Source organism: Novosphingobium cyanobacteriorum, assembly GCF_029436685.1.
In the GTDB taxonomy this organism is placed as follows: Bacteria; Pseudomonadota; Alphaproteobacteria; order Sphingomonadales; family Sphingomonadaceae; genus Novosphingobium; species Novosphingobium cyanobacteriorum.
The window spans coordinates 1-45,604 of sequence record NZ_JAROCY010000026.1 but is presented as its reverse complement, the minus strand read 5'-3'; the positions used below and the strand labels follow the sequence as shown (position 1 = coordinate 45,604).

The 45,604-nt window shown below is 62.5% G+C and carries 42 protein-coding genes; 23 read left to right on the top strand and 19 right to left on the bottom strand.

The genetic code is table 11. The features are described from left to right. Positions 1-141: 141 nt before the first annotated feature. Positions 142-1,008, top strand: coding sequence for a cytochrome P450 (locus POM99_RS19545; RefSeq protein WP_277280369.1), 867 nt, complete (start codon positions 142-144; stop codon positions 1,006-1,008). A 107-nt stretch (positions 1,009-1,115) separates the two neighbouring features. On the opposite strand, the gene POM99_RS19540 is transcribed toward POM99_RS19545, so the two are convergent. Both POM99_RS19540 and POM99_RS19535 read right to left on the bottom strand, forming a co-directional pair. Further along, on the bottom strand, positions 1,116-2,273 hold the full coding sequence (locus POM99_RS19540) for a Gfo/Idh/MocA family protein (RefSeq protein WP_277280368.1): 1,158 nt from the start codon (positions 2,271-2,273) through the stop codon (positions 1,116-1,118). Between the two features lie 29 nt (positions 2,274-2,302). Beyond that, a complete protein-coding gene (locus tag POM99_RS19535; RefSeq protein WP_277280367.1) occupies positions 2,303-3,280 on the bottom strand; it encodes an SDR family NAD(P)-dependent oxidoreductase in 978 nt (325 codons plus the stop codon). Positions 3,281-3,661: 381 nt separating this feature from the next. Between POM99_RS19535 and POM99_RS19530 the strand changes: the two genes are divergently transcribed. Beyond that, positions 3,662-4,714 carry an acyl-CoA dehydrogenase family protein gene (locus tag POM99_RS19530; protein WP_277280366.1) on the top strand — a complete coding sequence of 351 codons (1,053 nt, stop codon included), beginning with the start codon at positions 3,662-3,664 and terminating at the stop codon, positions 4,712-4,714. Then, on the top strand, positions 4,711-5,895 hold the full coding sequence (locus tag POM99_RS19525; RefSeq protein WP_277280365.1) for an acyl-CoA dehydrogenase family protein: 1,185 nt from the start codon (positions 4,711-4,713) through the stop codon (positions 5,893-5,895). The genes POM99_RS19530 and POM99_RS19525 overlap by 4 nt, the downstream gene beginning before the upstream one ends. Before the next feature lie 21 nt (positions 5,896-5,916). Here the strand turns inward: POM99_RS19525 and POM99_RS19520 are convergent, their stop codons facing one another. After that, positions 5,917-6,456 carry a nuclear transport factor 2 family protein gene (locus POM99_RS19520; protein WP_277280364.1) on the bottom strand — a complete coding sequence of 180 codons (540 nt, stop codon included), beginning with the start codon at positions 6,454-6,456 and terminating at the stop codon, positions 5,917-5,919. 240 nt (positions 6,457-6,696) lie between these two features. On the opposite strand from POM99_RS19520, the gene POM99_RS19515 reads away from it, so the two are divergent. The 4 genes from POM99_RS19515 (at position 6,697) to POM99_RS19500 (ending at position 11,137) form a co-directional block, all read left to right on the top strand. Continuing rightward, entirely contained in the window at positions 6,697-7,854 is a 1,158-nt protein-coding gene (locus tag POM99_RS19515) for a serine hydrolase domain-containing protein (RefSeq protein WP_277280363.1), read from the top strand. Between the two features lie 10 nt (positions 7,855-7,864). Beyond that, positions 7,865-8,182, top strand: a complete 318-nt coding sequence (locus POM99_RS19510) for a 2Fe-2S iron-sulfur cluster-binding protein (protein ID WP_277280362.1) — start codon at positions 7,865-7,867, stop codon at positions 8,180-8,182. A gap of 114 nt (positions 8,183-8,296) precedes the next feature. Continuing rightward, positions 8,297-9,640, top strand: a complete 1,344-nt coding sequence (locus POM99_RS19505) for an aromatic ring-hydroxylating oxygenase subunit alpha (protein WP_277280361.1) — start codon at positions 8,297-8,299, stop codon at positions 9,638-9,640. 228 nt (positions 9,641-9,868) lie between these two features. After that, positions 9,869-11,137 carry an amidohydrolase family protein gene (locus tag POM99_RS19500; RefSeq protein WP_277280360.1) on the top strand — a complete coding sequence of 423 codons (1,269 nt, stop codon included), beginning with the start codon at positions 9,869-9,871 and terminating at the stop codon, positions 11,135-11,137. Positions 11,138-11,239: 102 nt separating this feature from the next. Here POM99_RS19500 and POM99_RS19495 read toward each other — a convergent pair whose 3' ends face one another. After that, a complete protein-coding gene (locus POM99_RS19495; protein ID WP_277280359.1) occupies positions 11,240-12,067 on the bottom strand; it encodes an SDR family NAD(P)-dependent oxidoreductase in 828 nt (275 codons plus the stop codon). Between the two features lie 215 nt (positions 12,068-12,282). On the opposite strand from POM99_RS19495, the gene POM99_RS19490 reads away from it, so the two are divergent. After that, positions 12,283-13,125, top strand: a complete 843-nt coding sequence (locus tag POM99_RS19490) for an SDR family NAD(P)-dependent oxidoreductase (RefSeq protein WP_277280358.1) — start codon at positions 12,283-12,285, stop codon at positions 13,123-13,125. Positions 13,126-13,183: 58 nt separating this feature from the next. On the opposite strand, the gene POM99_RS19485 is transcribed toward POM99_RS19490, so the two are convergent. The 5 genes from POM99_RS19485 to POM99_RS19465 form a co-directional block, all read right to left on the bottom strand. After that, positions 13,184-14,914: an FAD-dependent oxidoreductase gene (locus POM99_RS19485; protein WP_277280357.1), complete on the bottom strand. Its 1,731-nt coding sequence runs from the start codon at positions 14,912-14,914 to the stop codon at positions 13,184-13,186. Positions 14,915-15,043: 129 nt separating this feature from the next. Continuing rightward, a complete protein-coding gene (locus tag POM99_RS19480; protein WP_277280356.1) occupies positions 15,044-16,558 on the bottom strand; it encodes a class I adenylate-forming enzyme family protein in 1,515 nt (504 codons plus the stop codon). Positions 16,559-16,660: 102 nt separating this feature from the next. Then, the gene (locus POM99_RS19475) at positions 16,661-17,878 is read right to left on the bottom strand and encodes an acyl-CoA dehydrogenase family protein (protein WP_277280355.1); all 1,218 of its coding nucleotides are present in this window, start codon (positions 17,876-17,878) and stop codon (positions 16,661-16,663) included. Between the two features lie 88 nt (positions 17,879-17,966). Next, positions 17,967-18,767, bottom strand: a complete 801-nt coding sequence (locus tag POM99_RS19470) for an SDR family NAD(P)-dependent oxidoreductase (protein WP_277280354.1) — start codon at positions 18,765-18,767, stop codon at positions 17,967-17,969. 257 nt (positions 18,768-19,024) lie between these two features. Continuing rightward, positions 19,025-19,783 carry an NAD(P)H-dependent oxidoreductase gene (locus tag POM99_RS19465; RefSeq protein ID WP_277280353.1) on the bottom strand — a complete coding sequence of 253 codons (759 nt, stop codon included), beginning with the start codon at positions 19,781-19,783 and terminating at the stop codon, positions 19,025-19,027. Between the two features lie 266 nt (positions 19,784-20,049). Between POM99_RS19465 and POM99_RS19460 the strand changes: the two genes are divergently transcribed. Beyond that, positions 20,050-21,579, top strand: coding sequence for an AMP-binding protein (locus POM99_RS19460; RefSeq protein WP_277280352.1), 1,530 nt, complete (start codon positions 20,050-20,052; stop codon positions 21,577-21,579). A gap of 113 nt (positions 21,580-21,692) precedes the next feature. Beyond that, the gene (locus POM99_RS19455) at positions 21,693-22,601 is read left to right on the top strand and encodes a crotonase/enoyl-CoA hydratase family protein (protein ID WP_277280351.1); all 909 of its coding nucleotides are present in this window, start codon (positions 21,693-21,695) and stop codon (positions 22,599-22,601) included. 49 nt (positions 22,602-22,650) lie between these two features. Here POM99_RS19455 and POM99_RS19450 read toward each other — a convergent pair whose 3' ends face one another. Genes POM99_RS19450 through POM99_RS19435 form a run of 4 tightly spaced genes read right to left on the bottom strand, consistent with a single transcriptional unit; the run spans position 22,651 to position 26,376 of the window. Continuing rightward, positions 22,651-23,514 (bottom strand): SDR family oxidoreductase, encoded by an 864-nt coding sequence (locus POM99_RS19450; RefSeq protein WP_277280350.1) that lies wholly within the window; start codon positions 23,512-23,514, stop codon positions 22,651-22,653. 5 nt (positions 23,515-23,519) lie between these two features. Next, complete coding sequence (locus POM99_RS19445) at positions 23,520-23,828, bottom strand: hypothetical protein (protein WP_277280349.1); 309 nt, start codon at positions 23,826-23,828, stop codon at positions 23,520-23,522. Positions 23,829-23,863: 35 nt separating this feature from the next. Then, positions 23,864-25,108, bottom strand: coding sequence for a hypothetical protein (locus tag POM99_RS19440; RefSeq protein WP_277280348.1), 1,245 nt, complete (start codon positions 25,106-25,108; stop codon positions 23,864-23,866). A gap of 2 nt (positions 25,109-25,110) precedes the next feature. Then, complete coding sequence (locus tag POM99_RS19435) at positions 25,111-26,376, bottom strand: sulfotransferase family protein (protein ID WP_277280347.1); 1,266 nt, start codon at positions 26,374-26,376, stop codon at positions 25,111-25,113. A 159-nt stretch (positions 26,377-26,535) separates the two neighbouring features. Between POM99_RS19435 and POM99_RS19430 the strand changes: the two genes are divergently transcribed. After that, positions 26,536-27,477: a LysR family transcriptional regulator gene (locus POM99_RS19430; RefSeq protein ID WP_277280346.1), complete on the top strand. Its 942-nt coding sequence runs from the start codon at positions 26,536-26,538 to the stop codon at positions 27,475-27,477. 47 nt (positions 27,478-27,524) lie between these two features. Here POM99_RS19430 and POM99_RS19425 read toward each other — a convergent pair whose 3' ends face one another. Then, positions 27,525-28,160: a TetR/AcrR family transcriptional regulator gene (locus tag POM99_RS19425; protein ID WP_277280345.1), complete on the bottom strand. Its 636-nt coding sequence runs from the start codon at positions 28,158-28,160 to the stop codon at positions 27,525-27,527. Between the two features lie 323 nt (positions 28,161-28,483). On the opposite strand from POM99_RS19425, the gene POM99_RS19420 reads away from it, so the two are divergent. Next, entirely contained in the window at positions 28,484-29,293 is an 810-nt protein-coding gene (locus POM99_RS19420; RefSeq protein ID WP_277280344.1) for a sugar phosphate isomerase/epimerase family protein, read from the top strand. A 78-nt stretch (positions 29,294-29,371) separates the two neighbouring features. Here the strand turns inward: POM99_RS19420 and POM99_RS19415 are convergent, their stop codons facing one another. Next, the gene (locus tag POM99_RS19415) at positions 29,372-30,259 is read right to left on the bottom strand and encodes an SDR family NAD(P)-dependent oxidoreductase (RefSeq protein ID WP_277280343.1); all 888 of its coding nucleotides are present in this window, start codon (positions 30,257-30,259) and stop codon (positions 29,372-29,374) included. Between the two features lie 355 nt (positions 30,260-30,614). On the opposite strand from POM99_RS19415, the gene POM99_RS19410 reads away from it, so the two are divergent. The 3 genes from POM99_RS19410 (at position 30,615) to POM99_RS19400 (ending at position 33,409) form a co-directional block, all read left to right on the top strand. Continuing rightward, positions 30,615-31,736 (top strand): epoxide hydrolase family protein, encoded by a 1,122-nt coding sequence (locus POM99_RS19410; protein WP_277280342.1) that lies wholly within the window; start codon positions 30,615-30,617, stop codon positions 31,734-31,736. A 142-nt stretch (positions 31,737-31,878) separates the two neighbouring features. Further along, positions 31,879-32,172 carry a DUF1330 domain-containing protein gene (locus POM99_RS19405; RefSeq protein ID WP_277280370.1) on the top strand — a complete coding sequence of 98 codons (294 nt, stop codon included), beginning with the start codon at positions 31,879-31,881 and terminating at the stop codon, positions 32,170-32,172. Next, a complete protein-coding gene (locus tag POM99_RS19400; protein ID WP_277280341.1) occupies positions 32,162-33,409 on the top strand; it encodes a cytochrome P450 in 1,248 nt (415 codons plus the stop codon). The genes POM99_RS19405 and POM99_RS19400 overlap by 11 nt, the downstream gene beginning before the upstream one ends. 61 nt (positions 33,410-33,470) lie before the next feature. On the opposite strand, the gene POM99_RS19395 is transcribed toward POM99_RS19400, so the two are convergent. Next, entirely contained in the window at positions 33,471-33,917 is a 447-nt protein-coding gene (locus POM99_RS19395) for a DUF6841 family protein (protein ID WP_277280340.1), read from the bottom strand. A gap of 158 nt (positions 33,918-34,075) precedes the next feature. On the opposite strand from POM99_RS19395, the gene POM99_RS19390 reads away from it, so the two are divergent. The 3 genes from POM99_RS19390 to POM99_RS19380 all read left to right on the top strand — a co-directional run bounded on the left by POM99_RS19390 (position 34,076) and on the right by POM99_RS19380 (position 37,470). Then, positions 34,076-35,644, top strand: coding sequence for an AMP-binding protein (locus POM99_RS19390; RefSeq protein ID WP_277280339.1), 1,569 nt, complete (start codon positions 34,076-34,078; stop codon positions 35,642-35,644). A gap of 13 nt (positions 35,645-35,657) precedes the next feature. Continuing rightward, on the top strand, positions 35,658-36,551 hold the full coding sequence (locus POM99_RS19385; protein ID WP_277280338.1) for an acyl-CoA thioesterase: 894 nt from the start codon (positions 35,658-35,660) through the stop codon (positions 36,549-36,551). A gap of 118 nt (positions 36,552-36,669) precedes the next feature. Beyond that, positions 36,670-37,470: an enoyl-CoA hydratase/isomerase family protein gene (locus POM99_RS19380; protein WP_277280337.1), complete on the top strand. Its 801-nt coding sequence runs from the start codon at positions 36,670-36,672 to the stop codon at positions 37,468-37,470. Positions 37,471-37,520: 50 nt separating this feature from the next. Here the strand turns inward: POM99_RS19380 and POM99_RS19375 are convergent, their stop codons facing one another. The 3 genes from POM99_RS19375 to POM99_RS19365 form a co-directional block, all read right to left on the bottom strand. Next, positions 37,521-38,693 (bottom strand): oxidoreductase, encoded by a 1,173-nt coding sequence (locus POM99_RS19375; RefSeq protein ID WP_277280336.1) that lies wholly within the window; start codon positions 38,691-38,693, stop codon positions 37,521-37,523. A gap of 24 nt (positions 38,694-38,717) precedes the next feature. Next, positions 38,718-39,041, bottom strand: coding sequence for a 2Fe-2S iron-sulfur cluster-binding protein (locus POM99_RS19370; RefSeq protein ID WP_277280335.1), 324 nt, complete (start codon positions 39,039-39,041; stop codon positions 38,718-38,720). 68 nt (positions 39,042-39,109) lie between these two features. Further along, on the bottom strand, positions 39,110-40,375 hold the full coding sequence (locus POM99_RS19365) for a cytochrome P450 (RefSeq protein ID WP_277280334.1): 1,266 nt from the start codon (positions 40,373-40,375) through the stop codon (positions 39,110-39,112). Between the two features lie 458 nt (positions 40,376-40,833). Between POM99_RS19365 and POM99_RS19360 the strand changes: the two genes are divergently transcribed. The 5 genes from POM99_RS19360 to POM99_RS19340 all read left to right on the top strand — a co-directional run bounded on the left by POM99_RS19360 (position 40,834) and on the right by POM99_RS19340 (position 45,384). Beyond that, a complete protein-coding gene (locus tag POM99_RS19360; RefSeq protein ID WP_277280333.1) occupies positions 40,834-42,084 on the top strand; it encodes a thiolase family protein in 1,251 nt (416 codons plus the stop codon). Between the two features lie 40 nt (positions 42,085-42,124). After that, on the top strand, positions 42,125-43,000 hold the full coding sequence (locus POM99_RS19355) for a fumarylacetoacetate hydrolase family protein (protein WP_277280332.1): 876 nt from the start codon (positions 42,125-42,127) through the stop codon (positions 42,998-43,000). Positions 43,001-43,033: 33 nt separating this feature from the next. Beyond that, entirely contained in the window at positions 43,034-43,804 is a 771-nt protein-coding gene (locus POM99_RS19350; RefSeq protein ID WP_277280331.1) for an SDR family NAD(P)-dependent oxidoreductase, read from the top strand. Between the two features lie 70 nt (positions 43,805-43,874). Beyond that, positions 43,875-44,453 (top strand): VOC family protein, encoded by a 579-nt coding sequence (locus POM99_RS19345; protein ID WP_277280330.1) that lies wholly within the window; start codon positions 43,875-43,877, stop codon positions 44,451-44,453. Position 44,454: 1 nt separating this feature from the next. Continuing rightward, positions 44,455-45,384: an alpha/beta hydrolase gene (locus POM99_RS19340; protein ID WP_277280329.1), complete on the top strand. Its 930-nt coding sequence runs from the start codon at positions 44,455-44,457 to the stop codon at positions 45,382-45,384. Positions 45,385-45,604: the final 220 nt, after the last annotated feature.

Here is a 45,604-nt window from a genome sequence, read left to right as displayed (position 1 = left end):
CAAGGCGCGTGGCTACGCGAGCTTCTCCACCATCCGCACCATGGTGTTCCTGCTCGCTGGCAAGCTGGACTTCGGAAAACTCAATCAGCATGCAACCTGACCCACTCGTTTTTCAAAAGAGCCATATTTCTGCCGCAATATGTGAAGACCTGGGGCGAGACCATCGTCGATCCCGTGGTCAACAGCCTGATGGGGAGCTTCCTTGAGCGGGGGGAAGCGGACCTGGTGCAGGAGTTCACGCACAGCTATCCCTTCGAGGTCATCTACGAGCAGCTCAACCTGCCGCGTTCGGACGTGAACACGTTCCAGCGCCTCGCCATCGGGCAGACCGATTTCGACCATATGGCGCAGGCGCGCGAGGCCGGGGTCAAGCTGGGCCACTACTTCAAGAGCCTGATCGACGCACGCCGGGCCGAGCCGGGTGACGACCTCGTCAGCCTGCTCGCCAATACCGAGGTGGATGGCGACCATCTGCCCGAACTGGTGCTGATCTCGTTCCTGCGCCAGCTGATGAACGCAGCGGGCGACACGACCTATCGCGGGACCAGCATCCTGCTCACGGCGCTGCTGCGCAATCCGGACCAGCTGGAGGCCCTGCGCCAGGATCGCTCGCTGATCGGCGCGGCCATTGAGGAAGCGCTGCGCTGGGACGGCCCGGTGCTGACCCAGCTGCGCGTTGCAGTGAAAGATACCGAACTGGGCGGCGTGCCCATTCCGGCAGGATCATACATCGACGTGGTGGCAGGTGCGGTGAACCGTGACCCGTCGCTCCATGAAAATCCCGACAGGTTCGACATCCACCGCAAGCGCCTGGCGCACTATTCCTTCTCGCGCGGGCCGCACATCTGCGTGGGGCAGCATCTGGCGCGGGTGGAAATGACCCGGGCGCTGCATGCCGTGCTCGATCACCTGCCGAACCTGCGGCTCGATCCTGACAAGCCCGAGCCGCTGATCCGCGGCATGATGATGCGCGTACCTGAACACATCTACGTGCGGTTTGACCGTTAAGATCGGGCTGCCACCACTTTGGTGGGAGCAAGGAAAAACGGGGAGCGCCGGTGGCGCTCCCCGTTTTTCCTTGGCTCCCCGTTTTTCCTTGCGGGCCAAGCCTCAGGTCAGACGAGAAGATCGGCGATCGCGATCCGCCGCCCGGTTTCCTGGGACATCTCCAGCGCGGTGACGACAGCGTGGGCGTGCAACGCCTCCTCGAAGCTGGGTGAGGCCGGGACATTGCCCTTGATCGCTTCGAGCATGTTGTGGAACATCCAACTCATCGCGACCATGTAGGGTGGGTTGTTTTCCTTGCTCCATGGCAAACCTGGCACCGCGAAATGGCGCGGTTCGACCTCGACCAGTCCGCCCGTGAGCGCGCCGTATTCCTTTGTGGCGACCGGCCCTGCATAAAGCCGTCCGCTGACTCCGTCGCCGAAGGTGGGATCGGTGTAGACGAGGCGCCCGCGATCGCCCCAGATCTCGATCCGCATCACTTCGGAATCGGGCACGCACCAGCCTGTCTGGAGATTGCCGATCGCGCCGTTGGCCATCCGCATGGTGGCACAGCCAAGGTCGGCGGTATCAGGCTTGAGCACGGTGCCATCCGGCAGCGGCCATTCCTTGATCCCGGTGGCGTGCATGCCGGTGATCTCTGCCACAGGGCCGATCAGGTGGGTCAGGAACAGCGTGGAGTGGGTGCCGAAATTCCGCCACGCGCTGCCACCGCTGCTTTTGTCTGCCAGCCACAGGTAGGGGTCCATCCCGCCTTCGGGATAGGCGCAGGCAGGGTAAGCAAGGCCATCTCGCTCCCACAGCGGCATCAGCAGTTGCATGTTGAAGCCGAGGATGTTGCCGAGAAAGCCCTCGTCGATCATCTGCTTCATCTGCAGCGCGGCCGAGCCCCAACGGAACTGGGCATCGACCGTGCCCACCAACCCCTTGGTCCTGGCCAGTTCGGTCTGTTCGCGCGCCTGATCCAGAGTAAGCGCAAAGGGCAGGGCGTCATAGACATGCTTGCCCGCATTGAGCGCGGCCATGACCATCGGCGGACGATAGGCCGGGCGACTGCCAACGTCGATGATGTCGATGTCAGGGTCGGCGACCAGATCCGCCACATCCCAGTACGCCTTGGGGATGTTGAACGCTTTTGCCGCAGCTTCTGCCGTTTCCTGGTGCGCGGTGCAGACTGCAGCCACTTCCACGTCGGGAAACTGCTGCCAGATCATGCCATGGACCTTCAGGCTCCAGTTGGCACCGATTATGCCGATCCGGGTGGTCATTGTCGTATTCCTAGCCAAGAGTTGGGCGATCAGGGATAGACGCCCTGCTTGCGTGCGGCTTTCACTGCCGAGGTGAATTCGTCATATGGAGTCATCGGCTCGGTATACTCACCAAGGGTGCAGATCTGTTCGAAATTGCTGGCGATCTGTTCAAGGGTTGGAGGGACGCTGCCTTTGGGTGACACCCAGCCTTCTGCCGCGCAGATCCGCACGCGGGCATAGCGCCCGCTGTTGCAACTGTAGACGCCGTGGGTGGCGGTGCAGGCTTCGCTTACGAGATAGAGTGCCAGCGGAGTATTGAATTCTGGCCCGATCCGCTCCTGCGCCAACGAGAAGTCGGCATTCTGGAATGCCTTGGCGAATTCCGGGATCTCCATGAAGCCGGGGGTCATTTCCGCTTCCAGCCGCGACGACGCGGTGGGCAAGATTACGTTAGAAGTGATGCCATAAGCCGAGCCTTCGATCGCCACCACGTTCGACAGGCCGAGCATGGCGCCTTTGCCGGCGGCATAGTTTGCCTGCCATGCATGGCCGAACATGGCGGAGGCTGATCCGGTGAACAGGATGCGGCCGTAGCCCTTGGCGCGCATCGCTCGGTATGCCGGTTGGCCGACGTAGAAAGCGGCCTTCAGGTGAACGTCGATGATCGGATCGATTTCCTGGTCGGTCAGATCCTCGAACCGGTTGTTGCGCAGGAATCCGGCGTTGCTGATCAGCACATCGACCTTTCCCCAAGTATCCAACGCGGCCTGGACGATCGCGTTGCCACCTTCGCGTGTCGCGACGCTGTCGGCATTGGCGATGGCTTCGCCGCCGGCATCGCGGATCTCCTGCACCACCAGTTCTGCCGCCATTGCCGAAGCGCCGGTGCCGGACCCGCTGCCGCCAAGGTCATTGACCACGACCCTTGCCCTGCGCCGCGCGAGTTCAAGCGCATAAGTCTTGCCCAAGCCGTTGCCAGCACCGGTCACGATCGCAACGCGACCATCAAAGCGGATATCCGTCATCTTACACCTCTCTGCCCAATGTCCATAAAGCTATGGCATGGCCGCAGGGTGTAAAGTGGGCCACGTGACGCGATCATGTAGGGGATTTCGAGCGGGTCAGGCGAAAGTGCTGCCTTTGACCGGGCCGAAATCGGTCCGGCCGCCTGCGTCGAACCAGACGTAGTCCAGATAGAGGTGGCGGTACGTCGGCGGTATCCGCTTGCGGTCGGGAGTGGCGGCGAATGTCCCAAGAGGCGGGTCCGGCCATCCTACTTATCGATATGCTGATAGCTTGGGCGGCAGGAGCAGGCGGACCAGCGATACAGGTTGTCGGACGATAGGCTGCACTCCATTGGACCTCTACTGATGATCCTGAGATATCGAGTAACGGGAGCGCCCTGGATGGACGAAATGCTGGCTGAAGTGCGCGAGAGCATCGCCTCGGTCCTGGCCGAGGAATGCCCTGGCCTTGCCGTGCACAAATTCATCGACGGCCATGACCCGCTGGACGAGCGCCTTGCCGGACTGGCTGCCGATCTGGGCTGGTTGCTTATTGCCTTGCCCGAAGCGGCCAGCGGAATCGGATTGGGCGCGGCCGGGCTGGCTGCGCTGAATCAGGAACTCGGCCGTGTCGGGGCTCCCGGTCCCTTCCTCGCGCAGAGCGTCGCGCTCGATGCGCTGGTCAACAGCACAGTTGCAAACGCCGATGCCGTGGCGGCGCTGGTCGGAGAAGTAGTGGCTGGTTCCGCCACGCTGGCGATCGCGGCACGCTTCGACCTGGCGCCGAAGGACGGCATGATGCTGCTGGGCGAGTGTTCGGCGAGGGCGGCCCTGTTGCCCGGTGAGGGCGATGATCTTGTACTGGTCGATCTTGCCGATGCGGCGCTTGAGAGCGTCGTGATCTGGGACGAGACGCGCAGCATGGTGCGTTTGCAGCGGGCGGCGGTGCGACCCATTGCGACACTGGCCGGGATGAAGGCAAGGGCCGAGGCAGCCTATGCGATTGCCTTGGCCGCAGACAGCGTGGGCGCTGCGCGCGGCATCCTGGACCGGACCGTGACCTTCATGAAGGAGCGTGAGCAGTTCGGCCGCCCAATCGGTTCGTTCCAGGCGCTCAAGCACCGCGTGGCCAACCATCTCGTCAATGCAGGCGGGGCTGAACAGCTGGTGCTGCAGGCAGTAGAGCATGTTGACGAAGGCGGGCCCGGTGCCGGTCTGTGGTCGGCTTTGGCGAAAGCCAACGCGACCGACGCTGCGGTAAAGGTCTGCGCTGACTGCGTGCAGCTGCATGGCGGCGTCGGCTTTACGCGGGAATACGATCCCCACGTTTTCCTGAAGCGGGTGCGACTGAACGAGATGTTGCTTTCGTCGAACGGACGCCTGCGCGACTGCGCCGAACAGGCATTTGCTGCCGCGCTTCAGGGTGGCCATGACGTGCTGGAGTTGGCGCAATGATCATTGATCTGAGAGATGACGTCTCTGCCTTTCGCGCTGCGATCCGCGACTGGATCGCGCAGACCTTGCCAGAGGACTGGGCCGAGGTGGCGGAGCGTGGGACCGAAGATGAAAACGTGGCATTCCAGCGCTGGTGGTTTGGGCAACTCGCCACCGAGGGCCTTTCTGTGCCGCACTGGCCGGAGGAATACGGCGGGGTCGATCTCGGTATCTCGGGCCAGATGATCGTAGCTGACGAGATGGCGCGAGCCGGGGCGCCGCCACTCGATGTCTACATCGTCACGCTCAATCACCTGCCCGGCACCCTGATCCCCTGCGGGAATGCTGATCAGCGCGCGCGTTATCTTCCCCCGGCATCGCAGGGAGCAGTCTGGTGCCAGGGCTTTTCCGAGCCGGGTGCGGGATCGGATCTCGCATCCTTGCGCTGCCGTGCGGTGCGCGATGGCGACCACTACGTGATCAATGGCCAGAAGATCTGGTCGTCGATGTCGCGCTATGCCCAGCACTGCATCCTGCTGGTCCGGACCGACCCGGACGTGGCCAAGCACGCCGGCATATCCTTCCTGATCATGGACATGGACACGCCCGGTCTGGAAGTGCGCCCGATCGAGCAGATCGACGGCCACAGCGACTTTTCCGAGCTGTTCCTGACCGACGTGCGCGTGCCGGTGGCCAATCTGGTCGGGGCCGAGAACGACGGCTGGCGGGTGGCCCAGGCGACGCTGGCGTCAGAACGCGGCGTGCTCGCCTTCGAAGCAGCCGAGCGCCGCCGCCACCTGATGGAGAACTATTACCGCGCCGCCCGCGCGGTGAATGCGGAGTGGCTCGACGATGATGAGCTGCGCCGACAGTTCATGACCCTGCTGGGCGATCTGCAGGCCAGCCGCCGACTGATCCGCGATCTGTTGCACGACCATGAGAATGGCGCTCCGCATGCGTCGACCGCCATGGCTTCGGCCCGGATCAAGCTTTACCAGACCACGGTCATCCAGAAGATCAGCGATCTGGTGGCGCGGATCGAAGGGCTTGAGGGCCATGTCCGGCGCAGCTTCCATGCCCAGAGCCGGTTTGTGGGCATGTTCGACTTCCTCAACTCCTATGCCTGGACCATTTCGGGAGGCACGAACGAGATCATGCGCAACCTGATCGCGGAACGTGGGCTGGGCCTGCCCCGCGGTTGACGGGGCAGAGCCACACCCGGTTCAGCGCGACGTGAGACGCGCAGGGTCTATTTCCAGCGGACGCATGTAGGCCGGGTCGTCAAGGTCGCGGCGCGAGGGGAAGAACGCCCCGTCGCCTGCCTTGCCTTCCGGGTCAAAGGCGCTGCCGAAGGCATTGATCACGCAGATGCGCCGGACGATGCCCCACCGGCCATCGCGCCGTTCCAGCCGGTCGATATAGCGGCCAGACGTGGTTGACTGAAATGGCGCCTCGCGGTTGACCGAGTAGAACGTGAAATAGGTCTCGGCGTGGGCGACATTGCCGTCGATCTCGCACAAGTGGTTGGAGATGCTGTGCAGCGTGCGCAGCTGATGCTGCTCGTGATAGGCAAAGGCCCAGTCGATGAAACCCTCCACCCCGCCGACATATTCCCCGTGATCATCGATCGCGTCATCATGATAGGCTGACCGCACCGCCGCCCGGTCGAACCGGTCGACACCCCGGCAATAGCGGTGCAGGCAGTCGAGGATTTCCTGCCGGTCCTTCAGTTCGCGGATCGTTGCGGCGAGATCTTCATCCATGTCCAACTCCCATCGGCGGCGCGATCTTGCGCCTTTGATCGGGCAGCATAAGCGCAAGCGCCGGACAACCCACTCGGGCCTGAGTTTATCCGGCATGTGATCAAGTGCCGCCAGGGCGGGCCGCGGCGGTCCCGCCCTTGGATTTGACCATGCCATGTGCGACCTTCGCCCGGCCCGGAACATGGCGTTCGCCTGACGGCGTTCGCCGTCGGCTGCAACGAAAAGCATTCAGGAGTGCAGATGTCCGCCCAAGTCCTTGCCCGTTCCAAGAACGTGGATGCCACGCTCGCGCGGCTGATCGCGGAGGGGCGCGAGATCGGGGTTCAGGTCGCCGCTTATCTTGATGGCAAGCTGGTGATCGATTCATGGGGCGGCGTTGCCGATCCGGCGACCGGCCGTGCGGTCGACGGCGATACGCTGTTCAACATGTTTTCGGTGACCAAGCCGATGGCCGCAACTGCCCTCCACATTCAGGTTGCGCGCGGGCTGGTGGACTACGACGCCCGGGTCATGGATTACTGGCCGGAGTTCGGGGTCAACGGCAAGGAGCCGACCACGGTTCGCGACGTGCTGACTCATCGCGCCGGCATTCCGCAGATGCCCGAGGGCGTCACGCCCGAACTGATGTGCGACTGGGAGTGGATGACGAAGGGCATCGCCGCCCTGACCCCGCTGGCGCCTCCGGGTGAAAAGGCGCTATACCTGTCGATGACCTTCGGCTGGCTCGTGGGCGAAATCGTGAGGCGGACCGATCCGGCGCACCGCGATATCGGCACGTTCATCCGCGAGGAAATCGCCCTGCCGATCAGCGCGCCGGACATCTGGGTGGGCCTGCCGGACGAACAGCTGCCGCGCGTTGCCAAGCTGGTAAACGCCATGCCGGTGGTGCCGCCGGAATACCTGCCGCCGCTCTACACTGCCTCGATGCCGCCGCAGGTGGATCTGGTCCCCGAAGTGTTCGAACGGCCCGATGTCCGTCGTGCGCCGATTGCCGGAGTGGGTGGGATCTTTACCGCGCGCAGCTGTGCCCGGTTCTGGGCGATGATTGCACAAGGCGGTGAGCTTGACGGCGTGCGCATCCTTCCGGCCGATCTGGTCGCCACGTTCAACACGCCGCGCCCGATTAGCGACGAGCCCGACCCGGTGATGTTCGGGATGCCGGTCCCCCTTGGCGTCGCCGGCTTCTGGCTGGGCGGCGACACATTTTCCGTCCGTGCGGCCAAGCACCAGCGGGCGGTCTGCCATCCCGGTGCGGGCAACTCTATCGGCTTTGCCGATCCGGAGACGAAACTGGCCGTCGCCATTGCGCACAACCGGATGCAGGCACCGCAAACGCGCGAGGAGGATACAGCCTTCATCATCGCCGAGGCGATCCGGGCCGACCTCGGGATCGATTGAGGCCAAGCCAGTGCCCACGGTTACCTTCATTGATCCCGATGGTGCAGCTGCGCAGGTTGACGTGCGGCGCGGCGAAACCGTGATGAGGGCGGCCCGTGCGGCCGGCATCGAAGGCATCATCGGCGAATGCGGCGGGTTCATGAACTGTCTGACCTGCCACTGCTATGTGACGGCAGGCGAGGGCGGGCAGGTTCCCGCACCTTCCGCAGCCGAGGCCGATCTGCTGGATTGTCTGGCCGAGCGGAGGGCCAACAGCCGGCTGACGTGCCAGATCGTCGGGGAAGATGGTCTTGAGGGTGCGGTGTTCACCTTGCCCTCATGGCAATGAGCGTGAATTCGAAAATCTACCGCAAGCACCTGCTTGTGGCGCGCAGGATGGCGGCACCGCCAATACCGGGTCAGGCCCGAGGCAGGTTGCCGGTGAGAAGAGGAGCAAGTTGAGATGGCTACGCAACCCAAGCCCGCCGGCCCCCTGCCAAAGCTGCGGCCGGAAAACTACCTCTCGCGCGAATTTGCGCGGGGCGAGAACGAGCACCTGTGGGGCAAGGTCTGGCTGGTCGCCGGGCGCGAGGAGGAGCTGAAGGGGGTTGGTGACTACCTGACCTTCAACGTGGCCAATGAATCCATCGTGGTGGCGCGCGGCAAGGATGGGCTGGTGGCCTATCACAACGTCTGCCCGCATCGCGGACGTCGTCTGGCCGACGGCTGCGGGCGTGCCCAGCAGTTCCGCTGCAAGTACCATGGCTGGACCTTCAACCTCGAAGGCAAGAACACCCAGGTCCTTGATCGCCACGACTGGGAAGGGGCGCTGGACGACGAGCGGCTCGACCTCTGGCCGGTGCGGGTCGATACCTGGGGCGGCTTCGTCTGGATCTGCATGGACATGGAGGGCGAGAGCCTTGCCGAGTACCTCGAGACCATCCCGCAGTACCTCGATCCGTTCGAATTGCAGGAGATGCGGTTCCGCTGGAAGGTTGAACTCCACCTCCAGGTGAACTGGAAGGTGGCACTCGAAGCCTTCATGGAAGGCTATCACGTGGCTGCCACTCATCCTCAGCTGATCCAGGTCGCGGGCAACGATTATACGCAGAGCTATGCCCAGGGAAAGCACGCCCATTTCGGCTACTGGAAGGATGTCCAGCCGCTCGGCACCCCGTCACCGCGGCTTGCGACCAAAGGTTTCGAGGATCCGCGCGAAGGCGTGATCGAGTTCTTCCGCCAGATCGAGGAAGACCTCAACGCGATCCAGACCGACCGCGATTACGAAGCGGCCAAGAGGATTCGCGAGGTCCTGCCGCAAGGGACCGACGCCATGACTGCGATGGTCACCGCGATCGAGCTGGGCCGACAGGCGGCAATCGAGGATGGCACGCAGTATCCCGAGGCATTGACCTTCGAAGCCATGGCCCAGGCCGGGAGTGACTGGCACATTTTCCCCAATTGCGTGACCTTGCCCTATTTTGACGGGGCGCTTTGGTATCGCGCCCGGCCGGACCATCGCGATCCGGAGAATCCGGACAAGTGCATCTACGAAATCTGGTCACTCAAGCGCTATGGCCCGGGCAAGGAGCCGAAGGTCGAGACCCGGATCATCACCGATCCGACGACCGAGAGCGTCGGGCTTATCCTTGATCAGGACATTGCGAACATGACCGAGGTCCAGGCCGGGATGAAGTCCAGCAAGTTCCGTTACGCACGACCAAACCCGGTGCAGGAGATGGAGGTGATAAACTTCCACCAGACGCTGGAGCGGTATGTGCTGGGACAATCGACCGGCGGCATCTGAGCTGCTGAGCAGCTGGAAGGGCGGAGCGCTCGTTCGTCGGACAATGGTAGGCTCACCGGCAGCTGTCTGGTGGGGCGAGGGGGCAACATATTCCCTATTTGATGAACCGAGCGATCGTTCGGTTTTGTTTGGTTGAGGCCGATGGGAGGCGTATGGTGCTGTCGTGAACCGGACTTCCATCGAGTCTGCGACGGTTCTGCATTTTTCAAGTCGACCAAGGAGAACATCGTGGCTGGTCAACAGACAGCGCTCAAGTCCATCGACAACACGGCCCCGGTTTACGACGGTCCGATCTTTGACGGTGACACCCACATCCAGGAGAAGGACTATTCGTTCTTTTCCAAGTACCTGCCGGAAAAGTATCACCGCGAATGGCTGCCTGCCCGCAAGCGCGGCGAAGATGGCAAGTTCGGACTGTTCGTTGGTGAAACCTGTGTCCAGAACGCCGACATCCGCGAAGACGGCAAGATCCCCCCGCCGGGGAAGCTGAAAGAATGGCTGATGGCCATCAACACCGGCATCGCGGTGGATGCCTCGGCGGATGTTACCTTGGACATGTACGAGCGCGATGCCCGCGTTGCCAAGATGCGCGAATTCGGCGTCGATGGCTCGATCATGTTCGTCGGTGAATTCGTCGCGACTTTCGGCGTTCTCGGCGTGCTGGCCGACCAGAAGGGGCCCGAGGGGATGAACGCGGTGTTCCACGCCTGGAACCAGTATCTGGTCGAGGAATGGGGCCTGAACGTCGAGGATCGCGTCTATGCGACCCCGATCCTCGCGCTCAACGATGTTGATTGGGCCGTTCAGGAAGCCAAGTGGTTGGTCGAAAACGGTGTGCGCGTCGTGGTCATGCCGATGGGGCCGGTCAACGGCAAGGCTCCGGCTGACCCGGCCTTTGACCCGGTGTGGCAGGTGCTCAACGATGCCGGCGTCGTCGTGACGTTCCACGTCTCCGAAGCCAACTTCATGCACCCGCTGATCGAGTTGTGGGGCGAAAAGCCGATGATGTCGCGCCGCGAGGGCCAGACCGCGTGGCAGTGGATGTTCTGCTATTCGGAAATCCCGGTGATGATGACCATGGCGTCGTTCGTCTACTGGAACTTCTTCGAGCGCTTCCCGAACATCAAGATCGCCAGTGTCGAGAACGGTGCGGAATGGCTGCCCCGCTGCCTTTACAAGATGGACAAGATGCGCGGCATGGCTCGCAACGGCTATTGGCCGATGGGCCAGTTGAAGGAACGCCCGAGCGCGATCTTCAAGCGCCACTGCTTCGTCGTTGCCTACCCAGAGGACGACATCCGCAAGATCGTCGAGGACATTGGTACTTCTGACTGCATCCTGATGGGTTCAGACTATCCGCACGCCGAGGGCGTCGCCCAACCGCGGGATTTTGCGGACGAAGCGCTGCGGGGCATGTCGGAAGAAGACATCCGCAAGATCATGTTCGAGAATGGCCGCCGCATGCTGCCGAAGGGCCGCACCGGTCTTCCGGGCTGATCCGCCAGTCGAACCAAAAGAAAGAGGGGCGCGTGCATCCAGCACGCGCCCCTTTTCTGTTGTCGCTCCCAGCGCACGGCGGGAGCGCAGTGGTCTTGACGGTTACTGGGGGACAGTGCCTCCGGCCATCAGTTCGGCAATCTCGACCGAGGTGGACAGGTGCGAGGCGATGCCGCCATCGACCTGGATCACCTGGCCCGTGACGAAGCTGGAGCGGTCAGAGGCGAGGAAGGAGACGACTTCGCCGATTTCCGCAGGCGCGGCATACTTGCCGATCAGGGTGTGGCGGCGGAAGATTTCACGCAGGTCGTCCGGCAGGCCCTTCTTGAGCGAGGAGGTAAGCACGGGGCCGGGTGAGACCGCGTTGCAGCGGATGCCCTGGGAGCCGTACTGGGTGGCAATGTAACGGGTCAGGGTTTCGACCGCGCCCTTGGAACTGGCATAGGCGGTCGAGAAGAAGTTTCCGCCGACCACCGTGCCCGAGCTGATGTTGATGATCGAGCCGCCGCCGTTCCTGATCATCGCCGGGATCGCGTGCTTGCACATCAGCATCGTGCCACGGGTGTTGACGGCAAAGGTCTCGTCCCACCAGTCGACATCCATGTCGCCCACCAGCAGATCCTGATCGGCCGAGGTTCGTGCAGCGTTGTTGTCGATCGCATCGAGGCGCCCGAACGTATCGATGGTGAAGGCAATCAGGTCCTTGACCGCCTGTTCGCTGGAAATGTCGGCAGCAAAGCAGGCAACGTCGTGGCCCTTGGCGGCAAGGGCATCCGTGGTTCGGCGCACGGTTTCGTGGTCCACGTCGGCCAGCACGACCTTCGCCCCTTCACGCGCCAGAACCGCAGCCGTTTCTGAGCCGATGTTGCCGGGAAGCCCTGCGCCGGTAACGATCGCGACCTTCCCCTCCAGTTCTCCAGTTAGAGCCACTGCAGCATTCCTCCTCTTCCCGCAGTCTCGCGTGATCCGAGACCTGCAACATCGCCAAGCATAGGCCCTGGCCCATGGCTTTGCACACGCGCGGCGGGGACAAATCACATGTGTAACAGGTGGCAGGATCGAGGGTGAGCCGCCCGTTTTCCCTTGGGACCCGGTCTGCGTGCACCTTAGCATCCGGGCAAATACGATATCATGGGAGACCGATTGTGGACCTTGAACTGACCGGAAAACGCGCACTGGTTACGGGCAGCAGTTCGGGCATCGGCGCGGCCATCGTGCGGATGCTTGCCGCCGAAGGGGCGGTGGTCATGGTGCACGGCCGAGACGAGGCCAAGACCAGGGCCGTGGCGCAGGGACTGGTCGATCAGGGCGCGAATGCGTCCTACGTGACCGGCGAACTGAGCCAGGAGGAAGACTGCGCGCGGGTGGCTGAGCGGGCACTGGAGGTCTTGGGCGGGGTGGACATCCTCGTCAACAATGCCGGTGGCATGGCCGCGGTCAATCGCCCGGATACCAAAGCTGAAACCTTCAACCGTCCGTGGCTGGAGACGCCATGGGACGACTGGCGCTGGACCTACGAGCAGAACGTCGGATCGACCGTTCGCCTGATCCAGGCACTGGCGCCGGGCATGATCGAACGGGGCTTCGGGCGGATCATCAACATATCGAGCGCTTCGGCCACGCAGACCGAGCCCGATCTTGCCGATTACCAGCCAGCCAAGGCGGCCATCACCAACCTGACCAGCGGCCTTGCCAAATCGCTTGGCGGCACTGGCGTGACGGTCAATTCAGTGACGCCGGGCACCATCGCCACCGAGGGTGTGCGCAGTGGCTTCGTCGAATGGGCCAGGCAACTGGGCTGGGGCACGCCCGAGTGGGCCGAGATCGAGCGCCGCTTTACCACCGAGGTGATCCCGCAGCCGACGAAGCATTTTGGCAGGCCCGAAGATATTGCGCGGATGGTGGCGTTTCTGGCCAGCCCGCAGGCGGGTTATATGACAGGCAGCAACTATCGTGTCGATGGCGGTGTGTGCCGGTCCATCAACTGAACGCGACCGTTGTGCGCGTGCAACTCACCCCCGGAGCAACCACGCTGGGGAATTGATATCAGGCCCTGTCCGCCGAATTGCCTGCTCTGGCGATAATGTCCTTGGCCGCAATATCGCCGAAGGTGAAAGCGGGAGAGATACTGGCGCCCGGCCCTGGATAGGACCGTCCCATCACAGACGAGGTGCAGTTTCCGGTGGCATAGAGCCCTTCGATCACCGAGCCATCGGCCTTCAGCACCCGGGCGCGTTCATCGGTCACGACACCACCGAAGGTGCCGACATCGCCGGGGAAGATGCGGGTGGCATAGAACGGCCCGTGGGCGATGGAGCCGACGCAGGGATTCGGCTTGTGCGTCGGATCGCCGCGCAGACGGTCGTATTGCCGTTCGCCCTTATGGAATTCCTCGTCGATTCCGGTCTCGGCAAAGCGGTTGTAGCGGGCCACCTGGGCGGCGAGGCCGGCAGGATCGATCCCGGCCTGCCGGGCGAGATCCTCGATCGTATCGGCCTTGATCAGGAATCCGGATTCCAGCCATTTCTTGATCGGCTTGGTGCCGGGCATGGCGGTGCCATAGGCATAGTTGCGCATGGCCCGATCGTCGAAGATCGCAAAAGCCGGGACAGCATCGTTCTGGTACAGCGCCTCACCCAGTTCGACATAGGATGAGGCCTCGTTGACGAAGCGATTGCCGTCGCGCTTGACCCACATGTAATGCGGTATGGCGATTTCGCCGACATGCATGAAGGGACTGCCGGTTCCATCCTTGCCCACGGCTCCGGCGGGGAGCGAACCATCGGGGTTGAGCGAGGTCGGCACCCAGACGGCGAGGTCGAGGTTTTCCGTGTCCGCGCCGTGGCGGATCATTTCCTCAAGCATTTCGCCGGTATCGCCGGGGTTGGCATTGGTCCACGAACCGCTGATCGGGTGGCGCTGGTACTTCTGGCGCATGGCGTCGTTGCGGGCAAAACCCCCGGCGTTGACGAGGACGCCATGCCGCGCCTTCACCGTGGTGCGCGCACCGCGATAGGTGCCGCTGACGCCGACGATCCGACCGTTTTCCTCGATCAGCTCATTGGTGGCGAAGTTGGCAAAGATCGGGATGCCGTGGCGCAGCGCCATTTCCAGCATGCGCCCCTGAAGCGAGGCGCCGTGAGCGAGGATGTGGCGGCCAAGGATCTTGTTCTTGACGATGCTGAAGGCGAGCCGCGCGAAGATCTTCTTCGCTTCGAAGGTTCGCTTGAGCATCAGCATCTTGATCAGGTACAGCGATGGCATCGGAATGCCGGCAAAGGCGGTGCCGCGCGACAGCAGGTCTTCCCACGGGCCGAGATTGCGGATGTCGTAGGGCGTGGCTGTCAGCGAGCGGCCGCGCGGTTGCCCACCATCGCGATCGTCGTAATAGTCCGACCAGCCATCCGGATAGTCGAACTGCATGCCCTGTTCCTCGAGGAAGCGGATCATTTCCGGTGCTTCATCAAGGAAAGCCTTGCGCCGGGCCGGGGAGGTGCCCTTGCCCACGAAGTCCACCGTGGCGGCCATGTAGCGCTCAGCCAACTCGCGCGAATCCTCAACGCCGTAGCGCTTGAGGATGTGGTTGTTGGGAACCCACCAGACGCCGCCCGAAAAGCCGGTCGATCCGCCGATCTTGTCGCGCTTTTCAAGGATGACCGGCTTTAGCCCGGCAAGTTTCGCGCGAATGGCCGCAACCATCGAGCCGCCGCCACTGCCCACAATGACCAGATCGTATTCCGCTTCGAGCGTGAAGGATTCGGGTGCGGGCAGTGTCACGGGCATGCGCTCCTTCGTTATCGGTCAGGGGTAGAGCCGGGGCACTTCATCCGCAACACACCGCCCCTGCCGCTTGCGTTCATCAACGGTATGATTTGCACCGCCGGATCAACTGGAAGATCGTGTGCTTCAACTCGCCTGTTCGAGCTGTTCGACCAGGCGCAGCACGCTGTTGCGCGTGACCTTGCCAACCGCGCTGACCGGCATCGATGCGAGGATGTGGATCGCCTTGGGCGCGCGAACCGAGCCCAGCTCTCCCTTGGCAAAGCCGATAAGATCGGCTTCCGAGACGTGATGTCCTTGCCGCAGCACGACTGCGGCTTCGACCCTTTGCCCCCAATAGTCGTCCGGACGAGCGATGACCGAGGCCTCGGCGACATCCGGGTGGGAGGCGAGCACAGTTTCCACGTCAGCCGGATAGACGTTGAACCCGCCCGAGATGATCACGTCGCGCAGGCGATCCTTGAGGAAGAGATAGCCGCGTTCGTCAAACGATCCGAGATCGCCGGTGTGGAGCCAGCCATCGACGATGGTCTGCTCGGTAAGGTCGGGCCGATTGAGGTAGCCGCGCATGACGAGGTCACCACGGATGACCACCTCGCCCGTTTCGCCGCAGGGCAGGATCGTGCCGTCGGGCCCCATGATCTGCACGTCGTTGAACGGGCAGGGGCGGCCAACGGATTCGATGTTCTCATCCTGCGCAAGTTCGCGGGCCGTGATGGCCGCGATCATGGTCGGTGCTTCGGTCTGGCCGTAGATCGCGGCGATGTGAGGACCGAACACCTCCTGCGCCTGGCGGATCCGTGCCATCGGCATGGGTGCTGCACCGTAGATCAGGTGACGCATTCCGGTGTAGCGGATCCCGGCAGCGTTTGCGTGGTCGATCAGCGAATAGATCAGCGTCGGCGGCATGAAGCTCGCCGTAACGCCTTCTCTGAGGATTGTTTCCGAAATCTGCGGGGCCTTGGCGCCATCAAGCAGGATGCTGCAGCCGCCAGCGGCAAGGACGGGAAGGAGGAATGTCCCAGCGCCATGGGTGAGCGGCGCGACCACGAGCATGCGCTCGTCCTCGGCGAACTGGAACGTTGCGAGCATGCTGGCGATGCAGTTCATGAAGGCGCGATAGGGCTGCAGCACGCCCTTGGGATGGCCGGTCGTTCCGCCGGTGAACTTGATTGCGGAGATCGCTTCCTGCAGGTGGACAATGTCAGCGGGCCGACGGCCATCATGGCTGACGCAGATATCTTCGACCCGGGGGGCGCAGCCACCGGTTCCGGCCATGCCGATCATCGGCCGCCCGGCAGGCGCGAACAGGGCCTGGAAGTCCTCGTCAGCAGCGATCAGCGCTAGCCCGGCGGCTTCGGCAATGCCGGAAAGCTCTGCTGCGGAATTACGGGGATTGAGCGGAACCCAGACGTGGCCGGAGGCAAAGACGCCGAGCATCATCACGACGTGCTGCCAGTTGTTGTGACCGCAGACCCCGACGCGGGACTGCTCTTCGGGCAGGCGCTCCTGAAGGTAGCTGGCAACAGCTTCGACCCGGCGAGTCAACTCGCGATAGGTCAGGCGAACTTCCCCATCGACTACGGCATGGCCGTTGGGGTTAAGGCGCAGCCCCCGATAGAGCATATGGATCGGCAGCATTGGTCCAGTTTTTCCCCATGGCCGGGCGAGCAGGATGCGATGAACATCCCGCTGGCCAGGCGACCCCACATTTGCATCCGCCCGAACCAGGCGGGATGCGGATCAGTTTGCGTCGACAAGTCCTCGCGGCGTCCAGCGCTTGCCTTCGGCCAGGCCCAGGAAATCGAGCCCGCAATCGCGCAGGGCGTTGTCCGAAACCATGACGTGCTGGGTTGCAGCGAAGCTGTCGCGCAACGTGCGCTGCAATGGCCCGGCGTGCAGAGCGACGCCACCGCCCGCGCGGTGGGCGAATACCGAGATTTCCATCATGGCATTCGTCGCATGGTTGAGCGCGAGACGTGCCAGCGTGATCTGGCGGACCGAGACCGGTTCGCTCTTGTCGACAGTGTCCTGAATGTCTGACCATACATCGTAGACGAATGCCCGCGCGGCGCGCAGCTTGCCTTCGGCCACGGCATAGTCCTGCTTGAAGGCATCTGAACCGCCCAGCGAGGCAAGCGGGCTAGGCCGCCCGGTGGGCGATGTGACGAGTGCCAGCAATTCATCAAGGATGCGGCGACCGTGGCCGAGCGCAAAGCCGGTGTGGCCGAGGGCGCTAAAGCCCACCACGCCGATGCGATAACCGTTGCCGCCACGCTTGCCGACCACTTCCGAGGCGGAATGGGTCATCTCATGCGGTACGTAGACATCGCGGATCGCATAATCGACACTGCCGGTCGCGCGCAGGCCCAGCACGTCCCAGTTGCCGAGGAACTCGACCTGCTCGACCGGGACCACGAAGATGCGGCTTTCGGGTGTGTTGGTGCCGGGGATCATCCGCGGTGCGCCGTTTTCGTAGATCATCGCGCCGGCATGGATCCAGTCGCAATGCAGGCAGCCACTGCCATAAGTCCAGGTGCCGCTCAGCCGGTAGCCATTGCCGTCAATCTCGGCCTTGCCGCGCGGAGCGCCAGCGCCTGCGACCATTGCGCCCGGCTTGGCGAACACGGTCCTGACGCCTTCGTCAGGCAGGAAGGCGGCGGCCGATGCCGTTGCGACATTGGCGGCCATCGTCACCCATCCGGTTGCGGAATCGCTGTGGCACAGGGATTCCACCACGGACAGGGTCTGCAGTGGGGTGCAATCTGCACCGCCCAGTTCCTTGGGCACCATCATGCCGAAGAAGCCGTTACCGCGCAGTTCCGTGACGGTTTCCGGGCTCAACTGGCCAGCGGCTTCGTTTTCCGGCCCTTTGGCCTCGAACAGCGGCGCAAGACGCTCAGCCTCCGCCTTCAAGGCGTGTTCTTCGGGGTTGGCGCGCAGAGTCTTGTCATGAAACATGCGTTCTTGCCTCAGTTTTGAGCCTTGCCGTGCTCGACAAAGAGAGTGGAATTGAAGACGCGGGAAGCGCCATGCCGGTGGGGCAGCGTCAGCATGCGGTCCACCCACCGTCCTGGGTGATGACCTGGCCCGTCACATAACCCGATGCGGGCGAGGCGAGGTACAGGGCAAGGCCCAGAATCTCGCTGGCTTCGCCCCGGCGCTTCATGGGAATGCGGCGGTTCATTTCGGTGTAGAAGCGTTCTTCCTCTTCCTTGGTGCGTTCTCTGCGGCGCGCATCGCCCAGACGGGTGCCGCCATGCCAGCCCGGCGCAATCACGTTGGCACGGACGTTTTCAGCCGCGTATTCAACTGCAACCTGGCGGGTAAAGCCGATCACGCCGGCTTTGGCGGCCGCGTAGTCCGTGCTCGAGGCAGGGAAGTCGGGGAAGTAGCCACCGAGGCCGAGGATGGAGGCGACGTTGATGATCGAGCCGCCCGCTTCACGCATCTTGGGCAGCATGGCGCGGGTCATGAAGAACGTTCCGGTGAGGCTGATGCCGACGCCGCGTTCCCAGTCCTCGGTCGTCATCTCATGAGTGAGGGTCGGAGGCGTGGCCACGCCCGCAAAATTCACCAGAATGTCGAGCCTGCGGTCACCGAATTCAGCGGCCAGCGCGCTGACGGCGGCTTCGTTCCAGACGTCGAGCTGGCAGACTTCGGCAGCGCCGCCGGCAGCCGTGATGCGGGCGACCACGTCTTCGGACCGCTCGCGGCTGACGTCGGCGCAGATCACTGTCGCTCCAACCTCTGCGAAACCTTCGGCAATCACCTGGCCCAGTCCGCTGCCCGCACCTGTGACCAATGCGGTCTTGTTCTGGAGGCCGAAGAGTTTGTCGAGCAATTGCATGGTGATGGATCTCAATTAACTGGCCCGCAGGCAGGAAGACTTCATTCGGCACAGCTTTAAACCAACGAGAATGCCGGCAATTAGAAATCTGGGTCAGGATTCTGTCAACGCGACCGATTGGACATTACATCTCGGATACTTTGACAGGCCCTTGCGTGCAGTGCGGTGCAGATCTGATCTGGCGCAGGGGCAAGGGCACGGCGCGCTACTTGTGGCGCGCTGCGGTTGGCAGCCCGGGATACTTTGTGCCGTTGCGATCAGGGTTTGTAGAGCGGCGCAAAGCCCTGTGGCGTCGCGGGGGCGATCTCAGGCTTCAGCTCGCCGAGCTGTTCGTCGAAATCGCCTCCAGCCTGCGCACGGAACGGAATGGGCGGTGTGGTGAACAGATCCCGCATCCGGCCGCGCACTTCATCGCACACTTCGTCATAGCGGCCATCGAGGTGATGGGTGCGGTAGACCAGCAGTGAGGGCAAGACGGCAAAGCCGGGATAGTACAGCATCCCGTGCGTGATCGGGAACAGCAGGTCATCGATCGGGCCGTTGACGCCCCCAGCGCTGAAATACGTTTCGCGTCCACCGATCATGACCATGATCATCGCCCTCTTGCCCGACATCCGGCCTGCGCCATAACGCTCGCCAGACAGCTGGTAGCCGATCCCGGCCGTCCACACCCGGTCGATCCAGCCTTTCATGATGGCCGGGACCGAGAACCACCACAGCGGGAAGGCAAAGATGACCGCGTCGGCCCAGAGCACCTTTTCCTGTTCGTCCAACACGTCCTGCGTGAACGCGGACGTGGCCGAGGCCTGCATCGAGGCGACAGTAGGGCGCAAGGGTTCACCCTCGGCAAGCGCGGGGAAATCCTCGCGGACGACGCAGGGCTGAAAGTTCATGGCGTAAAGGTCGCTCACCCGCACCTCGTGCCCATCCGCTTCAAGCTGGCTGATCGCCACATTGCGCAAGGCATTGGTCAGCGAGGACGGTTCCGGATGCGCCGATACGATCAGAACTTTCATGGATGCTGCTTTCAGAAAGTGAGCTTCTGGGGGCCGAGATCCCCGGCGCAGGGGGGAGATAGGTAGCGACATGCAATGGTGTCAATTCGCCGGCGTCAAGCCTGCGAGAGGATCACCCACGTGAAGCTTGTTCCTGCGCGATGCAGCATCCTGGGCTCATATCAGCCATGTGATTGGCCGTGGCTGGGTTCGCTGGCATGGCGGTTCGCGGCCGGGAGATCAATGGAGTTCGGCGAGGGGAGCGCGTGCAGGAAAAGGGATATCCGATGGCGACGGCGCACCCGATGACTCCGGTTGACGATCTGATAGACGAGCTTGGTCGGCCGAAGGCTGGGGCACCGCTCGGCGCACTTCTGTCCGCCCATGCCGTGATCAAGGGGGATGCGACCGCGCTCGTCCTTGGCGATGCCAGCCTGAGTTTTGCCACGCTCGACCGGATGAGCAACCGGCTGGCCCGGATGCTGGAGGCGCGCGGAGTAAAGGCGGGCGCCCGCGTGATCATCTCCATGCCCAACCGCCCCGAATTCATTGCCGCAATGTATGCGGCATGGAAGCTGGGGGCCGTGCCCTGCCCGGTGTCCTACCGTCTGGTGGCCGGCGAGTTCGCAGGCATGGTCGCACTGATCGAACCTGCCTGCATCGTGGCGGATGCAGCCACGCAACCCGGCTATGCCGACCGGCTTGACGTTGATGCTGCCGACTGGGCTGCATTTGATGAAAGCCCCTTGCCCCCGGCCGTGTCCATGCCCGGAAAGATCATGGCAAGTGGTGGAAGCACGGGCCAGCCCAAGCTGATCATCGACCCGGTGCCATCGGTCTGGGGCCCCGACAAGGCATCGGTCTTTCGCCCGGCCGGCATCGTCACGCTCAATGCCGGGCCGCTCTATCACACGATGCCCTACAACTACTGCATCCTGCCGCTGGCCGAAGGCAGCAAGACCGTATGCATGACCCATTTCGAGCCGCGCGAATGGTTGCGGCTGGTGGACCGGCATCGCCCTCACTCGGTCAATCTGGTGCCAACGATGATGAGCCGGATTGCGAAGCTTCCGGTCGAGGTTACGGCATTGGCAGACCTTTCGTCGATCGAGGTCCTGTTTCACGCTGCCGCGCCTTGTCCGCCCGACGTAAAGCGCTGGTGGATCGATCGGCTCGGTGGTGAGCGGGTGCTTGAGGTCTACGGTGGAACCGAAAGGATCGGCGCTACGCTGATCTATGGGCATGAATGGCTTGAGCGACCCGGGTCCGTGGGCAGGGCGGTCAGCGGTGACGAGATCATCATCCTGAATGAAGACGGGCAGCAGCTAGGGCCGGGGCAGGTGGGCGAGATTCACTTCCGCCGTCGCGCACTGGGACCGGGCACCAGATATGCCTACATCGGCTCAGAGACGCGCATCCGCGGCGATCTCGACAGTTTCGGCGACATGGGCTGGGTGGACGAGGACGGTTATCTCTACATCGCCGACCGCCGATCCGATATGGTGATCGTTGGTGGCATGAACGTCTATCCGGCAGAGATCGAGGCGGCGATCGAGCTGCATCCCCTGGTGCAATGCTGCGCGGTAATCGGGTTGCCGGATGAAGACATGGGCAGCCGCCTCCACGCCATCGTCGAACTTCCCGCTGGCCACGAAGTCCCGGTAGATGGCCTTGCGTATCTCGCTGCGGAACTGGAACGGCTGGCTGCATATAAGCGGCCACGGTCAATTGAATTCACCCACGAGCCGGTCAGGGACGATGCCGGCAAGGTCCGCCGCACCCAATTGCGTGATTTGCGGCTGGGCCCGTCCGCCTGAGGTGGCGTCGCGTCAAACTACCCATCTGATTTGAGTCAGGGCAGCAAAATCCGTGGGTGTGTTGGTTTGGCATGCTGGCTAGTCCGTCGAATAGCGAAAAGCAGGAGTATGTGATGCAGGATTACTCAGGAAAATGGTTGCGCAAGCCGCAGACCCTTCTGTTCGAAGTGGTCGGAGCCGTGGCGAAGGTCACTCTGAACCGGCCGGAAAAGCGCAACGCACTTTCCCACCAGCTGGTCTACGAATTGCGCGATGCCCTGCTTGAGGCTGATGACCGTCATGACATCAACGTCGTCCTGCTCGAAGGGGCAGGCAAGGATTTCTGTGCAGGTTATGACCTGACATCGTCCTATGAACAGACGCTGGAGGACGAAAGCGCGCTGGAGCGGTACTCCTATCGCCCACCATACGGCAGCTTCGATAACGACTGCTGGGCGATGGAGCGCTTTCAGGCCGTCCCCGATCTGATTATGAACATGCACAAGCCGGTGATCGCCAAGATCCATGGCAACTGTCTGGCAGGGGGCACCGATATCGCGCTGCGCTGTGATATCGTCGTGGCAGCTGAAGATGCCAAGATCGGCTTTCCGGCGACCCGTGCCAACGGCTCTCCGCCGTCGCACATGTGGACTTATCTTGTTGGGCCGCAATGGGCCAAGCGCCTGCTTATTACCGGTGACGTGGTGCTGGGACGCGACGCGGCAAAGCTCGGTCTGGTGCTCGATGCGGTCCCGGCCGAGGAGCTGGACGAGTTCGCCATGGCGCTCGCCTCGCGGGTTGCCCTTGTCGATCCGGAGCTCAGCGCCAGCCAGAAGCGGATCGTGAATATCGCGATGGACCAGATGGGCATGGCGATCACCCAGCGCTTCGCCCGCGAAATGGACGCCCGCGCCCATCTCGGCACTGGCCCGCGCCGCATGCAATTCAAAACCGACATGCAGAAAAGCGGCTTGAAGACGGCTCTTGCCAATCGCGATGGGCCTTTCGGCGACGGCGTGGTCAAGCTGCGCACCGACCGCTAGGAATTGAGGTTCTCGAGGCCCTGGCCAAAAGGCTTGGGCCTCGATCGGCTTACCCTGCCAACGCGTTCGCGAACATGTCTATCAGCGCGTTGCCGGTTTCATCGCCTGTTTTCAAAGCCATCATTCCGCTGACCATCGGTGAAGTGACCGTCCGGTAGGGCGGGTGTGCCGACGTTGCTATGCCGACGATGATGTCCGCAACCTCGGCCGATGACTGGCCGTGTTCGGCAAAGGCCTGTTCTGAAAGCCTCGCGTAGTTTGCCAGCATTGGACCATAGGCCGCAGTCGGCGCAGCTAGACCGTTACCGTCCACCGCGTCGGCTTGGGCGTTGGCGTTGAACTGTGTATGCACGGGGCCGGGCGCGACTACACTGCATTGTATTCCCAGCAGTTTTGCGACCGGTGCGAACGACTCCATCATTCCTTCGACTGCGAACTTGGCCGCACTGTAGGCATCGTTGAAGACCTGCCCGATCATCCCGCCGACGCTGGTGACTGTGATGATCCTGCCTGACCGCGCCGCCCGCATGTGCGGCAGCACCGCCTTGATGGTGTTCCATACGCCGAAGTAATTGACTTCCATGGCATAGCGAAGGTCGGCGTCCGAGACCTGCTCGATTGACCCGACCACGCCCGCGCCGGCATTGTTCACCAGCAAGTCGATGCGGCCATGCGAGGCGATGACCTCGTCCACGCAGGCAGTGATCGAGGCGGGAAAGGTGACGTCCAACGCCCTGATCTCGATCTCCACACCGGCATTTGCCGCTTCGTCCACGAGGGCCTGTTTCCGGCCCGGATCGCGCATCGTGGCGATGACGTGGAACCCGGCCCGGGCAAGGCGCACCGCCGTGAAAAGGCCGATCCCAGTCGAGCAACCCGTCACGATGGCAACGCGCATGGGGGAATTGTCCATGCTCCCTAGCCCTTCGCTGCTTCCCAGATGGCCAACCTTGCGCTTCCCGGATCGAGTGCGTCGCTGATCGGCATCTGCTCGGTCCCGGCGCGTTTGCCCAGCTCGGAGAGGATTGCTCCCGGATCGTCGGTCTCTACTTCGTAGATCGCCATATAGCGGTGCTCGCCGCCCGTGGCGCAGAGGAACCGCTCTCCCGAAATGACGCCGGGGATTGCGACCACATCGGGCAGGTGTTGGCCATCGTACCATCGCACATAGTCATCATCCCTGCCTTCGGTGGCATTGCTGAACGCGACCAGTTTGTAGCGAGCCATGGTATTGTCCCTTGTGTTTGGCGACGTCGGTCTCCTCATGCCGAGGTGATGCGGCGTTGATAAGCGGCAACGCGCCTAGCCAGTTGCGCTGCCCGTTCCCCGGCATTCACCCAACGGGTGCCTGCGGGCAATTGACCGCGGAGGGCATCGATTGTGGTCTGCGTCGCCGAAGCGAAAATCGCGCGCCCCTCTGGCTGCATGGCCTGCCAGCGAAGTATCATCAGGACATTCTCATAACCGCTGGTGTCTAGCCAGTTCCAAACGCCCGGATCCCGTCGCGCTATCACCGTGCGGATATATCCGTCGCTGTCGACGCTGGCCTGGGCAGCCGTAAGGCTCGACTGGATCCGCTGATAATCCAGTGAGCGGTAGAGCCAGTCCGTCAGCTCGACGGCAGCATAGCGGGCACCAGCCGGATCCCAGGTGAGAATGACCGCTTCGTCAGGCCCGATGCGGAAATGGCCGCTGCTGGTGCCCTGCGTCGCCATGCCGACCCCGGTGCTGGCGAGGGGGAGGGCGGGCAGGATCGAATTGACTGCGATGCTGCTGAGCATGTTCTGGAACCAGAAATACTGGAACACGTCGCGCAGGGCATGGCGCGTGGCCCGCGCGAACATCTCGTCCAGGGTGATCGGGGGCGCCTGTGCCGGTCCGATCCGCTCTATCGTCAGATCAAGGGGGCTTTCTGCTTCCCAATCCATCATCGAATCGCGCACGAACAGGAACCTGTTGCCCTCTTGGGTCTGCAGGTGGTTCCGGCGCCCGTCACCCGGCCGCTCATCGATCTCGATCACGAAGCTGCCGTCGTCTTCCCAGACGAGGTCATGGTCCTCCAGCAGGGCCACAGTCTGCGATGTGCCGAAGTTGTTGGTCAGCGTGAATGATATGTTGGCGGCACGCTTGCCGTTTGTCCGGCCGGACAGGCGGTAGCGCGTGCCATGGGCGATCCCGGCAAGGCGGTAGCAATTGTCCGGATTGTCGCCACCTGTGCGGGCGCCGGGAACGCTTGTTCCGTGCCACTCATGGGCTGGCATGAAGTTGCGGACGAGCCGGGGGTGCTGACTGTCGGACGCAGCCCCCTTGAAGAACCAGTTGGTGAGAAACTCATCGGCCAGATCGCCAAGCATCGGGCGCATTTCGTCGGGCAGGCGTGAGCCGTACCCGATCTCGAAATACTTCGCGATCTGCGCGCGGATCGGGTTGCCGCGCGGGTCAGCGCGCATGGCCCGGACATCGGCCTCGGCGGCCAACTGGTCTGGGTTGGCGATGGGATTGGGCATGATCATCCTTCCGCTGCGGTGCCAGACAGCGCGCGTTTGCGATGTTGCGGCGCCAGATCGAACTGCTTGAGATAAGGTGCGAAGGCCGCCGCGATATCAGCATCACTCATTGCGAACTCTTCGAGCGAGTACTTGCGCTCCGGCCCCTTGCCGTGGGAATCGACTTCGAGATGACGTTCCATAGCCTCGCGCGCAGCCGTGGAGAGGCGAAGGCCGAAGGCGTCGTAGAGGCGAGAGACCGTGGCGATTGGATCGGCGATCAGGTCGGCGAACACCACGTCGACTACCTGTGCATCTCTGCCCGGACCACTGCGCCAGGCGGCATAGCCGTTCATGGTCTGCGCCCAGATGGCCAGTTGCTCGCGGCCGATGGCTTCGAGATCCATGTGCTGATCCGAAAACAGCCCGCGCAGGGCCGCGAGCAGACTGGCCATGGACGGAACGATCCTGGCCGGATCGCGATGGTTTACGTAGACAAGCGCATCCGGGAAGGCGAGGTACAGCTCGTTCCAGGCCATGATGTGGGCGGGCGTTTTCAGTGCCCAGCGGCGGTTATCGCCCTGCGCCTGCAGATACTGCATCACGCCGATCTGCCAGCGATAGGCAAGCGCGGTCTTGTCGGCTGTGGCTGCCATGAACTCTGGAACATTCCACAGGCCGCCAAAGAAGCCGGTGCACGCCCCTTCCTGCATGAACAGGCATTCTTCCGGCAGGTTCGCGCCAAACGGGTGAATGGTGCGCATCGCAGGGTCAGTCATGCCCTGCCAGGCGATAAGCTCTTCGTAGATCTCGGCGCGCCGATCGCGACCGTTTTCGAGGAGCGGCACGGGGATGGCCGCCTCGAACGCGCGGGCCACGCGCATTTCCGGGTCCTGTGCGATCAGGCCATGGAGAAATGTGGTGCCTGCTCGTGGCATGCCCGTGCCGATCAGCGGTGCAATGATCCGCTGGTGGTCCACGCCCGCCGAGCGTTTGCGGGCGTCGAGATAGCGCAGTCTCGAGATGAGTATGGTCAGCAGTCTGGTGAACGATCGCCTGCGGCCAGTGGGAGAAAGATCACCCGTGTCCTCGATTGCCTTGCACAGCAGCGCGAAATCGTGGCGGAAACGATCCTCTTCCCATCGTTTCCCGCCCCAGTCGGACAAGGCGGTGAGTGCCTGCGCCTGTTCGATCAGGCCGTCGGCGGCAAGAGGCCGCTCCCACTCGGCCAGGCCGGCCCTGTATGCAGCAATGTGGCGTGCATCGTGTTCCGACAGTGCCATGCTCATCGGTCAATTGCTCCCCGCTTGCGCTGTAATGGAAGTCAAAATCACCGCTGCCGCGATTTAGGCTTCCTCTCCGTCAACCGGGGTAAATGGTGAGGAATAGGCCGGGAAGGCCCAATTATTACATTTGACAGGTTAGTGATGCTAATGCACCCGAGGCCCATGCGGAACTGGAACCACCTGATCCCGTTCATTGTCGCCGCTCGGGAGTTGAGCTTTCGCAAGGCTGCTTCCCAACTCGGCGTGACGCCCGGAGCCATCAGCCAGAACATCGCGCAATTTGAACGCCGTCTCGGGTTCAGCCTGTTTTACCGGCTCACGCGGGAGGTGCGGCTTACTGACGAAGGGGCGCGCCTGTTCGAAATGCTGCGGGGCCAGGTCGAGGATCTGGACCAGACCCTGTCGCTGGCCTCCGAGATACCGCTGAGGCCCAGCGGCACAATCCGTGTAGCCGCCTTTACCTGCTTTGGATCGCAATGGCTGGTCCCGCTCCTGGCGAGCTTTCTGGAAATGTACCCGGAGATCAATCTGGACCTCCGCTTCGCCTATGACCTTGCCGACACCGAGCAGGTGGACATCGTGGTCAGAAGCGGTCTGCCCGAAAATCCGAACCTCGAATATCACGAAGTGATCAAGATGCGCTCGATCATGGTCGCAGCGCCGGCTTATCTTGCGCGCATGGGCGTTCCCCGGTCGGTGCAGGATCTTGCCGGGCACGTTCACATCATGATCGACAACGGCGCTGGGCCGATCTCTTGGTTCTACCGCCCGGCTGGTGACAGGTCGTCTGCTTCGGTGCGCCCTTATGGCAATTTCGTGCGCACGCCGATGTCGTCTCGCCAGATCGTGGTCCGCAGGCACGTCGATGTGACCGAGGAAATGCTCGAGGCAGGGATGGGGCTGACGATGATCAACGACGAAGTCGTCGAGAGCGCACTGGCGGCGGGACGTCTGGTCCGGATCCTGCCGGATGAGGAATTCCGCCTGGGCAATGCCTCAAGCCACAACGTATATGTCGGCTGCCGCGGCATGGGGAAGATGACGAACCGCGAGGCGCTGCTGTTCCAGCACATCCATGACGGTCTGGCCGCGCGGCAGCAATAGTGTCACTCTGCCGATGCGCGAAAGCTCGCGCAAACCATGGCAGTGATTCAGGCCTGTGGTGGCACAACGATCCCGCGGATCAGGCTTTCCACCCACTTGTCCATCATGTCGTTGCTGGAAAGATCGAAGCCGCTCAGATGCGTCTCGCTGATCCCGCGCAGCGTGCCGATCATGATGAAGCGACAGTGGCGTGGAGTCAGATCCGGGTTCAGTTCGCCGTTCTGCTGCGCCAGCGTGAACATCCGATCCATGGTTTCGCGGAACTGTGCAGTCAGGTTGCGGATACGGTTTGCCGCAGGCGCGCTGAGATGTTCACGTTCGCGGATTGAGACAGCGACGTAATCGGCGTGTTCGATAAGGTCGTTGCGCTGGCATTCGAAAAAGTGCCGGATTTGCCGGGCAAGGCCGACTTGTGCGACAGCCTCGTCAAGATATGCGAGCGAACGCGTCATCCCGAGGATGCAGATTTCGGCGAGGGCATCTTCCTTGGACGCGATGTGAAAATAGAGGCTGGCGACCTTGATGCCGAGTGCATCGGCAATGGTTCTGGTGCTGGAGCCATGATAGCCGTTCCGGGCGAAGATTGCGGCTGCGGTATCGATGGCCTTTTGCCGTCGGGCAGTATGCTTGCCGGTCAATTCACGCTGCGAAACGTATTCCTCAGGCTTGGCAAGCGTATCCATCGAAAGGCACTTTCCACCTTGCTGGTGTTCGAACGGGTCAAGCCGTTGCACTAGTGGCTGAGCCCACATGCAGCTTGCCCGAAAGCCACGCCTGTGTCTCACCAACCAGGTTATTGCAACTGCCGCGTCTGTCCAATCGCTTTTCGCCGCTGTGTCGCCTGGGACCAAGTGGTCGCGCACGGAATTGGCCGGTCATCACATATGCGTTGCTGGTCCACGCAAACATAGGTGTGATGAATTCTGGCGGGGCGGCATCGTACTGGCCGGGTTGCGAGCGGTATCTTATGTCCTGCGATCTGAGATTAACTTGAAGAGCGCCACCGATGACGCGAAGATTGGGACTCGAATTCCTGGGTGTATTCGGACTTTCGCCGATTGATCTCGTCCGTCTCGCTGCGGAGCTTGATTGCCAATTCATCGGCACTGTCCCGGCCCCCATCGAATACAACCCGGAGAACTATCTTGCGTGGAACCTGCTGGCAGACCGCTCGCTTCGCGCGGAACTGAAAGCGGCGCTTGGCGACACCGGGGTCGAACTGCTGCTGGGCGATGGCAACGCTTTCCTCCCCGGCGTCGATGCACGCGAAAGCCTTGCCCCCCACCTTGATCTCTACGCCGAACTCGGCGTGAAGCGCGTCAACTCCATCAGTTTCGAACCCAGCCTGGAGCGCAGCTGCGACCAGTTCGCGGTCTTTGCGGAAATGGCTACGCAGCGGGGGCTGCAGCCGACCATCGAATTCTGCCCCATCTCGGTCATTGGAAATCTGGAAACGGGGCTCGCCGCTGTGCGTCATGCAGGGCCGCATGCGAAGCTGCTGATCGATACCATGCATTTCTTCCGATCGGGATCCAGCCTGAGTGATCTGGCCGAGACGGCGGATCTGGTTGGCCACATCCAGCTTTCCGACGCACCTGCCGTGCCGGCGATTGCCGACTACCTTGAAGAAGCCATGTACGAGCGGCAGGTGCCGGGCGAGGGAGAAGCCCCGCTGGAAGCGATCCTTGCTGCCCTGCCGGATGTCGAGGCGGTGGGGCTGGAAGTGCCGTTGCGCTCGCTTGCCGAGCAGGGCGTTGGCCCGGTCGAGCGCATGGCGCGCTGCGTGGCCGGAGCGCGCAAAGTGCTTGGCGCTTAGCTGCTGCGCAGACAGTGGCGCCTGAAACAAGAGGCCGGGGAGGGCATTAACCTTCCCCGGCCTCTAGCTGCCTCCCGCCTACTTCGGCGGAAACAGCAGGCTTAGCGATTCGCCAAGCGGGGCCGGGCAGTACCCACCGCCTGGCCAGTTGATGAAGCCCATTGCTGCCGAGGTTCCGCCATCGACATGGATGTTGACCCCGGTGATCGCGCGCGAAAGGTCTGACGCCAGGAATACGACCGTATCTGCCAGATCTTCAGCCGAGGCGGATTCGCCGCGCGGGATATACATCGCCATCGCAGCGGTCAGCGTCTCCATCGGCGTGTCGATCATGGTGGCGGCGAGTTCCGGGAGCAGGGCGTTGGCGTTGCCGGCGCTGGGCGTGGTGTCAGGCGTGATCTCGTTCACGCGGATCCGGCGCCGGCCGAATTCCACCGCGAGGGCGCGGCGCAGGTTGGCGTTGGCAGCCTTGGCTCCGGCATAGACCGAAAAGCTGGCTGCACCGCGATAGGCCTCGATCGTGGTGTAATTGATGATGCTCCCGCCGCGACCGTGGCCGCCGCGTTCAATCAGGGGAACGGCCAGGCGGATCGACTGGATCACGTAACCGAAGTTGCGGCGGATATCCTCGGCGTCCTGTTCTTCGGTGCTGGTCAGGAAATCCCGCTGCCGCACGCCACCGGCCACGTTGACCACGATGTCCAGGCGGTCGAACCGGGTTCCGACGTTTTCATAGAACGTCTTCACGTCGTCCGAAGAAAGGACATCGCCTTCGAAGGCGTAGCACCGACGGCCAAGCGCCTCGACCTGGGCCCTGGTTTCCTCAAGCGCGGCGCCATCCTTGTCCAGCACGGCGATATCCACGCCCATCCGTGCGAGCGCAAGCGTGGCTGCGGCACCCAGGCCACCACCACCACCGAGCAGGGCGGCAACCTTCCCGCCGAGATTTGCCTTTTCATCAAGCATCATCATCTCCTGTCATGTTCTGCGGCCGCCCAGTCTGCGGAGTTACCCTGCGACCGCCGATCCTTGAAACGGGCCGTGCCGTGGGCATCATTGCAGAGATGCCCGATTTTCATCGTGAAAACCGTGAGGTGCCGATCCCCCGTGCATGCGTCAATGAGCCAAGCCTGACGGTTGAAGGTAATCCGCAATGTAATTTGTTGCGGCCCTGCGACCCCACGCGGTTGCCACTGCCTGCGCGCCGGATCAGATGTTCTCGACATCAAACGATGCAGTTCAACCTTGAGGCCGTCTGGCCGCTGCACATGCCTGAGAGCCTCTTCCCATGCTTGTCATTCCTGGCGTTCCCTATTCCCTGGTGACTGACCCAGCGACGATCGCAGATGTCCGTGCGCGGGTGGAAGCTGCGCGCTTTCCCTTGCAGCAGGCCGGGGCTGACTGGGAGACAGGAACGCCGCTCGCCTACATGTGCCGACTGCGCGAGTTCTGGCTCACCTCGTTCGACTGGGGCAGTTGGGTCGACAGGATCAATAGCTTCGAACAGCGGCTGGTCGAGGTAAAGGGCGAGCGCATTCATGTGTTTGTCGAGATCGGCTCGGGCAGCAACCCCACGCCGCTCCTCCTGTCGCATGGATGGCCGGGCAGCTTCATCGAGTTCCTCGACATCATCGACAAACTTGCCCATCCCGAGCGCCATGGCGGCGATTCCGAAGATGGTTTCACCGTTATCGTGCCGAGCCTTCCGGGCTACGGCCTTTCCCCCGCACCAAGCCGGCCGCTGGCAGCATCGGACATTGCGGCGATCTGGTCGGCCCTGATGGTCGATTGCTTTGGGGCAGAGCGATATGTTGCCTATGGCAGCGACTGGGGCAGCATCATCACGGCATCGCTTGCCTTCAATCACCCCGAGCATCTGCAGGGGGTGATGATGACCATGTCCGGGGCGACGCCGGACTTCGCCAATGGGCCGCCAATGCAGCCCGAGGAAAAGGCCTGGGCTGACCGGCTTCGCCAGGTGCAGGAGCGCGAAGGAGCATATCAGGCGATCCAGGCGACAAAGCCGCAGACGCTCGCCTATGCCCAAACCGACTCGCCGATCGGGCTGGCCGCTTGGATCATCGAAAAGTTTCAAGGTTGGTCGGTCAACGGCATGCGCGAGGATCCTCCCTTCCCCATGGACGTGCTGCTTGCCAACGTCATGCTTTACTGGCTGGGCGGATCGCTGGCGCCGTCCTGGATCTATATGTTCATGGACGAAATCCGGGCGCCGAAAGCGGGCAAGGCGCAGGTTCCGGCAGCCTTCATGGTCCCGCCGGCCGACCTGTTTCCGCCAATCCCCCGCGCGTGGGTTGAAAGGCTCTATGACGTGACGGACTACAGCGTGGCCGGGCGCGGCCATTTTCCTGGGCTGGACAGTCCCGAAACCCTGGTGAGCGAGATTCGTCGCATGCTTTTGCCTCTGGCGCGCGGGCGGCTCTGAATTGGCCGGGGCGGCGGACTCTTCACGCTTCTGATTTGTTTGGATCAGGCTGGCCACGGTCCGTGTGTGTCTACAGATTACCACCCGATTGCGGGGAGTTCGGGCGGGATGGCCACAGGCTCCCGCCTGTTTCAGGAGAGTGATGATGGCCGCACATATGGTAGCAATGCTTTACGGGTCCGATTTCAGTTGGATGCCGGAATATGCCGCCAACGTTCCGCAGATCATCGCGCACTATGGTGGCAGCTATACCCTGAAGTCTGCAGGGCAGGTCGAAGTGCCGGAAGGTACTATCGAGCCGCCCGCGGGCGTCGGGGTCTTCACCTTTCCGTCGCGCCAGGCAATCCACGATTTCCTGAATTCGGCCGAATACCGGCCTTATCTGGAACTGCGCAACCGCTTTTCGCGAACGGAAATCCTGATTTTTGACGCCTGAACTTGCCGGTTATAGAAGAGAGACCAGCATGGATGTACTTCTTGCCGATGCGCCGCAGCATGTACCGGTCGAGTTGATCCGAGACCTTGATATCTATGCGATTCAAGCGATCGACCCCGATATTCATACCGCTTGGCGCAAGCTCCAGTCCGAGAGCCCTGCACTGATCTATTCCCGCTGCAACGGCGGCCACTGGATCCCGATGCGGGCACACGTGATCGAACGTGTGCTGAGTGACAGTGAGACTTTCATCAATGGTGGGGCGTGGGTTCCACCAAACCCGCCTGATGCCTTGCCGCTCATTCCGATCCAGTCGGATGGCGCGCTGCACCGGGCTTACCGCTCGTTGATCATGCCCTATCTTGTCGGCAAGCCTCTGCTGCGCGCGGTGGACAGCGCGCGCACTCTTGCCATCGCACTGATCGACCAGATCGCAGACCAGGGCGCCTGCGATTTCGCGGTCGATTTTGCGCAGCATTTGCCTATCCAGGTGTTCCTCAGTCTTGTCGATCTGCCAAGCACGGATCGCCTCTATCTGGCAGAACTCGCGGAAGTCGTGCGGATGCCGGACGAGAAGGTCCGGATGGAAGCCTTCGGCAAGATGTATGCCTATGTGGCAGGCTATGTTGACGAGCGCATCGCCAATCCCGGGTCCGACATGATCAGCGCAATTGCCAATGGCACGATCCAGGGGCGGCCGCTGACGCGAGATGAGATCATCGGCGAATGTACCCAAGTGCTGGTCGGGGGCCTCGATACGGTGGCATCGATGATGGGTTTCATCGCGGCCCATCTGGCCACCAACGCTCCGTTGCGCCAACGTCTTTGCGCCGAACCGCACCTCATCGAGAAGCGGGTGGACGAGATCATCCGCCGCTTTGGCGTGGCCGGGCCGGCACGGCAGGCTGTGGCCGATGTGAAAATCGACGGGATCCTGATCAAGTCGGGCGATCCCATCTTCGTCGCCACGGCACTGCACGGGCTGGACGACAGTCGCTGGTCCGACCCCATGACTATCGACCTGGATCGCACGGCAAGTGGACCGGATTACCAGACCTTCGGCAGCGGTCCGCATCGCTGCCCGGGAGCGGCACTAGCCCGCAGCGAAATCATCCTGTTCCTGGAAGAATGGCTTAAGCGCATTCCCGATTTCTCGCTCGTGCCGGCAAAGCCGATGGTGACCGCTTCAGGCAGCGTAAACGGGGTCCTGTCGCTTCCGCTGGAATGGCAGGTCTGACCCCTTCTGAAGGGGTGCCGTAATGCCCCCGGGGCGTTGCGGCGCCTCCTTGTCAGTCATTTCATTCCGGTGCTTTCAGGCCGACAATCTCTGCGATGGGGTGGCCGATGATGCTGACCAGCTTCCATCGCGTGCCGTCATGATGGGCGATATAGGTGCCGCCGGTGATTTCCGGGTTCCTGCCATCGGCATAGTGACGCGCCACTTCCACGCCCGCCAGTGCGGCGTTCTGCCCCAGCAGGCGCACCTTGCAGGTCACCAGTTCGCTGCGCAGAAATCCGCAGGCGACCAGCGGATCGCGCATTGCGGTCATCTTTTTGATAAATTCCGCGGCATTGAAGGCAGTGGCGATGGCAGGGCCGATGACCCACGAGAACGGCATGTGGTACAAGGTTGCCGCCGTCTCGAAGTCGCCGGAACTGAACAGGCCCATGTAATGCTGCAGCAGGGCTTCGACTTCGGCTGCGGACTTGTGCGCTGACATGATGATCTCCGGTTCCTTCTTCATGCCCGGATACTTCACAGATGCGTGGCACGGGTCCAACCCGGGCCTTGCCTGCGCAGGACAAATCACGTGTGAGATTCCTCGGCGAGAGGGGTCCGCAGCGTGCCCGAGACGGGTATTGCTGGCTTTCGCAACAGATCCAAGTCCAACGCGGTGACATCATGGAAAACCCCTCTCTCTATCAGCGCTTCGAGCAGGCCGCGCGCCGCTTTGGCGACAACATCGCGATCACCCAGGGCGACACCAGCATTTCCTATGCCGCGCTTGAGACGGCCAGCAGGGAAGTTGCCGCGGCACTGATCGGCGCGGGGATTGAGCGTGGCGACAGGATCGGCATCTGGGCCGTCAACAGCGCGGACTGGATCGTGGCGGCGCTGGGCATCCAGGCTGCCGGTGCGGTGCTCATCCCCGTCGGCACCCGCCTGCGCGGGCGCGAGGTGGGCGGCATACTGGGCGATGCGCAGGCAAAACTGGTGTTCTGCAACACTGGTTTCGGCGGCTACAGCTATGTCGAGGCGTTGCGGGCACAGGACCTGCCCGCCTTGCAGGACGTCGTGCTGATCGGCGAGCAGGGCGAGGGCCATGCAGACCTTGCGTCAATCGCCCAACTGCGCCGCAGTCCGCAGCGGGTGGACGATGCGGTGCTGGACACCAGGATTGCGCAAGGGTCAGGCGACGATCTTGCTGATATCATTTTCACGTCCGGCACGACCGGCCGGCCCAAGGGTGTGCTGACCACCCATCGCCGCAGCCTTATCGCCTGCGACATACAGATTGCGGAGATCAACCCGCTGACCTCGGACGACGTGTTCGCGGTCACCTTTCCCTTCGCCCACAATGCAGGGTATCGCGCCGGGTGGCAGGTTTCGGTCCTCAATGGCGTGCGGGTCATTCCGGTCAGCACGGTCGACTCCGGCGAGTTGCTGCGCCTGATCGAACGCGAGGGCGTGACTATGCTCCCGGCCGCGCCGCCCGTGGCGCAGGCGCTGCTCGACCATCCTGATCGGGAGAATACCGACCTGTCCAGCCTGCGTTGCATCAGCACTGGTGGAACGACGATCCCGGTGCGTCTGGTCCAGGACATGCAGCGGCTGCTGGGGGGCAGCACAGTGGTGCAGACCGGCTACGGCATGACCGAATCTGCCGGCACCCTGACCGTCACCTATCCCGATGACCCGCCCGAGGTCATTGCCCAGACCGTGGGCCATCCGATCAGCAACATCGAGATGAAGATCCTCGATCTCGATCACAACGAGCTGCCGACTGGCGAAACCGGCGAGGTGGCAGTGCGCGGACCTCAGATTACGGCGGGTTATCTCGACGATGCCGAGGCGACCCGAAAGGCATTTACCGAAGACGGCTTCCTGCTCACCGGTGATGCGGGCTGGCTCGATGAGGCCGGAAACCTGCACCTTACCGACCGGATCAAGGACATGTACCTGGTCGGCGGCTTCAACTGCTATCCGGCCGAGATCGAGAAGGCTATCTCGACAATTCCGGGAGTGGCCGCCGTCGCCGTGATCGGCGTGGATGACGAGAGGCTCGGTCAGGTCGGGCGGGCATTCATCGTCCGCATGCCTGGCTCGGACCTTGGCGAGGAACAGGTCATTGCCTGGTGCCGTCAGGAAATGGCGAACTACAAGGTCCCACGGACCGTGCGCTTCGTGGATGCCTTGCCGCTCAATGCCACCGGCAAGATTGCGAAGATCGAACTTCGGGCCATGGCCTGACGGGAATTGCAATATGAGCACGACCAGTCGCGATCACGGCTTGCCGTCGTTTGATCCGGTAAGGCTCTTCGACCTCGAACGGATCAGTCCAACACGGTTCGTTGGCCATGGGCCGGGAAACGCGCCGAGCAGTCATCTCTATGGCGGGCAGATCGTGGCGCAGGCGCTGGCAGCAGCGCAGCGCTCGGTTGGCGAACGGCACTGTCATTCGCTCCATGCCTACTTTCTCGCAGCCGGTTCGCCCCGCCGGCCGTTGACGTTCGATGTCGAGATTCTTCGCGATGGTGGGCGGTTCTCGATCAGGCGAGTGAGAGTAGGCCAGGACGATCGCCATCTTTGCGACATCACGGCTTCCTTCCACTCAGGCGACGCAAGTGGCGCAAACGTGGAGCACCAACTGGTCACGATGCCCCATAGCTCGACACCGGAAGAGCTGGTGGAGTTGTCAGCCTTGCCCATCCATGACGAAGGCTGCGGCCTTTCAGGTGAACTGGTGCTTGCGCGAAACTTTGAGCAGATTGACGTCCGGCTGATCGAACCCGATGCTCTGCGGCACCAGGTGCCTTCTGGCCGTCGGTTGATGTGGACCAGGCTGCGGGGCGTGCCCCAGGACGCCAACATTACTCTCGGTCAGCAGTGCCTGACCTATCTGTCGGATTATCTCGTGGCCGGGACGGGCAAGCTGCCTCATCCGGCAGAGTATCGCCTGCCACTTTTTGGCGCGACAAGTCTTGATCATGCAGTCTGGTTCCACAAGCCTTGGCGCGCCAGCGACTGGGTCTTGTTTGAGCAGTACACCACTTTTGCTGCGGAAGGGCGCGCAATGGTGAGGGGCAACATGTGGAGCCGTGACGGTGAGTTTCTGGCCTCGGTGGTGCAAGAAGTGCTGTTCAGGTCGCTCCGCTGAAGCGGCATTCGCATGACGTTGCGACTTCGTTCGCAGCTGCCTGAGCTGTCCTTGCTCCTGGTGATGCTGCGGTTGGACTCAGTTTATCGCAGGTGATTGGAAGAAGGGATGTGGAATGATGACGAGCGCAACTGAAGAAGGGCTAAGGGTCGAACTTGATCAGGGGGTAGCCATCCTGACGCTCCACACGCCTTCGAACCGCAATGCGTTCGGCGGAGACGTGGCCGAGGAATTCACCCGCTTTTTCCGGGAAGCCAACACGCGGCAGGATGTTCGATCGATTCTCATCCGCAGCACGGGTGACAAGGACTTCTGCCTCGGCGGTGCGCCGTCCCGGACGCCGACACCAATGCCGCGCAACACGATCGATTACCGCTTCGTGTCCACGCCTCACATCGAGATGTTCAAGGCAATGTGGGAGCTTGAACGCCCGGTGGTCAGCGCGGTGCAGGGCACCGTTGCGGGGGTGGGCTGGTTGCTTGCGCTGCTGGCGGACCTCGTCGTGGCGGCCAAGGGCAGCCGCTGGACCCACGTCTTCGTCAAGCGGGGCATGATCCCGCATGCGGGGGATTCGTTCTATCTGCCGCGGATCATCCCGTTCCATCGCTTGAACGAGATTGCCCTGCTGGGCGACACGGTGACTGCCGACACGCTTGATTCGTGGGGCCTGATCAACCGGCTGTGCGACAAGGAAGCTGTGCAGGACACGGCAATGGATCTTGCCCGTCGCATGGCAGATCAGCCCACGCGCGCGGTCGGCCTGGCCAAGCGGCACTACCGCCGGTCGCTGGAAGTGGACTGGAACACCATGTTGCGTGAGGAAATGGCCGGACAGGCCATCTATACGACCACGGCTGATCGCAACGAGATACTTGCCGCCGGTCGCGAGGGGCGCAAGCCCGTCCTTACCGGTGACTGATGCCGGGGGACGCCGACCTTCACGGGCGGCGTCCCAAACTGCCATTGGGTTCAGGTCAATAGGTTGACCGACGCCGGATCGAATGCGGGCAAGGGGTCACCCCGGCGCGCCTTGTTCACCCATTGCGGATCCTGCAGGATCGCCCGGCCGATCAATGCGACGTCAAATTCGCCCTTGTTGAAGCGGTCAAGCAGCAAGCCGAGGTTGTTCGAAGCCTGCGACAGGGAATCGTCGGTTTCGTACTTGCCCTTGAGCAGGCCGATCCCGCCAACGATCCCGGACATTTTTCCGGTCAGTTTCCTGGCCCAGCCGGCCAGCGAAAGGTCGCCGTGATCGGGGAATGCAGGTGTATTGAAAAAGCGTACGCTGGCATCGAACAGGTCAACCCCGGCATCGGCGAGAGGGCCGAGTATGGCCTCGAGTTCATCTGGCGACTCAGCCAGTTTCGCCCGGAATTCCTGCTGCTTCCATTGCGAAAAGCGGAAGATCAATGGGCGATCCTCACCGATCTCTGCGCGGCAGGCCTTGATTACTTCAACCGCAAAGCGCGTACGGGCAACGGCATCGCCACCCCATGGTGCATTGCGCCGGTTGGTCTCCCCCCAAAGGAAGGCATCGATCAGGTAGCCGTGGGCGCCATGCAGGGCGAGCCCGTCGAACCCGGCGGCCATGGCATCGCGCGCCGCGCGTCCGAAGCCGGCCACGACATCGGCAATGTCTTCGTCGGTCGGCACCGGCATCTCTGCGCTCGAGATGATGCGGGCCTTGTCGGCATAGTAGATCGCGGCCTTGGCGGGATCACCATAGATGCCCGACGGGGAAAAGGCCGGAGCCTCGTCATTCGGCATCCGCATCGGGCCCTGATGCCACAACTGGGGGACGATCTTTCCGCCCTTGGCATGGACACGCTCCACGACCTTGCGCCAGGCATCGACCGTCACCTTGCCGTTGAAAAGCGGCAGATTGTCTTCGCCCAGGCCAGTGTCGCCAACGGAAGCCGGATGGTCGGTGCCAATCGCCTCGGTGATGATGAGGCCGGTGCCGCCCTCGGCGCGGCGCTCGTAATACCCAGCGACATCGTCACCGGGGATGTGATCCGGGCAGAAGCTGCGGGTCATTGGTGCCATGACCATGCGATTGGGGATAGTCAGCCCTCTTATCGACAGCGGCTGGAACAAGGGCGCCAGTTCGTCGGGACTGGGAACCTTCAGGTCGGCAATCATGTAAAGCGGCTCCCGTCTACCGGATCAGAACTGGCTCTCAGGTACGTTCACGTCGGCCCCGGCAAATGCTGCATCGATCCTGATCTGGCAGCTGAGGCGGCTGGTGGCGTGACGATCACTCGGCACCAGATCGAGCATGTCGATCTCGTTCTCGGTCGGCGCACCGATCCTGTCGAAGGTCGCCTGATCGAGGAACACGTGGCATGTACCGCAGGACATGGAGCCGCCACATTCCGCAGCGACGCCTTCGATGCCATTGTCATAGGCCACCTGCATCACCGTGTCGCCGTCGCGCCCTTCGACCTCCTGCCTTGAGCCATCGGCCAGCACAAATGCGAACTTGATCATTCGTTTCTCCATTTTTCCTTATCCGGCCGGGCACAGCGATGTGGCGCAGACTGCCCGGTGCCGGGCATTCAACCGTTGAGCCGGACCGGCAGGCTGGCGGGGCCGCGGAACGTCAGCACGCCCGCAATCTCGATTTCGGCATTCTCGACCAAAGTCATCCGGGGGAAGGTCTTGGTCAGTTCCTCGATCATCATGCGGATCTGCATGCGTGCGATCGGCGCCCCCATGCAGAAATGGATGCCATTGCCGAAGGCGACGTGCGAACGCGCGTTCTTGCGCCGGATGTCAAAGGTATCGCCATTCTCGTAACTGGCTTCGTCACGGCCAGCCGAGGCGAGCGAGAGCAGGAGCTTGGTGCCGGCCGGGAAGCTCTGCCCGCCCAGTTCGAAGTCTTCCTTCGCCATGCGGCGCCAGGCCACCACCGAGGAAACGTAGCGGAAGCCCTCTTCAACCGCGTTGGGGATCAGGGTGGGGTCGGCGATCAGGGCCGCCCAGTCGTCCGGTCGGCGCAGCAGTTCGAGGATGATGTTGGCCGAGGCGTTCGAGGTGGTCTCGTGCGCTGCCAGCAGCAGTGCAAAGGTCAGGCTCTTGATCTCGTTCTCGGTTAGCCTTTCATCGTCCCCGGCGCGTGAAGCAAGCAGCCAGCTTGGGTAGTCATCACCGGGCGAGATCTTGCGCTGTTCGACGAGATCGCAGGAGAACCGCCAGAAATCGAGCAGGTCGTCTGCCGCAGCCATCTGTTCTTCCCGCGTGGGGAATCCATGCATCAGCTTGACGCGCAGTTCTGTCCAGGACTTGATCCGGCGCGGATCGATGTCCTTGACGCCAAGCAGCAGGAACGCAGTCATGGCCGGCAGTTCGTAGGTCATCGCATCTACGAGATCGACCGTTTCCTTGCCTTTCATGCGTTCGACATAGCTGCACACCAACTCGCGGACGCTGGCTTCGAACGATTGCAGTTTCTTGGGGTTCAGGAAGCCCTGCACGTGGCTCCGTATCCGCGAATGGCGTGGCGGATCGCACGCCACCTGGACGCTCTCGTTGGTAAAGCCGCGGTCAACGAGATACTGGATCAGTTCAGGCGGCCAGGGAACGACCGGTTGTGTTGCCACCACCGCCGAGAATCGTTCGTGGTCACGCAGGGTCGCAATGACATCCTCGCGCCGCGTGACAACCCAGTAGTCGATCTGCGGCGAATAGAACACCGGCGCGGTGGCGCGCAGTTCAGCCAGCAGGTCATACATGCCCTCATGCTCGAACGGGTGGAAACGCTCGGCCGCGGATTTCATCGGGCAGCCGGTCATGGTGCTGATGTCTTCAGGCTGGGCCTGCATGGTAAACTCCAGTTTCTAGATTGCCGAACATTCGGTTGCAGGGATCGCCTCGCGGTATCCTGTCGATTTGTCGGCAGCACAATCCCGTAGAGCCCGGGACTGGCACCCCCGAGGTTCCGATCCCATGCTCCGGCATGTCATTCCGCCTTGGGCGTGACCGATCAACCAGCGAGAAAGTTGAACATAACCAGTGGGATATCAAGGCTGCGCATGGTTGCGCTGTGCAGCATCAGTGACATGATATCGGAAAACCGCACCGCGCGGCTGCGGACGCGGCGCCTGCCTACAATCACAATCCTGATTGGCTGCCCCGACGGTCGCTGCAAGCCAAGTCAGACCTTGCGAGCGACACAACCGTGTGTGTACCCCGCCTGCTAATCCGAAGGTGCGAACGGCCCTGGCCATGCCGGGCGAGTGCATCGGTTTCGCTGACTTGTCTGGTAACAGGATACTCGCACGTGGTCGCTGGCGAAGACGTTTTTATCGTAGGGTCCGGAATGACCGGCCTCGGCAAGTTTGCCGACCGAGCCGTGCGTGACCTTGCGGGCGCGGCTCTCGGCAAGGCGTTGGCCGATGCCGGTCTTGCAGATTCAAGTGCGATTGAGGCTGCGTGGTTCAGCAATACACGGCAGGCTTTGCTTGAGGGGCAGAACGGCATCCGAGGCGAGGTGGCGCTGCGGCCCAACGGCATTTCCGGCATACCCATAACCAATGTCGAGAATGCCTGCGCAAGCGGCAGCACCGCCTTTGCCAATGCCTTTGCCTTCCTCAAGGCAGGATTGGGTGAAGTTGCGCTGGTCATCGGGGCAGAAAAGATGTTCTTCCCGGAGAACCGCGAGGGCATGTTCCGCGCGTTCAAGGGCAGTACCGACGTCCTCACCTTCGATCGGCAGATCGATGCCCTGCTGTCACTGGCCGAGGGCATGCCCATTCCCGAAGGCGTGGAGCCGGCGGCAGAGCGCAGCGTGTTCATGGACATCTACGCGGCCTTCGCCCGCTACCACATGGCGCGTTACGGCACCACGCAGAAGCAGATCGCGGCAGTCGCGGCCAAGAACCATCATCATTCGACGATGAATCCCGATGCGCAGTATCAGTTCGACATGTCGATCGAACAGGTCCTAGCCGACAAGCCGGTGTCCTGGCCGTTCACCCGCGCGATGTGCGCCCCGATCAGCGATGGCGCCGCAGCGATGGTGCTGTGCACCCGGTCCGCGCTCAAGCGCTTCGATAGTGCGAGGGCCGTCCGGGTAGGGGCCTGTGCGCTGGTCTCCGCGCTGGACCGTGAGCCGGACGATATCGACAATCACGTCGGCCGCCGCGCCGCGCTCAAGGCCTATGAGTTTGCCGGACTTGGTCCCGAGGACATGTCGGTGGCAGAAGTGCACGATGCCACGGCATTCGCCGAGATCCTGCAGATCGAGAACCTGGGTTTCTGCGCCAGGGGCGAGGGGGGCCCGATGACCGAATCCGGCGCGACGGCGCTTGGCGGGAAGATCCCCGTCAATCCGTCCGGCGGATTGCTCTCGAAGGGTCATCCCGTCGGAGCGACAGGGATCATGCAACTGCATGAACTGGCCACCCAGCTGCGGGGCGAAGCCGGCGCGCGGCAGGTCAGCGGTGCCCGGTGGGCCATTGCCGAAAATGGCGGGGGCTTCCTCGGATATGAAGAAGCGGCAACGACCGTGACCATCCTTGGTCGCGAATGACAGAATTGAACTGAACACAGGAACGGGAAGGCCGGATCACATGAAATTGACCAGCTACATCGGTCAGGACGGGCGCGAGAGCTGCGGGATTGTCACAGGCACGATCGACAATCCGGTTGGCATCATCGACCTGGGAGATCGCTACACAACGCTCAAGGCGCTTCTCGCGGACGAAGGCGGGCTGGCTTATGCCCAGTCGCAGGCCGGGCGCGAGCCCACGGTGGCCTTTGCCGGGGCAAAGCTCCTCCCCGTCGTTTCCAACCCGGACAAGATCTTCTGCGTCGGGGTGAATTTTGCCAGCCACGTGAGGGAAACCGGTCGTGAAATGCCCCCGAAGCCGATGATCTTCATGCGGTTTGCAGAAAGCCAGGTCGGCGCGAACCAGGACATGATCTCTCCCAAGGTTTCCGATCAGTTCGATTACGAGGGCGAACTGGCCGTCGTGGTCGGCAAGCGTTGCCGCTATGTCCCCGAGGACAAGGCGCTCGACTACGTAGCGGGATACTCGTGCTACAACGATGGTAGCGTGCGTGACTGGCAGCGCCATTCGCAGCAGTTTGGCCCTGGCAAGAACTTCGTCGCCACCGGTGCATTCGGCCCGTGGATGGTCACTCGCGATGAAATCCCCGATGTCGGCGCGCTCTCCATGAAAACGCGCCTGAATGGCCGTGAAGTGCAGACGGCAACGCTCGACGACCTGATCTTCGACGTGCCGGCGCTTATCGCCTATTGTTCCTCCTTCATCACGCTTGAGGCTGGCGACGTGATCATTACCGGCACGACCGGCGGGGTCGGCGCATTCCACAAGCCGCCGTTGTGGATGAAGGCGGGCGACACCGTGGAAGTGGAAATTTCCGGAATCGGTATCCTGCGCAATTCGATCGCCAAGGAAGCTGACGACTTCGCGATCCTCTGACGGCGGGCCCACAACGAAAACAAGGAGAATACCATGGACAAGCGCCACGCCGGAAAGGTGGCAGTCATCACCGGTGCCGCAGCCGGGATCGGGCGCGCCTATGCGCTGCGCCTCGCCTCGGAAGGAGCCGACATTGCCGTCGTCGATCTCAATGACGCAGGGCCGGTCGCAGCTGAAATCACGGCTGTGGGTGGCCGCGCCAAGGCCTATCAGTGCGACGTCAGCCAGCCGGAGTCCGTGGCCAAACTCGGCGCGGCTGTTCTCGCCGACTTTGAACGGTGCGATGTGCTCGTCAACAATGCCGGCATCTTCCCGAGCCGCCGCTTCGAGGATATCGAGCTGGAGCACTGGCGCCAGATGCTGGCCGTAAACCTCGACTCTGTCTTCCTCGTTTCCAAGCAGTTTGTGCCGGGCATGCGCGAACGCAAATGGGGCCGGGTGGTGAACATGGCATCCAACAGCTTCGGCCAGGTCGCGCCGGGGCTGACGCATTACATCGCCGCCAAGGGCGGGGTAATCGGCTTTACCCGCGCTCTGGCCAGCGAGCTTGGCCCCGAAGGCATTACCGTCAACGCCATCGCGCCCGGCTTTGTCCGCACCGAGGGCACGCTGGCGCGGGCGCCCAATTTCCGTGGCCAGACCTCCGAGGAGCTGTACGGCATTCTGGCGGAACGCCAGGCGATCCCGCGTCCACCGACGCCCGAGGACATGGCTGGTGTGCTGTCATATCTGGCAAGTTCCGATGCAGACCTGATCACCGCCCAGACGTTCTATGTCGATGGCGGGCTGGTTCGCGTTTCCTGATTGCGGCCGGGGCGGGCCATTCCAGCCCCCCGCTTTTTACCGCCCGCAGGGTCCTGAAGGGTTGTTACGCATGACATCTGCACCGCCGAATGCCCAGTTCCGCCATGTCGGCATCTATGTGCGGGACATCGACGCGATGGCGACCTTCTACAAGCGCCTGCTTGGCCTGATCGTGACCGATACCGGCATCGCGCCGAGCGGGGGACGGATCATGTTCCTCAGCCGCAGCGTTACCGAGCATCACCAGATCGTACTGGTGGAAGGCCGGACTGAGGCGATGGGCGTGGGCCTGATCAATCAGCTGTCTTTCCGGCTCGATAGTCTGGCCGATCTGCGCCGCTACAACGAGATCATCGCTGCTGAAGGCGTGCGCGTCGACCGCACGATGAACCATGGCAACGCCTGGAGCATCTATTGCTTCGACCCGGAGGAGAACCGCCTCGAGATTTACGCCGGCTCACCCTGGTACATTGCCCAGCCCTGTGCCGAGCCCCTCGATCTGGAAGACAGCGTGGAAGCGATCATGGACAAGACCGAGGCTCTGGTCCGGGCGGATCCGACGTTCGTTCCTCTCGAAGAGTGGAAGGCCCGGCAGGCTGCGGCCGTTGGTGCGTCCGAGGCACAAGGGCCAACCCTGAAGGTGATCTGACGTGTCCGTGGATCCGCACTACCAGGCTATCCTTGACCGGATCAACGCCCTCCCGCCGCTCGACCTGACGCGGCCGGCGGTGGCGCTCGCGCAGGAAATGCGGGCTGCGCCGGTGTTGATCCCGCCGATACCGCACCCGGTAGCGGTCGAGGTCCGCAAGATCCCTGCTGCCGAAGGCCACCTCATTCCGGTCCGTATTTACCGCCCGCTCTCGCCGGGGCCGCACGGGGTACTGCTCAGCATGCACGGCGGGGGCTGGGTGCGCGGTTCGCTGGACGGTGACGAATATCGGTCTCACCTGATCGCCCATGAGTCCGGCTGTGTGGTTGTGTCAATCGACTACCGCATGGCGCCTGAACACCCGTTTCCGGCTCCGCTCGAAGATTGTTACGCAGTCCTGACATGGGTTGCCGAGCAGTCTTCTGCTGCCGGTTTCCGGGCAGGCAAGATCGGAGTCTTCGGAGACAGTGCGGGTGGCAATCTCGCCGCAGCGCTCGCCATCATGACGCGCGATCGCGCGGGGCCGAAGATCGCCTGCCTGATACTGCTCCATCCCGTCTGCGACCACGATTTCGACACGCCGTCCTATCATGAGAACGGCGAAGGGAAATTGCTGACCCGCACGATGATGATGTGGTTCTGGGACCAGTACGCCGGCCAAGCTGATCGGACGAACCCATATGTCAGCCCCCTGCGATGCACCGACCTTACGGGATTGCCAGCTGCCCTTGTGCTGACAGCAGAGTTCGATCCCCTGCGGGATGAAGGCGAAAGCTTTGCCAAATCTCTCTCGGCTGCTGGCTGTGCGGTGACCCAGGAACGCCTTGGCGGCGTCATTCACGCATTCCAGTCGGTAGCGGTCGAACATCCACTGAGCCTGGCCTCACTCAAGACGATCGCAAGCTTTGCCCGACGGCATCTGTCCGACTGAAGCGTGCGCTGGAGCGCGACGATTCGCGCTCCAGGATGAATTCGGGTCTTGGCGGACATTGCATGAATGCTCGATATGGTCTGCTGCGCAGCATCGGGCCTGTAGACCGGCGTGCAAAATTGACCCCGTTTGAGGGGTAATCGGCGTCTAAAATTGACCCCACCCTTGGGCATGTTTGAGGCTGTCCGTTTGTGCATACGAACGGCGAGGGCGGGGATGT

Coding starts and splice junctions, on each gene's coding strand:
- POM99_RS19540 (WP_277280368.1), bottom strand. CDS start 2,273: ATGACCACCCGGATCGGCATAATCGGTGCCAACTGGAGCCTGAAGGTC.
- POM99_RS19535 (WP_277280367.1), bottom strand. CDS start 3,280: ATGACGGATATCCGCTTTGATGGTCGCGTTGCGATCGTGACCGGTGCT.
- POM99_RS19530 (WP_277280366.1), top strand. CDS start 3,662: ATGGACGAAATGCTGGCTGAAGTGCGCGAGAGCATCGCCTCGGTCCTG.
- POM99_RS19525 (WP_277280365.1), top strand. CDS start 4,711: ATGATCATTGATCTGAGAGATGACGTCTCTGCCTTTCGCGCTGCGATC.
- POM99_RS19520 (WP_277280364.1), bottom strand. CDS start 6,456: ATGGATGAAGATCTCGCCGCAACGATCCGCGAACTGAAGGACCGGCAG.
- POM99_RS19515 (WP_277280363.1), top strand. CDS start 6,697: ATGTCCGCCCAAGTCCTTGCCCGTTCCAAGAACGTGGATGCCACGCTC.
- POM99_RS19505 (WP_277280361.1), top strand. CDS start 8,297: ATGGCTACGCAACCCAAGCCCGCCGGCCCCCTGCCAAAGCTGCGGCCG.
- POM99_RS19480 (WP_277280356.1), bottom strand. CDS start 16,558: ATGCTGCCGATCCATATGCTCTATCGGGGGCTGCGCCTTAACCCCAAC.
- POM99_RS19475 (WP_277280355.1), bottom strand. CDS start 17,878: ATGTTTCATGACAAGACTCTGCGCGCCAACCCCGAAGAACACGCCTTG.
- POM99_RS19470 (WP_277280354.1), bottom strand. CDS start 18,767: ATGCAATTGCTCGACAAACTCTTCGGCCTCCAGAACAAGACCGCATTG.
- POM99_RS19465 (WP_277280353.1), bottom strand. CDS start 19,783: ATGAAAGTTCTGATCGTATCGGCGCATCCGGAACCGTCCTCGCTGACC.
- POM99_RS19460 (WP_277280352.1), top strand. CDS start 20,050: ATGGCGACGGCGCACCCGATGACTCCGGTTGACGATCTGATAGACGAG.
- POM99_RS19455 (WP_277280351.1), top strand. CDS start 21,693: ATGCAGGATTACTCAGGAAAATGGTTGCGCAAGCCGCAGACCCTTCTG.
- POM99_RS19450 (WP_277280350.1), bottom strand. CDS start 23,514: ATGGACAATTCCCCCATGCGCGTTGCCATCGTGACGGGTTGCTCGACT.
- POM99_RS19445 (WP_277280349.1), bottom strand. CDS start 23,828: ATGGCTCGCTACAAACTGGTCGCGTTCAGCAATGCCACCGAAGGCAGG.
- POM99_RS19440 (WP_277280348.1), bottom strand. CDS start 25,108: ATGCCCAATCCCATCGCCAACCCAGACCAGTTGGCCGCCGAGGCCGAT.
- POM99_RS19435 (WP_277280347.1), bottom strand. CDS start 26,376: ATGAGCATGGCACTGTCGGAACACGATGCACGCCACATTGCTGCATAC.
- POM99_RS19430 (WP_277280346.1), top strand. CDS start 26,536: ATGCGGAACTGGAACCACCTGATCCCGTTCATTGTCGCCGCTCGGGAG.
- POM99_RS19425 (WP_277280345.1), bottom strand. CDS start 28,160: ATGGATACGCTTGCCAAGCCTGAGGAATACGTTTCGCAGCGTGAATTG.
- POM99_RS19420 (WP_277280344.1), top strand. CDS start 28,484: ATGACGCGAAGATTGGGACTCGAATTCCTGGGTGTATTCGGACTTTCG.
- POM99_RS19415 (WP_277280343.1), bottom strand. CDS start 30,259: ATGCTTGATGAAAAGGCAAATCTCGGCGGGAAGGTTGCCGCCCTGCTC.
- POM99_RS19405 (WP_277280370.1), top strand. CDS start 31,879: ATGATGGCCGCACATATGGTAGCAATGCTTTACGGGTCCGATTTCAGT.
- POM99_RS19395 (WP_277280340.1), bottom strand. CDS start 33,917: ATGAAGAAGGAACCGGAGATCATCATGTCAGCGCACAAGTCCGCAGCC.
- POM99_RS19390 (WP_277280339.1), top strand. CDS start 34,076: ATGGAAAACCCCTCTCTCTATCAGCGCTTCGAGCAGGCCGCGCGCCGC.
- POM99_RS19385 (WP_277280338.1), top strand. CDS start 35,658: ATGAGCACGACCAGTCGCGATCACGGCTTGCCGTCGTTTGATCCGGTA.
- POM99_RS19380 (WP_277280337.1), top strand. CDS start 36,670: ATGACGAGCGCAACTGAAGAAGGGCTAAGGGTCGAACTTGATCAGGGG.
- POM99_RS19375 (WP_277280336.1), bottom strand. CDS start 38,693: ATGATTGCCGACCTGAAGGTTCCCAGTCCCGACGAACTGGCGCCCTTG.
- POM99_RS19370 (WP_277280335.1), bottom strand. CDS start 39,041: ATGATCAAGTTCGCATTTGTGCTGGCCGATGGCTCAAGGCAGGAGGTC.
- POM99_RS19365 (WP_277280334.1), bottom strand. CDS start 40,375: ATGCAGGCCCAGCCTGAAGACATCAGCACCATGACCGGCTGCCCGATG.
- POM99_RS19355 (WP_277280332.1), top strand. CDS start 42,125: ATGAAATTGACCAGCTACATCGGTCAGGACGGGCGCGAGAGCTGCGGG.
- POM99_RS19350 (WP_277280331.1), top strand. CDS start 43,034: ATGGACAAGCGCCACGCCGGAAAGGTGGCAGTCATCACCGGTGCCGCA.
- POM99_RS19345 (WP_277280330.1), top strand. CDS start 43,875: ATGACATCTGCACCGCCGAATGCCCAGTTCCGCCATGTCGGCATCTAT.